We start from the raw sequence: 56,718 nt of genomic DNA on the forward strand, positions 1-56,718 counted from the left end.
GCCCCATGACGTCGACGTCAAGGCGCTGATGCGCCTTGCCACCGTCTACGACATTCCGATGGCGCTGAACCGGGCAACGGCAGAACGGTTGATCGACTTCCATCATCCCTGATACAGCTTTCTTTCGAGCCCGCACGATCATAACGGAACGTCCCATGCCCACGCTCACAGACACCGAAAGCAGCCTCACCTTTCCGATCCTGATCGGCGATATCGGCGGAACCAATGCGCGCTTTGCGCTGCTTGTCGACGCGCTGGCCGAACCAAAGATATTCCCGATCATCCCGACGACGAGTTATGCCAGCATCGAGGAAGCGCTGCAGACCAGCATCCTCGACAAGACCTCGGTGCAACCGCGCTCGGCGATCATCGCAGTCGCTGGCCCGGTCAAAGGCGACGAAATCCCGCTCACTAATGCCGGCTGGGTGATCAAACCGAAAGACATGCTAACCGCGCTTTCGCTCGAGGACGTGATCATCATCAACGATTTCGAGGCCCAGGCACTGGCGATCGCCTCGATCGGCGAGGAAGGCCGCGAACAGATCGGTCCCGGCAGCATTCTCGAAGCCGCCTCCTGTGCGGTGCTCGGCCCAGGCACGGGTCTTGGCGTGGCCGGCCTCGTTCATGCGCAGCACAGCTGGATTCCGGTTCCCGGTGAAGGCGGTCACGTCGATGTTGGACCGCGCACCGAGCGCGACTATCAGATCTGGCCCTTCCTCGAACCGATCGAGGGCCGCATTTCGGCCGAGCAGCTCCTTTGCGGCCGCGGCATCATGAACATCTACCGTGCGGTGTGCGAATCAAAAGCCTGGTATCCGGAACTGCCCGACCCGGCTGCCGTGACGACCAGTGCACTCTCCGAGCGTGATGAAGCCGCGGTCGAAACCATCTCGCTGTTTTCCACCTATCTCGGCCGAGTCGCCGGTGACATGGCGATGATCTTCATGGCACGCGGCGGCGTTTTCCTCGCCGGCGGCATTTCCCAGAAAATCCTGCCTGCCTTGAGAAAACCTGAGTTCCGCGCGGCCTTCGAAGACAAGGCGCCGCACTCGGCGCTTCTCAAAACCATCCCGACTTTCGTCGTCACCCACCCGACAGCTGCGCTTTCCGGCCTTGCCGCCTATTCGCGCACCCCGTCGCGCTTTGGTGTGGCAACTGAGGGACGGCGCTGGAGAACTTGAAGGGCAAGCCAGCGTCAAGACTCGCCAAAGAGGGATCAAGGGACTATAGAGCCGCTGAAATAAGGCGCCTGCAAGCGCGTCGGGCTTTAAGGAAACCAGCTTGAAACAAGCCAAGACAAAGCTGCCACCCGTTGACCGCGAGACCATTGCCAGCGTCCTGAAGCGGGTCATTGCCGAAAACGGACGCGCGCATATGCGCGGCTATATCTTCGCCATCGCCTGCCTTGGGCTTGTCGCCGGCACGACCGCGTTCACCGCCTGGATCATGGAATCGGTGGTCAACGAGGCCTTCGCCAACAAGCGGGCCGATATCGTTCTCTACATCTGCGGCGCGATCTTCATTGCCTTCGTCGTGCGCGGCTTTGCCACCTACGGCCAGGCCGTGGCGCTCTCCAAGATCGGCAACAGCATCGTCGCCAGCTACCAGCGCAGGCTCTATTCGCACCTGATGGCACTGAGCGTCGGCTATTTCAGCGAAACCCGCTCCGCCCGCATCTCCGCACAGATCAGCCAGAACGTCTCCGGCATCCGCGATGTCCTCAACATGACGGTCACCTCGCTTGCCCGCGATTTCCTGACGCTCATTGCGCTGATCGGCGTCATGATCAGCAAGGACTGGCTGCTGACGCTGATCGTCTTTGTCATCGCGCCGCCATTGCTGATCGGCCTTCGCTACGTCTCGCGGCGACTGAAGCAGGCGACCCGTGAATCCGTCGAGATCAACAGCCACGTGCTCGGGGCGATGCAGGAAACCATTCAGGGTATCACCATCGTCAAGGCCTTCACGATGGAGAAGCAACTGACGACCAAGGTCGAGACGATCATCGACCGGGCCGAAAACCGCGCCAACCGCATCGCCCGCTTAAGCGAGCGGACCGCCCCGATGACGGAAACCTTTGCCGGGTTCGCCATTTCCAGCGTGCTTGCCTATGCTGCGTTTCGGTCGATCTACAACGGCATCCAGCCGGGGGCCTTTTTCGCTTTCGTCACCGCACTCCTTATGGCCTATGACCCGGCCCGCCGCCTTGCCAGGCTGCAAGTCTCGCTCGAACGCGCCGTCGTCAATGCACGGATGATCTACGAAATCCTCGATACCGTGCCCCATCAGCGCGATCTTCCGGGTGCCGGCAATATTGCGCTGCAGCAGGCAACGATCGAATTCAGGAACGTCCGTTTTGGATATAACCAAGGCGACGACATCCTGAAGGGCGTCAGCTTTGTTGCGGAAGGCGGCAAGACCACTGCGCTTGTCGGCCCTTCCGGCGCGGGCAAGTCGACCGTGATCAGCCTCATTCCCCGCTTTTACGACCCTTCCGGCGGCGAGATCCTGATCGACGGGCAGGACATTGCCCACGTCACCAAACAATCGCTGCGCAACGGGCTCGCCTATGTTTCGCAACAGCCTTATCTCTTCGAAGGCTCGATCCGCGACAATATCCGCTACGGCCGCCCGGAAGCGACAGACGCGGAAATCGAGGAAGCAGCGAAGCTCGCCTATGCGCATGATTTCATCTGCGCCCAGCCACAGGGCTACGATACGCCGGTCGGCGAAAATGGCGTGACGCTCTCCGGCGGCCAGCGCCAGCGGCTATCGATCGCCCGTGCGCTGGTACGCCGGGCGCCGATCCTTCTGCTCGACGAGGCGACCTCGGCGCTCGACACTGAATCGGAAGCCGCCGTGCAGAAGGCGCTCGATCATGCCATGAGCGGCCGCACCGTCGTCGTCATCGCCCACCGGCTCTCGACGGTCGTCAACGCCGACAAGATCATCGTCATGAAGGATGGATTGGTGGTCGAAGAAGGCACCCACGAGGCGCTTGCGAAGCGCACGGACGGCCTTTACGCTCGATTGCACAATCTGCAGGGCAACGCCCAGCCGACCGCGGAAGCCGAAGTTAGTGGACAGGAAATGAGGCAGGCATGAGCAGGACGGACATGAAACTCGTGGTGGTGGGGGCCGCCGGCCGAATGGGCCAGACGCTGATCCGCACCATCAAGGCGATGCCCGGTGTCCAGCTTTTTGCCGCGGTGGGGCGTCCCGGCTCGCCTTTCATCGGCCGCGATGCCGGCGAAGTTGCCGGACTTGGCCCGATCGGCGTGACCATTACCGACAGGCCGCTTGAGGCCTTTGTCGAAGCCGAGGGCGTGCTCGACTTCACTACGCCAGCAATGTCCGTCGAATTTGCCGATCTCGCGGCTCAGGCCCGCATCGTCCACGTCATCGGTACCACCGGCTGCTCGACTAATGACGAAGCCAGGTTCAAGGCGGCGGCGCGGCATGCGCGGATCGTCAAATCCGGCAATATGAGCCTCGGCGTCAACCTCCTCGACGTTCTCACCGAACAGGCTGCGCGGGCGCTCGGGCCGGCGGACTGGGACATCGAAATTCTTGAAATGCACCACAAGCACAAGGTCGATGCGCCGTCCGGCACGGCTCTTCTACTCGGCGAAGCGGCGGCGAACGGACGTGGCATCGACCTCGCCAGCCAATCGGTGCGGGTGCGCGACGGCCATACCGGCGCTCGCATCGCTGGCACGATCGGCTTTGCGACGCTGCGCGGCGGTTCGGTGATCGGCGAACACTCGGTCATTCTCGCCGGCGAAGGCGAACAGGTGACGCTCTCCCACAGCGCGACCGACCGGTCCATTTTTGCGCGCGGCGCGGTCACCGCGGCTCTTTGGGCACGCGACCAGAAGCCCGGCCTTTACTCCATGCTCGACGTGCTCGGGCTGTCCTGAACCTCAAAACTCCCGGAGAAACCATCATATGAGCGGCACCCTCGTCCTTGTGCGTCACGGCCAGAGCGACTGGAACCTGAAAAACCTGTTCACCGGCTGGAAAGACCCGGACCTCACGGCGCTCGGCGTCGAGGAAGCCAATGCGGGCGGCAAGGCGCTCGCCGAATACGGCATCAAGTTCGACATTGCCTTCACCTCCGTTCTTTCGCGCGCCCAGCGGACCTGCAAGATCATCCTCGACAATATCGGCCAGCCCAATCTCGAGACGATCTGCGACCAGGCGCTCAACGAACGCGACTACGGCGATCTCTCCGGTCTCAACAAGGACGACGCCCGCGCCAAATGGGGCGAGGAACAGGTGCATATCTGGCGCCGTTCCTATGACGTCCCGCCGCCCGGCGGCGAAAGCCTGCGCGACACCGGCGCCCGCGTCTGGCCCTATTACCTGACCGACATCCTGCCACGCGTGCTTAGGGGCGAGAAGGTACTGGTTGCGGCGCACGGCAATTCGCTGCGCTCGCTGGTGATGGTGCTCGATCGCCTGACCAAGGAGCAGATTCTCGCGCTCAACCTCGCGACCGGCGTACCGATGGTCTACAAGCTGAATGCTGACTCCACCGTCGCGTCGAAAGAAGTTCTCGGCGACATGTCCGGCGCGCACTGAGCATTCCGCGAAATGAATAGCGAGAGGGCCGCAGTTGCAGCGGCCCTTTTTCATTTCAAACCTTGCCCGCCTCCCAGCCGAGCATCGCCCGCTTGCGGGTGAGGCCCCAGTGGTAGCCGGTCAGGGCGCCGCTCTTGCCGAGCGCCCGGTGGCAGGGTACGACGAAAGAGATTGGATTGCGCCCGACCGCAGCGCCGACGGCGCGCGAAGCAGTTGGCTGGCCGATATTGCAGGCGATGTCCGAATAGGTCACCGCCTTGCCCATCGGGATTTTCAAAAGGGTCTCCCAGACGCGGATCTGGAAGTCGGACCCGATCAGCACGATGCGCAACGGCTCCTCCGGGCGCCACTCCCTGGAATCAAAGATGCGGGCCGCATAGGCGGCGGTCGCTGCGCTGTCTTCAACGTATTGCGCATTCGGCCAGCGATTTGCCATATCCTCGAAACTGGCTTTTTCACCACCCGCATCGCTGAAGGCAAGGCCCGCGAGGCCGCGATCGGTGACCATCACCAGCGCTACGCCGAAGGGACTGGGATGGAAGCCGTAGCGGATCGTCAGCCCGCCGCCGCGCAATTTCCATTCACCCGGCGACATGGCCTCATGGGTAACGAAGAGATCATGCAGGCGGCTGGGACCGGAGAGGCCGACCTCGAAGCTCGTTTCAAGCAGCGGCAGTTCCTCCTGCCGCAGCAGGCGCTTGGCGTGGTCGAGCGTCACTGCCTGCAGGAATGCCTTCGGCGACAGTCCGGCCCAGCGCGTGAACGTCTTCTGCAATTGCGTCGGCGGCTGGCCGATTTCACCGGCGATGACCTCCAGCGACGGCTGATCGCGATAGTTTTCAGTCAGCATCTCGACTACGCGGCTGACAATCTCGTAGTCGCTGCCATGCGGCGTGATGTCGGCGGGTATCGATGTCGTGACGTTCATGATCGTATCTCCTTGGGCTCAGAGATAATCATCGGAACCGGGTCTTCGCCACCCGATTCTTGCCCTAGCGCCGGATGATTTTAGGTCGAATCGACCTAAAATCATCCGGCGCTAGAATCAACGCAGTGGAGCATGATGTCGTCCGAAAAACCGCTTACACTTTTCGGCATCATGCCCTATCGGCGCTTCACGGTCGCCAGCGCGCAGGCAAAGGCGGTGGCGAAGGTTTCCCGATCGTCGCGGTTGAGGAAGGAGCCGACATCGGTCGCCCGGCGCCGGTCGCTGATCTGCATGGAGACGATGCCGATCTCCTCGTGGCGGGAAATGTTGAACCGCGCCCAGAAGGTATTGAACCGATGCTCGGTCATGCGGCCTGCCGGCGTGAACTTGCGCACGGACACGTCTGTGCGCGAAACGCTGACCTCCTCGCGGGCGCGAGCGGAGCGATAGTTCAGCCAGAAAGCGCCGAAGAGCAGCAGGAAATCCAGCCCGAAGAAGAAAACGATCGGCCAGGCGCCGATGACCGTGAAGACGAAAATGTGAACGAGACTCATGAGGCCGGCGATGAAAAGCAGGATCTTGAAGCCCTTCAGCCCCAGCGAACGGTGCGGGGTCAGCTCGGCGGCGAAAACCGGCTGCTCCTCGGTCGTTATCTCGGCGTTGCCATCGTTCATGACCAATGACTATAGATGCATCATGAAAAACGTGAAATCAAAATCAGCAACCGGCGGTGTGAAAGCGAGACCCGCGACGGTCAGCCGCGCCAAGAGCAGACCGAAGACCGCCTACAGCAAGGCGGAAATCGAGGAGATTTTCCGACGCTTCTCGATCCAGCGCCCCGAACCCAAGGGAGAGTTGGAGCACGTCAATCCGTTCACGCTCGTCGTCGCGGTGGCGCTCTCGGCACAGGCGACGGATGCGGGCGTCAACAAGGCGACGCGGGCGCTTTTCGCCGCAGCCGATACACCGGAAAAAATGGTGGCTCTCGGCGAGGGGAAGGTTCGCGAGTACATCAAGACGATCGGGCTCTACCGCAACAAGGCGAAGAATGTCATTGCGCTCAGCGAGAAGCTGATTTCCGATTTTGGCGGCGAGGTGCCGCGCACGCGCGAAGAGTTGATCACCCTGCCCGGCGTTGGCCGCAAGACCGCCAACGTAGTTCTTTCGATGGCCTTCGGGCATTCGACGATGGCGGTCGACACGCACATCTTCCGCATCGCCAACCGGATTGGCCTGGCGCCAGGAAAAACCCCGGACGAGGTCGAGGAGCAGCTGATGCGGATCGTGCCGGATCACTACCTCTACCATGCCCATCACTGGCTGATCCTGCACGGACGCTACTGCTGCAAGGCGCGCAAGCCCGAGTGCGACCGCTGCGTCATTGCCGATATCTGCAAGTCAGCGGAAAAGACCAACGAAATTCCCGCACCGCTGGTCGAACTGCCGGCGCAGGTCATTTGACCGAGATACCGTCGATCAGCGCGGCGATTGCCCTCTCATAGCCTTCTCGATTGCCTCCGGCCTCCATGGCAAGCGCGGCCCGATCGAAGGCGGCGGCGAGAAGATCTGTAAAAGCATTGAGGAGGTCCCGAGTATTGCCGCTGGCGGCGAAGAGTTCTCTCAGGCCCGCCTTGAAGCTTGCTTCCGAATATTCGTCATCTACCTGCCGCATGGCGGTTGATCCAAGAACGGCGGGGCGCTTGCCTCATCGTCACGCATTTCGAGCGTCCGATACCGGAAATATCGCTTCCCATCTCGATCAAAATCCGGGCTCAAGCGCTCTTCTTCTCTTTGTCCCTTCCAAACCGCGGAAAATCCGCTATTACCGGACACCGGCTGACACAAACATTCCAGGCGGTTCCGAATGACGAAATTCGACGTGCTCACGATCGGCAATGCGATTGTGGATATCATCGCCCGCTGCGACGATGCATTTCTTGTCCACAACGGCATTATCAAGAGCGCGATGAACCTGATCGATGCGGAACGGGCAGAACTGCTCTATTCGCGCATGGGGCCGGCCCTTGAAGCCTCCGGCGGCAGCGCCGGCAATACGGCGGCGGGTGTCGCCAGCCTTGGCGGCAAGGCCGCCTATTTCGGCAAGGTGGCCAACGACCAACTGGGCGAGATCTTTACCCACGACATCCGCGCACAGGGCGTGCATTTCGAAACGAAGCCGCTCGATACGCATCCGCCGACCGCGCGTTCGATGATCTTCGTGACCGAAGACGGCGAGCGCTCGATGAACACCTATCTCGGCGCCTGCGTCGAACTCGGACCGAGCGATGTCGAGCCCACCGTGGTTGCGAACGCGGCTGTCACCTATTTCGAGGGTTATCTCTGGGACCCGCCACTTGCCAAGGACGCGATCCGCGACTGCGCCCGCATCGCCCATGAAAACGGCCGGGAAGTCGCCATGACCCTGTCCGATAGTTTCTGCGTTCATCGCTACAGGGCCGAATTCCTCGACCTGATGCGCTCTGGCACCGTCGACATCGTCTTTGCCAACCGCGCCGAGGCCTTGGCGCTCTACGAGACGGACGATTTCGCGCACGCGTTGTCCATGATTGCCAAGGACTGCAAGCTTGCCGCGGTGACACTCAGCGAAGAAGGCTCGATCATCATCAAGGGCGGCGAGTGGGTCAAGGTGGAGGCGACGACGATCAGCAATGTCGTGGATACAACCGGTGCCGGCGACCTCTACGCGGCCGGCTTCCTGCACGGCTATACGACCGGCAGGACGCTTGCTGATTGCGGCAAGCTTGGAAGCCTGGCTGCCGGCATCGTCATCGAGCAGATCGGCCCGCGCCCGATGATTTCTCTGGTGGCGGCGGCAAAAGAGGCCGGTCTTCTCTGACCAACCCGAATATCCGGCCGATTATTTGAAGGCCTCGCCCGGATAGGCGCCCCAGATTTCACCCTGGGAGATCCAGCCGTCGACTCCTTGCGCCTCGGCGCGACACCAGTCGCCGTTGCATTCGCCGACATGCACGACAACACCCGGCTCCATGCGCGCCACGATGGCGCTGTTGGATTGCGGGTCGTGCCGCATGTTGACGAAAATACCTTCGCCCTTGCCGCGCATCCAGGGCGCGGTGACTGCGGTTCGATCCCCCGAGAGCAGTGCCTGGTTGACCCAGCCCTCCGTTCCATCGGCATCGCGAATGCGCCGCCAGTTGTCATATTCCTGGATGATTTCCACCGGCACGCCGGCCTTCATGTAGCGCCAGGCAACTGCGTAGTCGACGCTCGGCCCGACGCGCAGGTTGACGCTCTTGGATTTCAGGCTGACGAAACGCGGTAGCGGCAAGCCGCTTGCGCCCTTCGCGGCCTGGGCGAAAGCCGGAGTTGCATCGATCGCCACCACTGACAGGAGGGCTGCGGCGGCGAAAGCGAGCCTGGAAAGGAACTGACGCATGACGAAATCCGTTTTCCAAAGAGATTCAGGAACTTGCAGCCAAATCTCTGACCGGTTCTGCCAAAGACAGGCAAATCGTTAGGGGACATCTAGAGTTTTGTTTGTCTTCCACACCGGGTCTGGTAGAAAATGAACTGCAGGGAGAACGATCACTTATCTTGGTTAAAAACCCGTCAACAAGGGCTCGGCAAACAGCGATGACAAACAAGAAAAAGCCGAAGGTCTACATCACCCGCAAACTGCCTGATGTCGTTGAAACGCGGATGCGCGAGCTGTTTGACGCCGAACTCAACATCGACGACGCGCCGCGTAGCCAGCCGGAACTCGTGGCGGCGGTGAAGCGTGCCGATGTGCTCGTCCCGACCCTCACCGACCGTATCGATGCGGCACTGATCGAACAGGCCGGGCCGCAGCTGAAACTGATCGCAAGTTTTTCGAATGGCTTCGATCACATCGACATCGACGCCGCCGCACGCCACGGCATCACTGTCACCAACACGCCGAACGTTTTGACGGAAGACACCGCCGACATGACCATGGCGCTGATCCTCGCCGTTCCGCGCCGCCTGATAGAGGGCGCCAATATCCTGACGGACCGCCGCGGCGAATGGGCGGGCTGGTCGCCGACCTGGATGCTCGGGCGGCGTATCTCCGGCAAGCGCATCGGCATCGTCGGCATGGGCCGCATCGGCACCGCCGTCGCCCGCCGCGCCAAGGCCTTCGGGCTTTCGATCCACTATCACAACCGCAAGCGCGTCAGCGCCGAGACCGAGGAAAAGCTGGAGGCGACATATTGGGACAGCCTCGACCAGATGCTCGCCCGCGTCGATATCGTCTCGGTCAATTGCCCCTCGACACCTGCGACCTTTCATCTCCTGTCGGCGCGCCGGCTCGCGCTGATGCAGCCGACGAGCTACATCGTCAACACCGCGCGCGGCAGCATCGTCGACGAAACGGCGCTGATCAAATGCCTGCGCGAAGGCAAGATCGCCGGTGCCGGCCTGGACGTGTTCGAGAACGAGCCAGCCGTGAACCCGAAGCTGGTGAAGCTTGCGACCGAAGGCAAGGTCGTGCTTTTGCCGCACATGAGCTCGGCAACGCTCGAGGGCCGCATCGACATGGGCGACAAGGTTGTGATCAACATCCGCACCTTCATCGACGGCCATCGCCCGCCGGACCGCGTTCTGCCGGGCAGGGTCTGACTACAACGGCTTGCGCATCTCGATGAAGGTGGCGCGTGCAAAGCCGGGGTGGGACGCTTCGGCGGTCCGGACAAAGCCCCACCGCGCAAACAGCCGGTGATTCTCTTCCAGCTCGATCCGCGTCTCCAGGCGGAGGCATGGCAGGCGACATTCTGCGGCATAGGCTTCCGCCGCCCGCAGCATCAATCGCCCGACGCCCCTGCCCTGTGCGTCCGGAGCGACGGCGAGTTTGCCGATATACAAGCAATCCGGCGGCTCCGGTTTACAAAAGATGCAGCCGGCCAGCCGATCGTTTTCGACGACGGCATAAGCTTTCTCGGTTTTAGCCTTTTGCTTCAGCGATTGCGGCGTCAGACGAAGGGCCGATGACGGCGGATCGATGTGCGGGTGCATAGAGGCGAAGGAGGCAAGGATGAGCGCCAGCAGCGCATCCCAGTCCTCGAACGCCCTATCGATCGACACGAGCTTCATCGGACCTTGCGGCCATATTTGATGATCTCAAACCGAGCCGTCAGCGCGTCATACATCAGCAAGCGGCCGATCAGCGGTTCGCCGGCGCCGGTGACGAGCTTGATGACTTCCATAGCCTGCAATGTACCAATGACACCCGTCAACGCGCCGACGATTCCGGCCTCCGCACAGCTGGGCACGATGCCCGGCGGCGGCGGCGCGGGGAAAAGGTCGCGGTAGGACGGGTTCTGGCGCCCATCGCTGGCACTTTTCCACGGCTGGAGGACGGTGAGCGAGCCGTCGAAGCGGCCGACGGCGCCGGTGACCAGCGTGATTTGCAGCCGCTCGGCCATATCGGCGGCAAGGTAGCGCGTATCAAAATTGTCGGAGCCGTCGACGACGATGTCGTAACCGGAAAGCAGCGTCTCCGCATTGGAAGCGTCCAACCGGGTTTCGTGCAGAACCACCGCGACATGCGGGTTGAGACCCGCGATGAATTCGGCCGCACTGTCAGCCTTTGACCTGCCTATGCCGGGCGTGGCGTGGATGACCTGGCGCTGCAGGTTGGACAGCGACACGGTATCGTCATCGACGATGCCGAGCGTGCCGATACCCGCGGCGGCAAGATATTGCAGCACGGGGGCACCGAGACCGCCGGCGCCGATGACAAGAACGCGCGCGGCCTTCAGCGCCTGCTGACCGGCCCCGCCGATCTCCGGCAGGATGATGTGACGCGCATAGCGTTGGATTTCTTCGGAATTGAGGGGCTCTTTACTCATGATGGCCGAATGTCACCCGGAAACGGCGCCATTGGCAACCGTAAGATAACGCGCGCGCGCGCCAAGCGCCGAAAACATCGACTGGTCCGTACCCGTCATGAAAGCCTGACCACCGAGATCATCGACGAGATCGAAGAGGGCAGCCCGCCGTCCTTCATCGAGATGCGCGGCGACCTCGTCGAGCAACAGCACGGGCGCATGGCCGGTCATGTTGGCGACAAGGCGTGCATGAGCAAGCACCAGACCGACGAGAAGCGCCTTCTGCTCGCCGGTCGAGCAGCGCTCGGCTTCCATGTTCTTGGCGCGATGGCGGATCAGAAGGTCGCTGCGATGGGGTCCCTCAAGCGTGCGGCCGGCGGCAGCGTCGCGATAACGGCCGCTCTTCATCATCTCCAGATACAGTTCCTCCAGATCGAAGGCCGGACGGTGCCATTCACCGTCGAGAAAACCGGAAAGCGCAAGGTCCGCAGCCGGGAAGACGCCGCCTTCGTTATTCTTGTCCACCAGGGCGGACAGAAGGCCCAGCATCTCCCGCCGCGCCAAGGCCATCGATATCCCAAGTTCGGCCATCTGGCGCTCCAGCCCCGTCAGCCAGACGGGATCCGCCCGCCCCTCGGACAGGAGCTTGTTGCGGCTGCGCATGGCGCGCTCATAGTCGCTGGCGCGGCGGCCATGGTCCGGATCGAGCGACAGGACCAATCGGTCGAGGAAGCGGCGGCGATCGCTGGAACCGCCGGTGAAAAGCCCGTCCATGGCGGGTGTCAGCCAGAGCACCCGCAGATGATCGAGGAGTTCGTCGACCGTCTTTGCCGTTGTCCCGTTGATGCGCAGGCGCCGCGCCTGCCCCTCCTCGGCTCCGGCCGTACCGGTGCCGATCTCGACGGGACCTTCCATGCCCTCCAGTTCCGCAAAGACGGAGAACCCGGTTTCCACGCCGACGCGGGTCACATCGGCATAAGCGGCTCGGCGCAGGCCGCGCCCGGGAGACAGGAAGGAAACGGCCTCCATCAGGTTGGTCTTGCCCGCGCCATTCTCGCCCGTCAGCACCACATGGCGCGCGTCGAGATTCAGCGACAGGCCCGCATAGTTGCGGAAATCGCTGAGCTTCAGGCGGCTGAGAAAGACCTTGTGCGGCATGGAAAATCCGGTTGCGTATCCGGTTGAGAGAGCTATGCCGAACCGCGCGGGATGGCAAGACGAAAGGGCGACGTGGACCAAGTCCGGAACACTGCGCCGCAGGCATGACCCCGCATGTTGCAAGCGGCATCAGGGACGCCATCACGCTCCGTCCCCAAGAGACTTCCTGGAAGGTGAATGACAAACCGCCGATACGGTCTGCGGGTTCAGGCGTGAATGTTTTCCGCTACAGCGGGCGCAACGAGGCCGGCAGTTTCAGCCACCAACAACGTATCGACGAACTCGGTCAGTTCGACGACCCGTCCGTCCCTGAACGTGAACTTATCCACGAACTCCGTGTCAAAACGGGTATCTGTCGGGATGAACAGGACCGTCCCTACGCGATGGACATATACCGTATCGCCCTCAATGCAAAGACCGGTATTCCCAACGCCGCTAAGATCCCAGCTCTCCATGAGCGCCATCAAGGTTGCACGCAGAGATACCGGATCATCCACCCTCTGCGTCATTGGACCCAAACGGTCAGTTCCCACGATGCGGAAACTACAGGCGGGATCGATCCAGTTCATCAAGGCGTCGATGTCATCGGCATCGCGAGCCCGATAGATTTCCTGAATTGTGCTTTCAAGTGTGGTTCGATCCGTCATCGACAAGCCCCCTTTTTTGCCCTGGGAGTTTGCGCCCATTTGGCCTGCACGGCAACCGGTGCGCACGAGGCTGACGTCACAGCTTGCGGCAAGAGCAACGGATAGCTGTGAGCGGCAAGCTGCAGCAAACTCGGCGACCGGCTGAGCGAGGCGGATCAGCCAGACGGTCGGTCAAGTTCAGGATAGTGACGGAAGATACCCTCCTCATTGAAGGCAAGCCGGCGTTTGGACGCAAGATAGGCCTTGATCCGGGGCAGTTCGCGAACCTGCGCGTTGAGCGCGACGAGAAGCGGACAGTCTGGTTCTGCCGCCTGCATCGCTTTCGGGAAGGCATAACGCAGCCCCTCCAAAAGATGAAACAGAGACAGGTCGACATAGGTCAGCGCATCGCCGACGGCGTGGATCTGCCCCCCGCCATTCCTGCTGAGCTGCTTTTCGAAGTAGCCGAGGAATTTCGGCAGGCGTTCGTCGAGGAAATTTTCGGCACGCCGGCGTGCTTCGTCCCTCTGCTCGTGGTAATAGAGCGACACGCCGATCGGGTGATGGACGTCGTGAATTTCGCCGACGAAATCGGTGATGGTCAGTTGCAGCCCGTTTGCCTCGAACCGGCCGGCTTCGTCCTTGGGCGCGAGCCCAAGCCTGCCGCCGAGATAGAGCAGGATATTGGCAACGTGAGAGACGACGATATCTCCGTCCCTCAGGAAGGGTGGCGCAAAGGGCGTGAATGTCCCGGTCCTGCCTTTCATCATCGCCATCATGCGCGCCATGCCGCCGTCCGTGCGGGCAACGTCGATGTAATCGGCACCGGCATGCTCAAGCGCCAGACGGACGAACTCACCGCGGCCGGGAATGCCATCCCAATAAAAGAGTTCATAGGCCATGGGGCAACCTTTCGCTTGTGAACGTTATGCCGGCACACCGGCGAATGGACAAAAAAGCCGGAGGCATCGCTGCCTCCGGCCGGGATATATTGCTGATTGTCGGCTTGGCCAGTCACTCGATGTCGAAGAAATCCTTCATGCGGGAGAAAAAGCCGGCGGACTCCGGATTGTTGTCCTTCGAAGACAGTTCTTCGAATTCCCGCAGCAATTCGCGCTGACGCTTGGTGAGCTTCTGCGGGGTTTCGATCTGGATCTGGATGTAGAGATCGCCGACCTGGCTGGAGCGCAGCACCGGCATGCCCTTGCCCTTCAGGCGAAACTGCTTTCCGGCCTGCGTGCCTTCCGGAACCGAGACCCGCGACTTGGTGCCGTCGAGCGTCGCCACATCGAACTTGCCGCCAAGCGCCGCCGTGGTCATCGAGATCGGCACGCTGCAATAAAGGTCCGCGCCGTCGCGCTGATAGAACTCATGCGGCTTGACCGACAGGAAGATATAGAGGTCGCCAGCGGGGCCGCCACGCAGGCCTGCCTCTCCTTCGCCCGAAAGGCGAATCCGCGTTCCATCCTCGATGCCGGCCGGAATATTGACCGACAGCGAGCGTTCCTCGGTCACGCGGCCCTGGCCATGGCATTTCCCGCACGGATCGGTGATGGTCTGGCCGCGGCCATGACAGGTGGGGCAAGTCCGCTCGATGGAAAAGAAGCCTTGGGCAGCGCGCACTCGGCCCGCGCCCTGGCAGGTTCCGCAGGTCTGCGGTTTTGTCCCCGGCTTGGCGCCCGAACCTGTGCAGACATCGCACGTGATCGATGTCGGTACGCGGATTTGCGCCGTCTTGCCGGAATAGGCCTCTTCCAGCGAGATTTCCATATTGTAGCGCAGATCGGCGCCACGTTCGCGTCCGCCCGAAGACCGCCGCTGGCGGCCGCCGCCCATCATCTCACCGAAAATGTCCTCGAAAATATCGGAGAAGCCGCCAGCACCCGCCGCGCCACCAAAACCGGCGCCGCCGCCGCCCATGCCGCCATTTTCGAAGGCTGCGTGGCCATAGCGATCATAGGCAGCCCGCTTTTGCGGGTCCTTGAGTGTTTCATATGCGTGGCTGATATCCTTGAAAGTTTTTTCCGCTTCCGCGTCGCCGGGATTTTTGTCCGGGTGATATTTCATCGCCAGTTTGCGGAAAGCGCTTTTGAGCTCTTTCTCGTCTGCTGATTTTCCAACGCCGAGCATTTCGTAAAGATCACGTTTCATACTTGCAGGTTGTCCTGTTGAATAGACATGCTGAAACCGGCCGCCCGATGGTCGCCTTGCAAAAGCATTTAGTAAACCTTCAAGCGCGATACCATAGGCAATACACGATCCTTGACGGTTTTTGTCGGAAAAGCACAAATTCAGGCCGATGCACCTGCGCGGTGCGCCGCGCCCAGCCGAAGAGCCGGTTACACATCATCCGCCAGGCTGCATGGCGCGCTTCAACGGCACTGTCTTGAGCAAGCAAAAGCCCGGAGCCTGCGGCTCCGGGCTTTTGCTGATTTTCAGGTCGAAAAAACCTATGCGGACTTCTTACGATCGTCCTCATCGTTGACTTCTTCGTAGTCGGCATCGACGATATCGCCATCGCGGGCAGCGTCTGCGGCCGCATCGGCATTGGCCGCGTCGGTCTGCTGGGCTTCATACATCGCCTGACCGAGCTTCATCGAAGCTTCGAGCAGCGTCTGGGTCTTGGCCTTGATGTCTTCAGCATCAGGCTCCGAGGCTTCGACCGAGGTCTTCAATGCTGCGATCGCATCCGAGATCGCGGTGCGCTCGGCTTCCGTAACCTTGTCGCCATATTCCTTCAGCGACTTCTCCGAAGAATGAATCAGGCTTTCGGCCTGGTTCTTGGCTTCCACGGTTTCGCGGCGCTTCTTGTCGGTTTCGGCATTGGCCTCGGCATCCTTGACCATCTTCTCGACTTCCGCGTCGGACAGACCGCCCGATGCCTGAATCCGGATCTGATGCTCCTTGCCGGTGCCCTTGTCCTTGGCCGAAACCTGCACGATGCCGTTGGCGTCGATATCGAAGGTGACTTCGATCTGCGGAATGCCGCGCGGTGCCGGCGGGATGCCGACGAGATCGAACTGGCCGAGCAGCTTGTTGTCTGCCGCCATTTCGCGCTCGCCCTGGCTGACGCGGATGGTGACGGCGGACTGGCTGTCTTCGGCCGTCGAGAAAGTCTGCGACTTCTTCGTCGGGATCGTCGTGTTGCGTTCGATCAGACGGGTGAAGACGCCACCCAGCGTCTCGATGCCGAGCGATAGCGGGGTCACGTCGAGAAGCAGAACGTCCTTGACGTCGCCTTGCAGAACGCCGGCCTGGATGGCGGCGCCGAGGGCGACCACTTCATCCGGGTTGACGCCCTTGTGCGGTTCCTTGCCGAACAGTTGCTTGACGGTTTCCTGCACCTTCGGCATGCGGCTCATGCCGCCGACCAGAACCACTTCGTCGATCTCGGCTGCCGTAACGCCGGCATCCTTGAGGGCTGCCTTGCACGGAGCAACGGTGCGCTGAATGAGGTCATCAACCAGGCTTTCGAACTTGGCGCGGGACAGCTTCATCGTCAGGTGCTTCGGACCGGAAGCGTCTGCCGTGATGAACGGCAGGTTGATTTCGGTCTGCTGCGAGGACGACAGCTCGATCTTCGCCTTTTCGGCAGCTTCCTTGAGGCGCTGCAGGGCCAGCTTGTCGTTCTTCAGGTCAATGCCCTGATCCTTCTTGAACTCGGCTGCGAGGTATTCGACCAGACGCATGTCGAAGTCTTCGCCGCCAAGGAAGGTGTCGCCATTGGTCGACTTCACTTCGAAGACGCCGTCGCCGATTTCGAGAACCGAGATATCGAACGTGCCCCCACCCAAGTCGTAAACGGCGATGGTCTTGCCTTCTTTCTTGTCGAGGCCGTAGGCAAGGGCCGCTGCCGTCGGCTCATTGATGATGCGCAGCACTTCGAGACCGGCGATCTTGCCGGCATCCTTGGTTGCCTGGCGCTGCGCGTCGTTGAAGTAGGCGGGAACGGTGATGACGGCCTGGGTGACCTTTTCACCGAGATAGGATTCGGCGGTTTCCTTCATCTTCTGAAGGATCATGGCGGAGATCTGCGACGGGGAATACTTCTCGCCGTGTGCTTCGACCCAGGCGTCGCCATTGTCTGCCTTGATGATCTTGTACGGCACCATGGCCTTGTCTTTTTGCGTGGTCGGATCCTGGAACGTGCGGCCGATCAGGCGCTTGATCGCAAAAAGCGTGTTTTCCGGATTGGTGACTGCCTGACGCTTGGCCGGTTGGCCGATCAGGCGCTCGCCGTCTTCGTTGAAAGCAACGATCGAAGGGGTCGTGCGCGCACCTTCCGCATTTTCAATGACCTTCGCGTCCTTGCCGTCCATGACGGCGACGCAGGAGTTGGTCGTTCCCAAGTCAATACCGATTACTTTTGCCATGTCGTTCTCTCCTTGCAGCGGACTGTCAGAACCCGGTCAAGCATTCATTTGACAGCCCCTAACGGGATGGTCTGTGGAATATTCGCGGTGGAAGCCGCGGCGATGGGGCGTATATAAGGAGCAGCGTTTCGGACTGCAAGGCATCTGCGCGCCTGAAAACACGCAAAAACCGAGCGGTAACACCGAAAAATCCGCCTGCCTGAACGCCGTCGTTTCACGTTCAGCCTGCTTTTAAAAGGCGACGCGCTCTATCTCGCAGTGCGCTCTTCCTGCGCGGCGAAACGTAAGGACGAAATGACGGGTGGTCAACCGCCGGTGAGGATGTCGAACAGCGTGGTCCGTCGTGTCGCGCCGGTCGTCTCGCCGACATCAGCCGGCGGCACGAGCCCCGAATTCGCCGGTTGCGCCAAGCCCTGCTGGGCGGCGGCTTGTCCGTTGGCGACCGGCGCCTGCGGAAACTCGTCCGTGCCGCCATTGCCAAAGGTACCGGAAATGACGTCGCCAATGGTTTCTGGCGCGGCCTGATCGTTCTCGAATGTCGGCTGGATGCCAGTCGTGCCGAAGACGGGCGAAGGCGACAGGCCCTCGTGCGCTGCCGTCATGTAGTCGTGCCAGGCCTTGGCCGGAAGGCCGCCGCCGGTTACCTTCTTCATCGACTTGCCGTCATCATTGCCGAACCAGATGCCGGTCGTCAGATTGCTGGTGAAGCCGACGAACAGCGCGTCGCGGAAGGACTGCGTCGTGCCCGACTTGCCGGCCGCCTGCCAGCCTTTGAGTTTGGCGCTCTTGCCGGTGCCATGTTCGATCACACCCACCATCATCTGGTTCATCTCGCTGACGACGGCGGGATCAAGCACGCGGGGCGGATTGTCATAGGTGTTTTCGTAGAGAACAGTGCCATCGGCGGTCGATATCCGCTTGATGACATGCGGCGTCGCCTTGAAGCCGCCATTCATGAAGGGAGCATAGGCCGATGTCAGTTCGACCAGACTGACCTCGGACGTGCCGAGCGCGATCGAGGCATTGGCCTGCATTTCCGATTCGATGCCGAGCCTGTGGGCGAGCTTTATGACGTTCTGCGGTCCGACTTCCATGACCAGTTGAGCGGCGATGGTGTTCAGCGAATTGGCAAGCGCCGTCGAAAGGGATACCTCGCCGCGATATTTCTCGTCATAATTCTCCGGCGTCCAGTTGCCGATCCGAACCGGTGCGTCGTTGCGGATCGACATCGGCGTGCGGCCGATTTCCATGGCGGCGGCATAGACGAAGGGCTTGAAGGCGGAACCGGGCTGACGCTTTGCCTTGACCGCGCGGTCGAACTGGCTGTCGGCATAATCGCGGCCGCCGACCAGGGCGCGTATCGCGCCGGTGCCATCGATCGAGACGAGTGCAGCCTGGCTGACGTTGAGCTTCTCACCCGATTCGTCGAGGCTGGCGGCGAGCGTCTCTTCCGCCTTCTTCTCGAGGTCGAGATCGAGCGTGGTGTCGACGATGAGGTCCTGGCTGATCTCGCCGACCATGCCCGGCAACTGGTCCATGACCATGTCGGCAACATAATATTGCGCCCCGGACCAGAAGCTCTTGGCCTTGGTCGGCGGCTGCGACATCGCGGTCTTGATCTCGGCGTCGGTGATGAAGCCTTCCTCGCGCATCGCGCCGAGCACCACCTGAGCGCGCTCTTCGGCAGCTTTCGGATCGCGCGCCGGCGACAGGCGCGATGGCGCCTTGAGCAGTCCGGCAAGGAGCGCCGCCTCGCCGAGGTTCACGTCGCGCGCCGATTTGTTGAAATAGCGCCGCGATGCCGCCTCGACGCCATAGGCGTTCGAGCCGAAAAACACCCGGTTCAGATACATCGCAAGAATCTGGTCCTTGGTATATTTCTGCTCCAGCCAGACGGCGAGGAGCACCTCCTGCACTTTGCGCTCGAGCGTGCGCTCCGGAGAGAGGAACAGGTTCTTGGCAAGCTGCTGGGTGAGCGTCGAACCGCCCTGCACCATGCGCCCTGTGGTGATATTGGTCAGCATCGCACGCGCCAGGCCGAGGGGATCAACGCCGAAATGCGAATAGAAGCGCCGGTCTTCGATGGCGATGACGGCCTGCGGGATATAGGGCGACATGTTTTCAAGCGATAGCGCCTCGCCGCCGGTGGCGCCGCGATTGGCGATGATATCGCCGCTGACGGCGAGGATCTTGACGTTTGGCGGACGCTCGGGAATGGCCCAGCTGGTCGCGCTCGGCATACGCGCGCCGTAATAGAGCATCAGCCCGCCGACGCCGATGATACCCCAGATGCCGAGCACGATGCACCAGTAAACCATAGAACGGATCAGGCCAGTCAGACCGCCGCTGTCGCGCGCGCCCCGGCGGCCGGAGCCCTTCTTCGATCTGTTCTTATTCGCAGCAGGTTTTGAGCTTCCGGACCTGCGGCTTCCGCCGCTGACGCGGTCTCCGGCATCGATGCGCAGATCGCCGTCATCACGACCGCGTCCACCCTCGAACGAAGGCTCTATTCTCTGCGGTGATTTGCGATTTCCTGCCATGCCGGGGTAGGGTTGCTCCAGATGAGCGTTTCGGGAGAGCCAGGCGGGCCATTCTGCCGCCACGCCGATTTTTAAACAGTGCGATGAAGTGTAAATGCGGCGATTTAAGGGGGAGTTAAATTCGCGTTCGAATAAAATCGTGCGCTTTCAATTCGTTGCGTGAAATCGTCTCCGATCCGCCCAAGGCGAAGAAACAGCTCCGCTGGAGACAACGCCAACGCGGCGCGTACGTTCACAGTGCTCCGCACCGCCGATTTCCTCAGATTCGTCAGTTCGCGTTCGCGCGCGCAACCCGGTGTGTCGCGTTGTCCAAGGCGTTGCTGGTTTGCACGCCGTCCTGTTTCAAACCGCGCGCCGTGTTGCCGCATCCGGCGAGCATGAACAAGGACAGGCAGGCAACGGCAATCACGACTTTCGACATGGTTATTCCCTCCCTAGAATTCGGCGATAGGAGGAAAATGATGCGGGGCGCAGAGAATTCAATTCGGGCGGGACCAAAAAACACCAGCACGCCCGGCGTTTTCAGAACACCGCCGTATCAACGGCCACGTCTGTGCGAAATTAAACTCTGTGGATCTCCGATCCAGACGCATAAACCCGAATGAAAACAACGACCATTGCAAATTAAAAATAATAAAACTTGACTGCACAGTCCCGGTAACCTATCTGAGCTTTGGTCGATATTTGTTAGATGACTTTGGTTTTTGCGACATAGAGCGCAATCGGACGAACTTTCCTTCAGATTCGAACATCAAGCCTCGCTGTAATATCACGGCTTGGTTCACTACAATTTGCTAGAGAAAGGGATCGTTATGGCCACTGGCACAGTAAAATGGTTTAATTCCACCAAGGGCTTCGGCTTCATTCAGCCTGACGACGGCAGCCAGGACGTTTTCGTCCACATTTCTGCTGTTGAACGCGCTGGCATGCGCAGCCTCAACGACGGTCAGAAGATCAGCTTCGAGCTGGTTCGTGACCGCAAGTCCGGCAAGATGTCGGCGGATAGCCTCCAGGCTGCCTAATACCAATCTGGCGCGATCATCCGCGCCGGAGAAATGCGCTTCCGCGGTTGACCACGGATGTACTGGCAGGTGTGTCGAAGCGCGTTGTGAAAGGTCGGGTTTTCCCGGCCTTTTTGTTTTTCTCGACTTGGCTGCGCATCTGTCCTTCACAAAAAGGGCCGCGACCTTCAAATCGCCTTATCCGCATTGAAACTCCCTGAACGACAGGAGCAATGCGATGAAAATCCTTACCTCCCTGATGACCGCGACCGCGCTGACCGCGTCCTGCCTCAGTGCAACGTCGCAGGACAGGGACGCCTATCTCGACGACCGCTCCGATGGGCCGGCGTTAATCCGCTCGCTCTACAATGCGATCAATCGCAAGGAATATGCCCGTGCCTACAGCTATTTCGCGGACCGGAAACCCTTCGGCGACTATCAATCCTTTGTTCTAGGCTATGCAAAGACGGTGGATGTTCAGGTGATAACGGGTGCAGTAACGCCCGAAGGCGCTGCAGGAAGCATCTACACGCCGGTGCCGGTGGCGATTAAATCGACGGAGAAGGGCGGCAAGGAGCGTATTTTTGCCGGCTGCTATATTACCCGCATCGTCAATGCCGCGAACCAGGAGCCGCCGTTTGCGCCGCTCCATATCGAGAGCGCCGAACTCGAAGACGTTGGTGGTACGCTGGAAAAGGCCCTGCCGAAGGTTTGTTATCCACCCTCATGAGACGACACTCTATTCGTCATGCTTTCGCTCCGCCTGCCTGCCGGCCAGGAACTGCGAATGCTCGAAAACAATCACGACAAGGAGCGCGATCAGAAAGGGCACGATCAGATAGAACAGGCGGAAAATGGCAAGTGCCGCCAGAACGCCCGCGGGATCCATTTCCGGCAGGCCGGCGATGAAGACCAGTTCCAGCACGCCGAGCCCACCTGGAGCATGCGACAAAAGTGCGGCCGAGAAGGAGGCAAGAAAAACGCCGAGAACGACCATGTAGCCGGGATTTCCGGCCTCTGGCAGAGCGAAGTAGATGATCGCCGCTGCCGCGATCAATTCGACCGGGGCGATCAGCAATTGCCTGAGCGCCAGCGAGGGTTTGGGATATTCCAGCCAAAACCAGCGAGTTTTCAAGGGCCGGAAGCCGACAAGGCTGCCGACAACGTAAAGCGTGATCAGCGCGAGAATGATCAATCCGATCGAGATCGACGCACCGATCGGCAGGAACGCGGCGAAGCGAGCGGTGATCTCCGGCTCGATCAAAAGCACGATGGCGGACAGCATCAGCGTTCCGAGCAGGAACGTGACGGAACAGAAGGCGACGAGAACGGCGGTTTCGGCGGCCGAAAGACCCTTCGATCCATAGGCGCGAAAGCGCACCACCGCGCCGGAAAATACCGATGCACCCACCGTGTGCGACAACGCATAGGCAGTGAAAGAACAGACGGTGATGAACCAAAGCGAAATCCTGTGGCCGAGATGTTCCAGCGCCAGGTGATCATAGGCTGCCAATGCGGCATAGGCTGCGAGTGTCGAGCAACCGGACAATACCCAACCCTCGACGGACACCGCTTTCAGGCTTTCGACGAAATCATGGGCCGAAAGGCCATGCAGTTCGTGGTAGAGGCCGTAGAGAGAAAACAGGATCGCGGCCAGCCCGACGACAGGCCAGGCGAGTTTACGCACCAGTTTCATGAGGTCGGGATTCTTGGGGGCTGCAGCGAAATATCATCTTGGTAATGAGAACACCCCCGGCCAATCCGGTCAAGGGCGCTAACGGTTAACAGTCTCGCTTGAAACTGCCCCGCGTCGAAGCCGTGGCACGTTTCAAGGACATATGTATCAGCGGGCGAGCGCGGCGAGAATCCGGATCCACGAGCGGATGCCCTTGTGGAAGGACTGCAGCTCGTATTTCTCGTTCGGCGAGTGGATGCGGTCGTCCGAGAGGCCAAAGCCGACCAGCAGCGATTCCATCCCGAGCATCGTCTGGAAATCGCCAACGATCGGAATCGATCCGCCCATGCCGATCAACACGGCAGGTTTCGGCCATTCGTCGGACAGGGCCGATTTCGCCGTATTGAGCAGGGCTGAATCATAGGGAAGCTGGATTGCCGGCGAGCCGCCGTGCTTGTGGAATTCGACCGAGCAATCCGCCGGGATTTTCGACGCGACATAGGCGCGGAAGGCCGCGCGAATCTTGTCGGGATCCTGGGTGCCGACCAGACGGAACGAGACCTTGGCGAACGCCTGCGCCGCAATCACCGTCTTGAAGCCTTCGCCGGTATAACCGCCCCAGATGCCGTTCACTTCCGCCGTCGGCCGGGCCCAGGTCAGTTCCATGACGGAGCGACCCTTTTCTCCGGAGGGAATGGCAAGGCCGATCTCGCCGAGGAATTTTTCCGTCGTCATGCCCAGCGTTTCCCAGGCCGCCTTGATCTGCGACGGCGTTTCCTCGACACCCTCGTAGAAACCATCGAGCGTGACGCGGCCGGTCTCGTCGTGAAGGCCGGCGAGAATATTGGCGAGGATATGGATCGGATTGGCCGCAGCGCCACCGAAGTAACCGGAATGCAGGTCGCGGTCGGCAGCGGTGATGACGATCTCCTCGCCGACCAGGCCGCGCAGGCCGGCGGAGATCGCCGGCGTGTCGCGGTCCCACATATTGGTATCGCAGACCAGCGCATAGTCGGCCTTCAGCTCGGCGGCATTGGCTTCGAGGAACGGCTTCAGCGATGGTGAGCCGGATTCCTCCTCACCCTCGAACAGGATGGTGACTTCACAGGGCAGTGCGCCGTTGATTTCCTTATAGGCGCGGCAGGCTTCGACGAAGGTCATCAACTGACCCTTGTCGTCGGCCGTCCCGCGGCCGGTGATGACCTTGCGGCCACCGTCCAGTTCCTTGATCGCCGGCTCGAACGGCGCCGTGTCCCAGAGGTTGAGCGGATCAACCGGCTGGACGTCGTAATGGCCGTAGAACAGCACGTGCGGCGCGCCCTCTTTGCCGGCCGCGTGATGGGCGACCACCATCGGATGACCGGGCGTGTCACGCACCGAGGCCTCGAAGCCGAGGCCGATCAGTTCGGCAACAAGCCATTCCGCCGCCTTTCGGCATTCCGCCTTGAAGGCCGGATCGGTGGAGATCGACTGGATCCGCACCAGATCGAAAAGCCGTTCCAGGCTCTTGGAGAGATTGTCGTCAGAGCGGGTGAGAATGCTAGCCGTGTCTGCCATGTCCGAATCCTTGTTGTGCGGGCGGAACCTAGACAAAGATCGCGATGGCTTTAAGCAAAATATTTTGATCGTTCAATCATGGCCAGCGACGGGGCGATCCTTCAGCTACGCGCGCCGTTGGCAATCGCCTTGCGCATATATTCGAGCATCAGCTCCCGCTCGAAATGACGAAAGCCGGAGAAGTGCGACTGGTCTGCCGCAAGAGCCGCCGCCTTCGCGTCCGCTTCCATCGCCCGCGCCTTGTCCGTCAGGAAAACCTGCTGGGCACGTTTGTCGGCCGGGTGTTTCTTGCGAAGAATCAGGCCGTCGCGCTCCATCCGGGCCAAAGTATTGGCCATCGTCGCCTGCTCGATGTCGAGACGATCGAGGAGTTGCTTCTGGGTGATACCCTCTTCGCTCCAAAGCTCCAGAAGAACGGGAAACTGGCCTGGCGCGAAGCCGAGCTTCTGGCCTCTCTCCTGCAAGGCGCGCGAGAAGCTCTTTGCCAGGAGGCTAGCCAAGTATGTCGCAGAATCCATCCGGTCGAAGGCCATGAATATGGGTAACTCTCACCAAGCTGGAACACAAGTTACATTGCACGCGATGGACATTGGCCGGCATAATTTTACAGGGACGCGATTCTACCGGCAGAAAAACAAAAACCGCCATGGCGGAGGCGGAGCCACGGCGGTCTTGTCATAGTTCGGACAAAGGCCCGGAGAGGGGGATAGGCCTTTGTCCTAAAAATCTGGCTTCGGCGGGGGACAGGCCTCTAGCCAGACGACGGCGTATTCAAAATGCCGCTGTCTATGATTTGTGGTATGAAATGTGGCTTTTCAAGGACTCAAGGGGGTGGTCGGCATTACAAATTGGTAATGCTGCCGTGAGGGCCCTCAATTTTCCCAGGGCGATAAAATTCCACGCCGCTCCGGAATGAATATGGACGCCCATCACGGCCCGCGCTATCCCTTGTCGCCATGAAAAAAGGTGATCATCTCTTCCTCGTCGACGGCTCCGGATTCATTTTCCGGGCGTTCCACGCCATCCCACCACTCAACCGCAAATCGGACGGCCTGCCGGTTAACGCGGTTTCCGGTTTCTGCAACATGCTGTGGAAGCTCCTGACCGACGCGCGCGATACCTCCGTCGGGGTGACGCCGACCCATTTCGCGGTGATTTTCGATTATTCCTCGAAAACCTTCCGCAATGAACTCTACGACCAGTACAAGGCAAACCGCACTGCACCGCCGGAAGACCTGATCCCGCAATTCGGGCTGATCCGCCATGCGACGCGCGCCTTCAACCTGCCCTGCATCGAGCAGGAAGGCTTCGAGGCCGACGACCTGATCGCCACTTACGCGCGGATGGCCGAGGCGGCCGGCGCGAATGTGACGATCATCTCCTCCGACAAGGACCTGATGCAGCTCGTGACGGCCAATGTGTCGATGTACGACAGCATGAAGGACAAGCAGATCTCGATACCGGACGTGATCGAGAAGTGGGGCGTGCCGCCGGAAAAGATGATCGACCTGCAGGCGATGACCGGTGATTCGACCGACAACGTGCCCGGCATCCCCGGCATCGGCCCAAAGACGGCGGCGCAGCTTCTGGAGGAATTCGGCGATCTCGACACGCTGCTTGCCCGTGCCGGCGAGATCAAGCAACAGAAGCGCCGCGAGAACATCCTTGCCAATGCCGAGCTTGCCCGCCTGTCACGCCAGCTGGTCATGCTGAAAACCGACACACCGATCGAGGTTTCGCTTGAGAACTTCGAACTTCATACTCAGGACGGACCAAAGCTTATTGCCTTCCTCAAGGCGATGGAATTCAACGCGCTGACGCGTCGCGTCGCAGCCGCGACCGAAACCGATGCGGATGCGGTGGAAGCCGCGACCGTGCCGGTCGAATGGGGTGCGACAGCCCATGGACCCGATCTCGACAAGGGCGAGCTTTTGCCGCCACCGCCGCCGTCCGAGCTGTCCTCGGCAACATCGCCGGCGCTCGGCAGCGCCGCCGAAGCGGCCACCACCCTTGCTGCCGCAAAGACAGTGGAGCTTCCGACCGCGACACCCCGAGACCTTGCTCAGTTCCGCGCGCAAGCCTTTGCCACCGCAAAAATCGACCGCAGCGCCTATGTGACGATCCGCGACATCGCGATGCTCGATACCTGGATTGCCATGGCGCGCGAGACCGGCATCGTTGCCTTCGACACCGAGACGACCTCGCTTGACGCCATGCAGGCAGAGCTTGTCGGCTTCTCGCTGGCGATCGCCGACAACAGCAGGAACCCGACCGGCACCGGCATTCGCGCTGCCTACGTACCGATGCTTCACAAGACGGGCGGCAACGATCTTTTCAGCGACGGCGTGAAGCTGGCGCCAGATCAGATCCCGGCGGCGGTTGCCCTCGAACGGCTGAAGGACCTGCTGGAGGATCCATCGGTCCTGAAGGTGGCGCAGAACCTCAAATACGACTACCTCGTGGCGCGCCGCCATGGCATCACCATTGCCAGCTTCGACGATACGATGCTGATGTCCTATGTGGTCGATGCGGGCGCCGGTGCCCACGGGATGGATTCGCTGTCGGAAAAATGGCTCAACCACCAGCCAATCCCCTACAAGGATGTAGCAGGCAGCGGCAAATCCGCGCTCGGCTTCGACTATGTCGATATCGACAAGGCAACGGCCTATGCCGCGGAAGACGCCGACGTGACGTTGCGGCTGTGGCAGGTGCTGAAGCCCCGTCTTGCCGCCAAGAATCTCAACACGGTCTATGAGCGGCTCGAACGGCCACTCGTGCCAGTGCTGTCACGGATGGAGGAGCGCGGCATCACCATCGACCGGCAGATCCTGTCGCGGCTTTCGGGCGAGCTTGCCCAGGGTGCCGCCGCCCTCGAACACGAGATCTATGGCTTGGTCGGCGAAAGCTTCAACATCGGATCGCCGAAACAGCTCGGCGATATCCTGTTCGGCCGCCTCGGCCTGCCCGGCGGCGCCAAGACCAAGACCGGACAGTGGTCGACCTCCGCATCGGTGCTGGAGGATCTGGCCGCAGCCGGCCATGAACTGCCGCGCAAGATCGTCGACTGGCGGCAAGTGACCAAGCTCAAATCCACCTATACCGATGCGCTCCCCGGCTTCGTCCATCCGGAAACGAAACGGGTGCACACGTCCTATGCGCTGGCCGCGACAACCACGGGCCGGCTTTCCTCGTCGGATCCCAACCTGCAGAACATTCCGGTACGCACCGCCGAGGGCCGAAAGATCCGCACCGCCTTCATCTCGACGCCGGGACACAAGCTGGTTTCGGCCGACTACAGCCAGATCGAGCTCAGGGTGCTTGCCCACGTGGCCGAAATACCGCAACTGAAGCAGGCCTTTTCCGACGGCATCGACATTCATGCGATGACTGCGTCGGAAATGTTCGGCGTGCCGGTCGAGGGCATGCCGAGCGAGATCCGCCGCCGCGCCAAGGCGATCAACTTCGGCATCATTTACGGCATCTCCGCCTTCGGCCTTGCCAACCAGCTGTCGATCGAGCGCTCGGAAGCAGGCGATTACATCAAGAAATATTTCGAGCGCTTCCCGGGCATCCGCGACTACATGGAAAGCACCAAGGCCTTTGCCCGCGAGAATGGCTATGTCGAAACCATCTTCGGCCGTCGGGCGCATTATCCGGATATTCGCTCGTCCAATCCCTCGCACCGCGCCTTCAACGAGCGCGCCGCGATCAACGCGCCGATCCAGGGCTCGGCCGCCGACATCATTCGCCGGGCGATGATCAAGATGGAGCCGGCGCTGGAAAAGGCGGGCCTATCCGAGCGCGTGCGCATGCTGCTGCAGGTGCATGACGAATTGATCTTCGAGGTCGAGGATGACGATGTCGAACGTTCGATCCCGCTCATCGTCTCGGTCATGGAGAATGCTGCGATGCCGGCGCTCGACATGAAAGTGCCGCTGAAGGTCGATGCCCGGGCCGCTCATAACTGGGACGAGGCGCACTGAGAGAGCAAGCCGCATGTGCGCGGTCCAGCGCGCCTTCGCGGTGGACGCCGGCCTTGATGCTTGCGCCAAGATCAAGCACGCGAGAATCCTGTCATGGTCTGGCAGTTCTCGCGCTATGATTCTTGCATTTCCAGCCATCATTTCAGCAATCAACCCGCCCTCCCCTCAGGATGATAGAAACTTGGCCGCCGGCACCGTGAAACGGTTGCCGCCGTGGCCATCCGGCGATACCGGCGTGTACCTCCGGGTGGAACCGACCTCGATCCCTCCGGACCACACGTCGATTTGGAGGAAATCATGACGCTTCAGACTTTCATTCTCACCCTGTGCTGTGACGATAGACCCGGCATCGTCGCTGCCGTGACGACGGCGCTTTCCGCCGCCGGTGCCAATATTGCCGAGAGCAACCAGTTCTGGGACAGGCAGACGAACCGCTTCTTCATGCGGATTGCCTTCCAGGTGCCGGTCGGTGTCTTGCGGGATGATCTGGAGCGGGCCCTGAAGGCGCCGATCGACCGCTTCGGCATGAAGGTGAGCATCACCGATGGCGGCCGCAAGCCGCGCATCCTCATTCTCGTCTCCAAGTTCGATCACGCGCTGCTGCACCTCATCTATCAGATCCGCGTCGGTTGGCTGAATGCCGAGGTGGTCGCGGTCGTTTCCAACCACAACGACAGCCAGCGCACGGCGGAACTGGAGGGAATACCATTCTACTGCTGGCCGGTGAACAAGGAAAACAAGGCGGAAAAGGAAGAGAAGCTCCTGCAACTCGTTCAGGAAACCGGCGCTGATCTCGTCATCCTCGCCCGCTATATGCAGGTCTTTTCCGACAACCTTTCGAAACGACTCTATGGCAAGGCGATTAATATCCACCACTCGTTCCTGCCGAGCTTCAAGGGCGCCAAGCCCTATCATCAGGCGCATGAGCGCGGCGTCAAGCTGATCGGCGCCACGGCCCATTACGTCACGCCGGATCTCGATGAAGGCCCGATCATCGAGCAGGAAACCGAGCGCGTGACACATGCGATGGGCGCGGAGGATTTCGTTGCAGCGGGCCGCGACATCGAAAGCCGGGTTCTTGCTCGCGCGGTTAAGTTGCATCTGGAAGACCGCGTCATGCTCAACGGGCACAAGACCGTGGTGTTCCGCTAGGCCGTCGGTTGGAGATCGGCTGAAGTGGCCATGTCGATGGCTGACCGGACCCGCCGGAAGCCGTTGAACATCCGCTCCAATCCCTCTTTGCCTTCGGCCGCCAGATCGAAGCGGCGTCCGAAGAGAAGCCATTCGCTGCAGAGTCCGCCCATCATCCACCAAAGTGCCTTGGTCGCCGATTGCGGCGTCCAATTTGCATCGAGATAACCCTCTCTGCTTGCCTTGGCGAAGGCGTTTTCGAGCAAGGCGGCGTGCCTGTCATCGACCTCCTGCTGGCGCTCCAGCACAGGCATGAGATCTTCGCTATAGTCGCAGCGCAGAAGAATGGTGAAGATGCGCTGGCGATGCTCGTCGCTTGCCAGTTCGTCCAGCCAGTCGACTGTCAATTTCTCGATATTGCCGAGCACATCGGACCCGTGTTCTTCGATCTCGCGGGCGAGCATGTCCTCTTGCGGCATTTGCACGGAATTATAGAGCGCCAGGAACAGATCGGTCTTGTTGGAAAAATGCCAGTAGATAGCACCGCGCGTGACGCCGGCCGCCCGGGCAACATCCTCGAGCGTCGCGTTGGAGACGCCCTTTTCATAGAAAAGCCGCTCGGCCGCGCTGAGGATATTGTTGCGCGTTTCTTCCGCCTCGGCCTTGGTTCTCCGCATATCTGCCCTTTCAAAAGAAAAAGCCCGCGACGGCGGGCTCTCTCTCATTCGCCTGGTGTTGCTACTGTCTCGGGTGCCTGCTCGATCGGCTTTGCCTTCACCCGCCCGAACAGCTTCATCACGAAGACGAAGAAGATCGGCACGAAGAAAATTGCCAGAACCGTCGCCGAGATCATGCCTCCCATGACGCCGGTGCCGATAGCGCGCTGGCTGCCCGAGCTTGCGCCAGTGGCGATCGCCAGCGGCAGAACGCCGAGCGTGAAGGCGAGCGAGGTCATCAGGATCGGCCGGAAGCGCAGATGCGATGCCTCGATCGTCGCTTCCAGCAGCGATTTGCCGGCTTGCATCTGCTCCTTGGCGAACTCGATGATCAGGATCGCGTTCTTCGCCGAAAGGCCGATGATCGCGATCAGGCCCACCTTGAAGTAGACGTCATTCGACATGTCGCGCAGCGTGACGGCGAGGACCGCGCCGATGACGCCGAGCGGCACCACCATGATCACCGAGACCGGGATCGACCAGCTTTCATACAGCGCCGCCAGGCACAGGAACACCAGAAGGCAGGAGAGCGCGATCAGGATCGGCGCCTGCGAACCCGACTGGATCTCCTGCAGCGACTGCCCGGTCCATTCATAGCCGAAACCGGCCGGGAGTTGCTTGATGAGATTCTGCATCTCGGCAATCGCATCACCCGAGGAGTAACCCGGCTTGGTATCGCCGCTGACGCGCACCGCCGGATAGCCATTGTAGCCCACGGTCTGCGTCGGCGCCTTCACCCATTCGACAGTCGCGAAGGAAGAGATCGGCACCATGCCGCCACTGGAGTTGCGAACGTTGAGATTGAGCAAGTCGGCCGTCTGCATGCGCTTGTTCTCGTCTGCCTGCACTGTCACGCGCTGCATGCGGCCAGCATTCGGGAAGTCGTTGACATAGGTCGAGCCGAGGTTGGTCGAGATCGTCGCATTGATATCCGCGAAGGTGACGCCGAAGGTATTGGCCTTCTCGCGGTCGATGATCACGTTCGCCTGTGCTGCGTCCGGCATGCCCTCGAAGCGCACGCCGGCAACGACCGGACTTTGGGCCGCGAGACCGAGCAGCTGGTCTCGCGCCTGCGCGAGTGCTGCCTCGCCGAGACCACCGCGATCCTGCAGGCGGAAGGAGAAACCGCCCGTCGTGCCGAGACCCTGGATCGGCGGCGGCGACAGCGCAAAGCTGATCGCGTCCTTGATCTGGCTCATCGCCATGCTGGCGCGGCCGGCGATCGCCTGTGCCGCATTTTCCGGACCGCGCTCCGCCCAGTCCTTGAGCGTGACGAAAGCAAGCGCCGCGTTCTGCCCTGCGCCGAAGAAGGAGAAGCCGTTGATCGCGACGATACGATCGACACCCTGTTCCTTGCTGAAGATGTCTTCGGTCTGCTGGATCACCTCATCGGTGCGGTGTCCTGTCGCTTCCGACGGGAGCTGCATCATGACGATGACGTAGCCCTGGTCCTCATCCGGCAGGAAGGAGGACGGCAACTTGAGGAACAGATAGCCGAGACCGACCAGCACGGCCAGATAGATGATCATGAAGCGGCGGGTTCGGCGGGTGAGCCATGACACGGAGCCGCTGTAGCGATGCGAAGTGCGGTCGAACAGGCGGTTGAACCAACCGAAGAAACCGGTCTTCGCATGATGATGGCCCTTGGGCACCTGCTTCAGGAAGCTGGCGCAAAGCGCCGGCGTCAGCGACAGGGCAAGCAGCGCCGAGAACAGGATCGACACCACCATCGTCAGCGAGAACTGGCGATAGATGACACCGACAGCGCCCGGGAAGAAGGCCATCGGGATGAAGACCGAAGCCAGAACCAGCGTGATGCCAATGACGGCGCCGGTGATCTGCTTCATCGCCTTGCGGGTTGCTTCGCGCGGCGTCAACCCCTCTTGCGACATGATGCGTTCGACATTTTCAACAACGATGATCGCGTCATCGACGAGAATGCCGATCGCCAGCACCATGCCGAACATGGTCAAGACGTTGATCGAGAAGCCCATGAAATACATCACGGCACAGGTGCCGAGCAGGGCTACGGGAACGACGATGGTCGGGATGATCGTATAGCGGATGTTCTGCAGGAACAGGAACATCACCAGGAAGACGAGGCCGACCGCTTCGAGCAGCGTGTGCAGCACCTTCTCGATCGAGACCTTGACGAAAGGTGAGGTATCGTAAGGGATCGAATATTCCAGCCCGTTCGGGAAATAGGCGGAAAGCTCGTCCATGCGCGCCTTGATCGCCGCAGATGTCTCCATGGCATTGCCGGTCGGAGAGAGCTGAACGCCGATGGCGGCCGAAGGCTTTCCGTTGAGGCGGGTCGAGAAGGAATAGCTTTCGCCGCCCACCTCGAGTCGCGCTACGTCGCGCAGGCGGACGGCCGAACCATCCGGATTGGCGCGAAGTACGATGGCGCCGAACTCTTCCGGCGACGACAGCTGGCCCTTGATGATCACGGGCGCTGCGATCTGCTGGGTGATCGGGTTCGGCTGCGCACCGATCGAGCCGGCCGCGACCTGGGCGTTCTGCGCGCCGATCGCCGTCGTTACGTCTTGCGCGGTCAGGTTCAGGCCGAGCATCCTGTCCGGATCGAGCCAGACGCGCATCGACCGTTGCGTGGCAAAGAGTTGGGCACGACCGACACCCGGAACGCGCTGGACTTCGCTCAGCACGTTCCGGTTCAGGTAATCGCCAAGGCCGATGGCATCCATCGAACCGTCAGTGGAGGTCAGCGCAATGATCAGGAGGAAGCCGGAGCCGGCTTCATCGACCTGCACGCCCTGTTGCTTGACACTATCGGGCAGCCGCGCTTCGACCCGGCGCACGCGGTTCTGCACATCGACGGCCGCCTGCGCCGGGTCAGTGCCCGGCTCGAAGGTGACATTGATTTCGCTCGATCCTTGAGCGCTTGACGTGGATTCGAAATAGAGAAGCCCGTCAACTCCGTTCAACTCGTCTTCGATGAGGCGCGTGACGCTCTGGTATGTGTCCTGCGACGATGCGCCGGGATAGGTGGCTGTGACGGAAATCTGCGGCGGCGCCACGTCCGGATATTGCGAGATGGGAAGCTGCGGGATGGCGATGGCGCCGGCCACCATGATGAAGATCGCAACTACCCACGCAAAAATCGGCCTGTCTATGAAGAAACTTGGCATGGTGCAGTCCTCACTTCTGCTCGGTGGCGGGCTTTGCGCCCTCCGCCTGCGCCGACTGAGCCGCCGCAGCCTCGCCGGCAGGCTTGCCGTTCGGATCCCACTCGGCCGGAACGACCTCCGCTCCGGGGCCGATCTTCTGGAAGCCTTCGACAATCACCTTTTCGCCGGTTTTCAGGCCATTGGTCACCATCCAGCGATTGCCGACGGTGCGGCCAAGCGTGATGTTGCGGAATTCCACCTTGTTCTCGGCATTCACGACATAAACCTGCGACTGGCCGCTATTGCTGCGCTGGACAGCCTGCTGCGGGATGGCGATCGCGTTCTTTTCGACACCCTGCTGGATCTGCACACGGACATACATGCCCGGCAGCAGATCACCATCCGGGTTGGGGAACTCGCCCCGCAGCGTCACCTGCCCGGTCGTCTCATCGACGGCGGCTTCCGAGAAGAGCAACTTGCCCTTCTGATCATAGGGCGTACCGTCATCGAGGATCAGCTTTACCGCCGCTTCATTTTTTGCCGTCATCAACTGACCATCCTGCAGCGCTCTGCGCAGGCGGATCAGATCGGTCGCCGGCTGCGTGAAGTCGGCATAGACGGGGTCCAGTTGCTGGATCGTTGCCAGGTTTTCCGTGCCATTGGCACTGACCAGCGCTCCCTCGGTGATGAGTGCACGCCCGATCCGGCCATTGATCGGCGCGGTGACGCTCGCATATTGCAGGTTCAGTTTGGCGCTCGCCAGGCCGGCTTCGGCAACAGAGACATCGGCGTCGGCCTGCGCCAGTTGCGCGATCGCATCGTCATACTGCTGAAGCGCCGCGGCACCGGATTTACGCAACTGCGTCTGACGGTCAGCGGCCTGCCTGGCCTGAACCTGCACGGCCTTGGCGCGTGCCAGCGTCGCCTCGGCGCTGTCAACCTGGACCTGGAATGGCGCCGGGTCGATCTTGTAGAGCACATCACCTTCCTTGACCATCGAGCCCTGCTGGAAGATACGGTCGACGACGATGCCGGTAACGCGCGGACGGACCTCGGCGATACGGGTCGCTGCGATACGGCCCGGAAGCTCGTTGGTGATCGGCAGTTCTTCGGTCTTCGTCGTCACGACGGCGACCTGGGACGGAGGAAATGCTGGAGCAGCCTGCTCTTCCTGTTTCTGGCATCCGGCAAGCAAAGCGAGTCCCGCAACGGCCGCTGTCAAGATCAGTCGATTCATCCGCATCTTCGGGTTCCATGCAAAAAGTCCGGCGCGCACCAGCTCCTTGCGAGAGGAAGGCGGTGGCAGCCGGAAGTTCAAAAAATATCAATGAGATACGGAGCGCCGGACAAGTCTCTGGACTGCCATATCAACTTATACAAACAGACATGTATGTTAAAACCGGAGGGAGCGCAAGCCAATGCTGCGGGTACAAATAAACGTGAACGAGCGACGGCCTCCGCCATCGCTCGGCAAAACTGATTTTGAAGATCAGCGCAGAACGCGATCGTCGGCGCCGAAACGATGCATTGCCGCCTTGTCCGGCGTCGCATAGACAACGTCATCAACATCGTAGCGGTGCTCGCCAAAGAGCCGCACCGTCAGAAGGCCGGTAACCTCGGTCTCCAGATAGAGGATGGTATCGGCGCCGAGGTGCTCGACATGGATGACCTTGCCCTTCCAGTCGCCGCTCCCACGCGACAGCGTGATATGCTCGGGCCGGATGCCGATGGTTTTGGCCTTGCCGTCGCCGAGCTTGCCCGCCTCGATGAAGTTCATCTGCGGCGATCCGATGAAACCGGCAACGAAGACGTTTGCCGGCTTATTGTAAAGCTCCATCGGCGAGCCGACCTGCTCGATGCGGCCGGCATTGAGCACGACGATCTTGTCGGCGAGCGTCATGGCTTCGACCTGGTCATGCGTCACATAGATCATCGTCGCCTTGAGGCTGCGGTGAAGCCTAGCGATTTCGAGACGTGTGTTGACACGCAACGCCGCGTCAAGGTTCGACAGCGGCTCGTCGAACAGGAAGAGCTTTGGTTCGCGCACGATGGCGCGGCCGATGGCGACACGCTGGCGCTGGCCGCCGGACAGTTCGGCCGGGCGGCGCGCGAGATAAGGTTCCAGGGACAACATCGAGGACGCCTTGCCGACCTTGGCGTCAACTTCGGCCCTTGGTGCGCCCATCTGCTTCAGGCCGAGGCCCATATTGTCCTTCACCGTCAGGTGCGGATAAAGCGCATAGGACTGGAATACCATGGCGATGCCGCGTTTGGCGGGTGGCGTGTTGATCACTTCCTGACCGTCGATCTGGACGCTGCCGGAGGTGGCATCCTCCAGACCGGCGATCACCCGCAAAAGCGTGGACTTGCCGCAGCCGGACGGGCCGACGAAAATGACGAACTCGCCGTCCTTCACCTCAAGATCGATGCCCTTGAGAACTTCCTGGGCGCCGAAGGTCTTGCGGATGGATTTCAGATTCAAAGATCCCACGTGAGGCCCTCTTTTACAGTTTAACGGGACGGCCGGTGCGCACGCTTTCATCGGCCGCAAGGCAGATGCGCAGCGACTGGACGGCATCGTCCATGTGTCGTTCCAGGTCGATGTTTTCGGTGATGGCTTTCAGCACGTAGGCCTGTTCGAGATCGCACAGTTCCTGATGCCCCGGCTCGCCGTCCATTTTCAGGTCTTCGTCCTTGTGAACGAACTTGCCGTCGGGCCCGGTTTCGGCCTTGTGGACACGAATGACGGCGGTCTTGGTGTGCGTGTCAATATCGTCGGATTTGGCCTTCGGATCCATGACGATCGAGACGGAGCCGTTCGGCGACATCACATCCTTCACGAAGAAGGCCGTCTCCGAGATCATCGGTCCCCAACCCGCCTCGTACCAGCCGACAGAACCATCCTCGTAGATAACCTGCAGATGGCCGTAATTGTACATGTCCGGCGCGATCTCGCTGGAGAGCCGCAGACCCATTCCGCGAACCTCGACAGCCCTGGCATCGGTGATCTGGCACATGACATCGACGTAATGCACGCCGCAATCGACGATCGGCGAGGTCGTCTGCATCAGCGCCTTATGGGTCGCCCAAGTCGGCCCGCTTGATTGCTGATTGAGGTTCATTCGGAAGACATAGGGGCCGCCCAGCTTGCGGGCCTCGGCGATCAGTCGCACCCAGGAGGGGTGATGGCGCAGAATATAGCCAACGATGAGTTTCCTGCCGGCTGCCTTCGCCGCTGTAACAACCCGCTCTGCGTCGGCGACAGTCGTTGCCAGCGGCTTTTCGACAAAGACGTCACAGCCGGCCTCGAACGCCATCACCGCATAGTCCGCATGGCTGTCGGAATAGGTGCAGATCGAGCAAAGATCGGGCTTCAGCTCTTTCAAAGCGTCTTCGAAGCCCGGATAGATCGGATAGCCCTGAAGTTCAGGCACAAGATCGACCTTCGAACGGTTGACGAGGCCAACGATCTCGAAGCCGGGATTGTCGTGATAGGCGAGCGCGTGACTGCGGCCCATATTGCCGAGACCGGCGACGAGAACGCGGATGGGCTTGGTGCTCACTTCACTGCTCCTGCGGTAATGCCGCGGATCAGCTGCCGCGAGAAGATGACATAGAGGACGAGAACCGGGAAGATCGCCAGCGACAGGGCGGCAAGCACCGCGTTCCAGTTGGTGACGAACTGGCCGATGAAGACCTGTGAGCCGAGCGTGACGGTCTTGGTGGTTTCTCCAGGCGCGAGGATCAGCGGGAACCAGAGATCGTTCCAGATCGGGATCATCGTAAAGACCGCGACCGTAGCCATGGCCGGTTTGATGAGCGGCAGCACCAGGCGGAAGAAGATCGCATATTCCGATAGGCCGTCGATGCGTCCGGCATTCTTCAGATCGTCCGAGACGGTTCGCATGAACTCCGACAGGATAAAGATGGCAAGCGGCAGACCTTGCGCGGTATAAACGAGGATCAGCGCCGTCAGCGTGTTCACCAGACCGGCTGCGACCATGCCCTGCAGGATCGCAACCGTCCCAAGGCGGATCGGGATCATGATGCCGATGGCGAGATAAAGCCCCATCATCGTATTGCCCCGGAAGCGATATTCGGACAGCGCGAAGGCCGCCATCGCGCCGAACAGCAGCACGAAGAAGATCGAGACGACGGTGACGATCAGGCTGTTCTGGAAATAGCCGACGAAATCACCTTGCTTCAGCACCGTCTCATAACCGACAAGGCTGAAGGTATTTGCCGTCGGCGGCGCGAGCGGCGTGCGGAAGATGGCGTTCCGGTCCTTGAACGAGTTCACGATCGTCAACAGAACCGGAAACAGGGCGATGACCGTGTAACCGGCGAGCGCCAGATGCACGAAGCCGGAACGCAGGGGCGATACGCGTGCTTTTGACATTTGTCCTCTCCCTTAGAACTGGTAGCGGCGGACGCGCCGCTGGATGCCGAAGAGATAAAGCGACACGCCGGCAAGGATGATCAGGAACATCACGGTGGCGATGGTCGCGCCCATCGAGCGGTCGCCCAGCTGCAGCTGGAAGCCGAAGAAGGTGCGGTAGAGCAGCGTGCCGAGAATGTCGGTCGATCCGTCCGGGCCGGCAAGTGCGCCCTGCACGGTATAGATCAGGTCGAAGGCATTGAAGTTGCCGACGAAGGTGAGGATCGACACCATGCCGATCGCCGGCAGCACCAGCGGCAGCTTGATCTTCCAGAACTGGCTCCAGCCGGTGACGCCGTCGCATTCCGCCGCCTCGATCACCTCATCCGGGATGTTCAGCAGCGCCGCATAGATCAGCATCATCGGAATGCCGATATTCTGCCAGACGGAGATCAGCGATACCGCGATCAACGCCGAGCCGGGCTTGCCGAGCCAGGGCGCGAAGAAGGATTTCAAGCCGACCAGATCCATGAAAAACGGCGTGATGCCCCAGATCGGCGACAGGATCAGCTTCCAGATGAAGCCGACGATGACGAAGGACAACAGCGTCGGCAGGAAAATCGCCGTGCGGTAAAAGGTTGCGAGCCTCAGCTTCGGGATCGACAGCATGGCGGCAAGGGCGATGCCGACTGGATTCTGGACCAGCATGTGGATGGTAAAGAAGATGAAGTTGTTCTTCAGCGCCCGCCAGAAATCCGCCGCCCACCGCTCCTCGCCGAACAGCACCTGGAAATTGGCAAAGCCGACGAAGGTCGACTGGCCGTCCACCGTGTTGAACAGCGATAGGCGCAGCGTCTCCACCAGCGGCAGGATCATCACCGCCGAATAGATCATGAAGGCCGGCAGCAGGAAAACGAGGATATGCCAGCGTTTCGGCCGCGCCAGTGTTTTGATGCTGTCCTCAGACATTATGGCGCTGCTCATGGCTCTGCCGCTCCGACCCGTTTTTCGTCGATCGCCGCGTAGCGGCAAGGCGCTGCGCCGCCGGTCCCCGCCGCGCATGCCTGAACCAGCGGGCGAAAGTCGCCGGCGGAAGTGATTTCAGATTACATGTTTTCGGCCGGACGCCTTGCTTTTTCGCATAGGAACATCCCGCACGCGGGGCCCCACATCCGCCCTGTCGGGCACCTTCTCCCCGCAGGCGGGGAGAAGGTTAGGGTGAGGGGCAGTGCCCCGCAACTCCGATTTTACTTCGCCGGCTTGTACCAGCTGTCGAGACCCTTCTGCAGCTTTTCGGCGGCGACTTCCGGCGTATCGGTGCCGTTGATCACGTTGGCCGATTCAACCCAAGTCTCGTTTTCGAGGCTCGGGGTACCGCGCGCCAGGATCTGGTAGGTCGAGCGGATGGTCGGCTTGCACTTTTCACGCCAGGAGACGAATTCCTGGGCGAGCGGATCGCTCATCTTCACCGGCGTCGAATTCAGGCTGAAGAAGCCCGGCAGCGCGTTGGCGTAGATGTCGGCGAATTCCGGCGAGGCAACCCAGCTCAGGAACTTCTTGGCTTCTTCCGGATGCGCGCTCTTGGCGTTCAGGCCAACGCCGATGTCGGTGTGGTCCGAGATATAGCAGGTATCGCCAGCGGCCTTAACCGGCGGCGGGAAGGCGCCCATCTTGAACTGGGCCTGGGTGTTGAACAGGCCGATTTCCCATGAGCCGGCCGGATAGATGGCGGCGCGGCCGAGCGTGAACAGGTTCTGGCTGTCCGGATAGGTCTGGGCTTCGAAGCCGTCGCCGAGATAGTCCTTCCACTTGGCAAGAACGCGGAAGGGCTCGACCCACGGCGCGTCGGTCAGCTTCTGCTCGCCCTTGATGAGAGCGGCGCGGCCTTCCTCACCCTTCCAATAGGTCGGGCCGATGTTCTGGTAGCCCATGGTTGCGGCTTCCCAGAGATCCTTCGTGCCCATGGCCATCGGGATATAGGTGCCATCGGCCTTGATCTTGTCGAGCGCGGCGAAGAATTCGGCTTCCGTCGTGGGGATGGCGATACCGAGCTTGTCGAAGGCATCCTTGTTGTAGATGAAGCCGTGGATGACCGATGCCATCGGCACGCAGAAGGTTGCCGAACCATCGTCCGTCGTCCAGGCGGACTTGGCGACCGGCGAGAAGTTCTCCATGCCGGCAAGACCCGTGAGGTCGGCGAGGTGCTTCTTGTTGTAGAGTTCGAGCGAGACGTCGAACGGACGGCAGGTGATGAGATCACCAGCGGAACCGGCGTCGAGCTTGGCGTTCAGCGCAGCGTTGTATTCGGTCGGCGCCGTTGGCGCGAATTTCACTTTGATACCCGGATTCTTCGCTTCGAAGGCCGGGATCAGTTTTTCCTGCCAGATGGTCAGGTCGTCGTTGCGCCAGCTTTCGATCGTCAGCGTGACGTCTTCCGCATGCGCCAGCCCGGCGGAGCCGAGGATACTGGACGCAAGCAGCAAGCCTTTCAAAGTCGTGCGGGTCATTACGTTCTCCCTTTTATATGCGCCGGTCCGGCGCGGTTTTGGAACCCTTAAAAATCAATGTGCCGTGACGCTGGACAAGGCGCGGCGCAAGTTTTGACCGGCCTCGGCAAGTGCGGCTTCCGCCTCCACCACATCCTCTGCCCCAGCAGCAAGAAGAATGGCGATCTTCACCGAACCCGACGACGTGGTGAGATAGCGGCCCGCTTCCGTCGCGCCGATACCGGCGATATCTGAAACGATACGGACGGCGCGGCCGCGCAGTTTGGCATTGTCGGCCTTCAGATTGACCATGTGACCGTCGTAGACATGGCCGAGATGGATGCCGACGAGAGTAGAAAACATGTTGAAGGCGATCTTCTGCGCCGTCGCCGCCCCCATGCGGGTCGATCCGGAGATCACCTCGGGAGGAGTCTGCAACAGGATGGCCACTTCGGCATCCTCGAAAAGCATGGCGCCGGGATTGTTAGCCATGGCGATGACGCGTGCACCGCACTGCCGGGCTTCATCGGCTGCAGCCAGCGCATAGGGCGTCGAGCCGCTGGCGGAGACGGCAATCAGGCAATCGCCCTTGCCGATGCCGGCATCGCGCACATCCTTGCGCGCCAGATCCACGTCGTCCTCATAGCCGCCGGCGAGATCGGTCAGGCTTGCGGCACCACCAGCCAGCAGAACAACGATCTTGTCGTGACCAATTCCATACGTACCGGGCAATTCCAGCGCATCTGTCATGGCCATAAGACCAGAGCTGCCGGCGCCGGCATAGGCAAGGCGGCCACCACTGGCGAGCGCTTCGGCGGCGATCTGCGCGGCGGTTGCAAGCGGTTCGATCGCCGCATCGACAGCCTTGGCCGCAGCCTGCTGACCGGACGCAAGCAGACGAAGCGCCAGGACCGGATGCATCACATCCAATCCCACCGACTTGTCATGACGCTCTTCGGTCTTCAACGACGGCATGCGCTCAATCTCCCTCTCCGCAAATTAATGCCAAAAAAATACCAATTGTCTAGGAAAAATTAACACTCGAACAAAGAAAATTTTGGCCCTACAAAATAATCACGATATTTCAACTATTTAATTGATAATTCCAATTAAAGGCCAAATCCCTCTTGGTTAATGGTATTTTTTTGGTATCATTTTCTCCGGAGGTATCCATGCCACATTACATTCTGGGAATCGATGGCGGGGGCACGAGCTGCCGCGCGGCTGTAGCGGACGCCGAAGGGCGCATCCTCGGCCGCGGCAAAAGCGGTGCCGCCAACATTCTGACCGATCCCGACAATGCCCTGATCCATATTGTCGGCGCGGCCACGGCTGCGTTCGAGGAGGCGAATATCGCGCCCCCGGAGATCGGCTCAGCCTCAGCACTCCTCGGGCTGGCTGGCAGCAATGTCGGCGACGCCGTACATTATGTGAAGGAGCGCCTGCCGTTTGCGAAGGCCGATATCGAATCTGACGGGCTGATCGCCCTCCAAGGCGCTCTCGGCGACAGCGACGGTGCCGTCGCCATCCTCGGCACCGGCTCGATCTACATCGCCCGGCAGGGAAACGACATCCGCTACATCGGCGGATGGGGTTTTCAGATCGGCGATCTCGGCAGCGGCGGCCGCCTCGGCCATGCTCTTCTGCAGGAAAGCGTGCTGGCTTACGACCATATCCACCCTTCCTCGCCGCTGACCGATGCAGTGATGGCGGAATTCAACGCCGATCCGCGCGACGTCGTGGAGTTCGCACGCGTTGCGCGACCCGGCGAATTCGGCCGCTTCGCGCCGAAGGTTTTCGCGTTCGCGGAACGCAGCGACCCCGTGGCAATCGCCCTACTGCGGGCATCCGCGCAAGCGATCGACGAGGCGCTCGATGTCGTTGTGGAGCGTGGTAGCCGCAAGCTCTGCCTGCTCGGCGGACTGGCACCCCTCTATCGCCCCTGGCTGGCAGAGCGGCACCAGCGTTTGTTCGTGGAGCCGGAAGCCGACGCGCTGATCGGCTCGGTTGCGCTCGCCGCCAAGCGTTTTGCGGCTGGCACGAGAGAAACGGCATGACCCAGCATCTCGAGGCCATACTGCCGCTGGAGGGCCTGCAGGGCGGAGGCTCCGGCCCGCTATACCTGAAACTTCGGCAGTCGCTCGAGGAGGCGATCCTGTCGGGCAAGCTGAACCACGGCGATGCGCTGCCGCCCGAACGCGATCTGGCCGACTATGCCAGCATCAGCCGCGTGACCGTGCGCAAGGCCGTGGACGATCTGGTCAAGGATGGCCTCTTGGTGCGCCGTCATGGCTCCGGGACCTTCGTGGTCAAACCGGTGAGCCGTGTCCAGCAGTCGTTATCGCGACTGACCTCCTTTACCGAGGACATGGCGCGGCGCGGGCTGACGACGACGGCGCAGTGGATCGAGCGCGGGCTTTTCCACCCGTCGCCGGACGAGATGATGGTGCTTGGTCTGGCCGCCGATTCGCTCGTCGCCCGCCTCGGCCGCCTGCGCATCGCCGATGACATGCCGCTTGCCATCGAGCGGGCGAGCATTTCCGCCGAATTCCTGCCCGACCCTCTCCGGATTGGGTCATCGCTCTATGCCGAGCTCGACAAGACGAGATCGCGGCCGGTGCGCGCCGTGCAGCGAATTTCCGCCTGCAGCCTGAAGGATCCGGACGCGGCGATGCTCGGCGTGCCGGTTGGATCGGCGAGCCTGTCAATCGAACGTATTTCCTATCTCGCCTCCGGCCGCGTCGTCGAATTCACCCGCTCGCTCTACCGGGGCGACGCCTACGACTTCGTGGCGGAACTGACCCTGCCGGAATCGTAAGAACGGCCCAAAGATGAAAGACACGACCATGCAGACCAATATGCGGCGCGAAATCGATGAGATTCCCGAAGCGGCCGCCCGCCTTCTCGACCAGTCCGGAGCCGCGATCAAACAGGCCGGCGCGGCGCTGCGCGAAAAGGATCCGGCCTTTCTCGTCACCATCGCCCGCGGCTCGTCCGATCATGCCGCCCTGTTCCTGAAATACGCAATCGAGCTTTCTACCGGACGGCCCGTTGCGTCGCTTGGGCCTTCGCTTGCCTCCATCTACGGCGCGAAGATGCAGCTGTCCGGTGCCGCCTCGATTGCGATTTCGCAGTCCGGCAAGAGCCCGGACATCGTCGCCATGACCGAAGCGGCCACCAAGGCCGGGGCCGTGACGATAGCGCTTACCAACACCCTGCCCTCGCCGATTTCACAAGCCAGCACCCATCCGCTCGATATTCTCGCCGGCCCGGAAATCGCCGTTGCCGCGACCAAATCCTACGTCAACTCGATCGTCGCTGGGCTTGCCATTCTCGGCGAATGGACCGCCAACGAGGCCTTACAGCGCGCCGTCGCCGACCTGCCGGCGCAATTCGCCCAGGCCGTGAAGCTCGACTGGCAGGCGCTCGCGAACGAACTCGGGGATGCGGAATCGCTCTTCGTGCTCGGCCGCGGGCCGGCGCTTGCCATCGCCAGCGAGGCAGCGCTGAAATTCAAGGAAACCTCCGGCATGCATGCGGAAGCCTATTCAGCAGCGGAAGTGCTGCATGGACCGGTGGCGCTGGTCGAGAAGCGCTTCCCCGTCATCGGCCTTGCCGCGCGCGATGCGGCCGAAGGGTCGGTCACCGGCATTCTCGACGGTCTCAGCGGCAAGGGCGCGCTTGCCTTCGTCACGTCCTCCAACGCCAAGGCAGCGATGGTACTGCCCTTCGTCGAGACCGGCCATCCGATCACAGACGCGCTGACGCTGATCCTTCCATTCTACGGCTTCGTCGAATCCTGGTCGCGCTCGCGCGGCCTTAACCCTGATGCGCCCGTCGCCCTCAAGAAGGTAACGGAGACAAGATGACCGCACAGACAGCTATCACCGGCGCCCGGATTTTCGACGGCCTCCTGTGGCACGATGGCCAGTCCCTGCTGCTGGACGGCGGAACCGTCACCGGCATTTTGCCGGAGACCGAGCTGCCCGCCGGCACCGAAACGATCGGCGCCAAGGGGCAACTGCTGGTGCCCGGCTTCATCGACCTGCAGGTCAACGGCGGCGGTGGCGTGATGCTGAATGATCGCCAGGACGTCGATGCCATCCGCACCATCTGCGCCGCCCACGCGCAATTCGGCACAACGGCCCTTTTACCGACGCTCATTACCGATACGTTCGAGGTTCGCGCACGCACGATCGAGGGCGGACGCCAGGCAAAGGCTGAAGGTGTGCCCGGTTTCCTCGGGCTTCATCTGGAGGGACCGCATCTTTCCATTGCCCGCAAGGGTGCACATGATCCGGCGCTCATCCGTCCGATGGAGCAGACGGATCTCGATGCCATGCTCGCCTGCGCAGGCGTATTCGATGCGATGATGGTGACCGTTGCGCCCGAAAATACAACGGCTGCTCAGGTCAAGGCGCTGGCAGAAGCCGGCATCGTTGTCAGCCTTGGTCACACGGATACAGGCTACAGGACCGTTGTCGAATATGCGGCCGCCGGCGCCCGCACGATCACCCATCTGTTCAACGCCATGAGCCCGCTCGGCCATCGCGAGCCCGGCGTCGTCGGCGGCGCCCTCGATACCGGCAGCCTCTACGCAGGGATCATCGCCGATGGTTTCCACGTCGATCCGGTGTCGATGGGTGTGGCGCTGCGCGCCAAGGCCGGACCGGGGCGTATCTTCATCGTCACCGATGCCATGTCGACGATCGGCTCCGACCAGACCAGTTTTCTACTCAACGGCCGTGAGATCTTTCGCAAGGACGGGCGCCTGACGCTGGCCGACGAGACGCTCGCCGGCGCCGATATCGATATGCTGTCGTCGGTGCGCTTTGCGCATGAAAAGCTGAACCTGCCGCTCGGCGAGGCGATCCGCATGGCCTCGGCCTATCCGGCGGACGCCGTGGGCATTGCCGCCCGCAAGGGCCGGCTGGTGCCGGGCCTCGACGCCGACTTCGTCGTGCTGACGGAAGGGCTGGACATGGTTTCGACCTGGATCGGTGGCAAATGCGTTTTCAAGGCATAAATTGGGCGGCTTGTCAGGGCGCTGCCGTCAGCCGCGCTTTCAGTGTGCGGACAACACTTGCATCCGTCCGCTTGGCACTCGGCGCGACAAAGCCGAGCGATACCAGCCGCGGATCATAAGCCGGCCGATCGGTCGAGCATGACGAATGAACCTCACTCACCGCAAGCCGTGACAGCAGTCCGTCGATCGTATCCAAGGTCACGCCTGACCCCGGCATGATGGAGATGCGGCCACTGGCGGCCGTGATGATCGATGCCAGAGCATCAACACCATCCAATGCCTTTTTCGCCCCACCCGACGTCAGGATGCGCTCGAAGCCGAGATCGACTGCGATTTCCACCGCCTCGGCAAAATCCGGCACCAGATCAAAGGCCCGGTGCAGCGTCAGGCTCAGTCCCGCAGCATGCTCGACCAACAGCCGCAATGTGGCCACATCCAGGCCACCATCTCGACCGCTTGCCCCCAGAACGACACCGGCAAGGCCTACGGCGCGCACTGCATCGATCTCCGCGCGCATGACGCCGATATCGTCGGCATTGAATACGAAATCGCCGGGACGCGGCCGGATCATCGCATAGACGGGAACAGCGAGTTTGGCCGCCATGGTCATCAGTCCCGGCGAGGGCGTGAGGCCGCCGACGGAGAGCGCCGAGCATAGCTCGATGCGATCGCCGCCGCCTTCGACCGCTGCCATGAGACCCGCCGCGTCATCGACGCAGACTTCCAGAAGAATATTGGTCATTGGGATTCTCCGCCAAGGCCGAGGACGGCAGCACCAATCAGGCCCGGCTCGATGCGGCATTCACCGGGCACGACCAAGGGCCGATCGAATTTCCGCAGGATACGCGAGCGCACAGTCGTGTCGATCTGCGCAATGAGCGGCGCCACATTTGAAAGGCCGCCACCGACCGGAACGATCGTCGCGCCGGTGATGTTGACCGTCAGTGCCAGTGGCGAGCTGACGAGATCGACGAGCACATCAATGGTCCGGGCAGGCTCGGCATCACCCTGTTGCCAGAGTGTCGTGATCTCTTCGCTGGTCAGCGTCTTGCCATGCAGCGTCCGGTGCAGGCGCTCCATGCCGCGCGCGCCGCCGATCGTATCAACGCAGCCGCGCTGGCCGCAGCCGCAATCGAAGGCGGGGATGGCGACCGGTGGTGTGCCGGCTACGGAAGCGACCGCCGGGCCGTGGCCCCATTCGCCGGCGAAACCGCCATCCGCGTTGATCAGCCTGCCATCCACCACAAGGCCGCCGCCAACACCAGTGCCGAGGATGACGCCGAGCACGATCCGATGGCCGCGGCCGGCGCCAGCGGCGGCCTCCGCCAGCGCGAAACAGTCCGCATCATTGGCGAGGAGCACGGGCAGGCCGAGGAAAGCGGACAGGTCGGCAGAAAGCGTGCGGCCGTCGATGCAGGGGATGTTGGCGCACTTGATCGCCTTGGTTTCCGGATCGACGCCGCCGGTAATCGATATGGCGATGCGGTCGGGCGCGCCGCCCGCTTCATTAATGACATCGCGGATTGTCGCAGCAAAAGCGTCGAAGTCATCAAGCGGCGTCGGCCGGCGCGCCAGCGGCTGGACGCTATCCGCGGAATGGGCGACGGCACCCTTGATGGCCGAGCCACCAATGTCGAAACAGACGATCATGCGTCACCACGGATGACGGCTTCCGCGGAAAGCGCCGCCGACAACATGCGCTCATCCTCATTCCTTTGGCCGGAAAGCAGGAAACCGACCGGCATGCCGGCATCGCCCGTGCCGCAGGGAATGGAGACGCCGCAGCCATCGAGAAAATTGCCGATCGAGGTGTTGCGCAGCGTTTTTCCGTTGGCCTTGAAAAACAGGTCGTCATCGGCAAGCAGTGGCGCGATCGGCGGCGCCACGTGCGGCAGGGTCGGATGCGCCATCAGTTCGCCCGGCTCGAGAGCGTCGGCCAAAGCTGCGATCAGCCGCTGGCGGGCATCGAGGATAGCGACGTAATCGGTCATGCCGATCTTTTCGCCGAGCCGCGTGCGCGCGACGACGCGCTGATCCATCCGTTCGGCATCGGCGCCCTGAAGGCGCTCCTTGTGCAGCGCATAGGCCTCGGCCGTTACTAGGGCGCCATGGCGCGCCGCCAGCCCGAAAATCTCAGCAAAGACCGGGAAGGCGCGCCGCGCGATCCGGGCGCCTGCCTTTTCCAATCGAACGATCGCGGCCTCGAAGGCGGCAACGACGGCGGTCTCGGCATCGTCGAACACGACGGTTTCCGGTATCACAAGCTTCAGATCGCTGAGGTCCGTCCGGCTGACATCCGGCGCCGTGCGGCCACGCATCGCGGCGTCGATCCAGATGGCGTCCAGCACGGTACGGCAGAGCGGCCCGAGCGAATCGAGGCTTTTTGCCAGCGGGAAAACGCCCTGCATCGAATAACGGCCGCGCGTTGCCTTGTAGCCGACGATACCATTCAATGCCGCGGGAATGCGGATCGAACCGCCCGTGTCCGTGCCGATCGCGACGGGCACCAGACCGGCGGCTACCGCCACACCGGATCCCGCGGACGAGCCGCCCGGAATGCGTGGCACGTCGCGAGAGGCGGCGTTGTGCGCCGTACCGTAATGCGGATTGATGCCGAGGCCGGAAAAGGCGAACTCGCTCAGATTGGTGCGGCCGACGCTGACCATTCCGGCGCTCGCAAGCGCCTTGACCACGACTGCATCTGCCCTTGCCGGCGCACCATCTACCAAGACGGCGGAGCCGGCTGTTGTTACCGAACCTTTCGTGTCGAACAGATCCTTCCATGCCACCGGAATACCGTCGAGAAGGCCGAGGGACCGGCCAGACCGAATGCGTTCGTTCGAGGCCTTTGCTTCTGCTAGCGCGCGCTCACCCAGCAAGGCGGTGAAAATCGCCTGATCCCGGTGCCCGGCTATTTTGTCAAGCGTGGCCGTGGCCAGTTCCACCGGATCGACAGTGCCCGCCTGCAGCAGGACGGAAAGCCCCGCAGCCGACATGTTTCCGTCCACTCTGTTCATCGTCATTTCTCCGAAACTGCATTCCGTCGCGACATCATATCGGTGCGGCCGGTGATTTGGCAGCGCATTCCGCCTCCTTCGCACATGATTTTCGCCACGGCCTTGCCCGGTGACGCCCTCCCGCCTACATGCCCAAGGTGGCAAAACGGCTGCTAACGATACGGAGATGAGGGATGATATTCGAAGCGGCGCGGCTTTCCTTTGCCAATCTTTTTGCACCTGAGACGCGTTCGGTTTTCTGGAAGGTCCTAGGCCTGACGCTGCTGGCGCTTGCCGGACTTTGGCTGGCACTACGCGAACTCTTCGCCTACCTCGCCTTGCCGTGGCTCGACGGACTCATTCCCGGCACATCCGGCTGGGAAGGGTGGCTTGCCTTCGTCATCGGCCTATTTGCCAGCCTCGGCATCGCGCTGGCGCTGGCGCTGCTTCTGGCGCCGGTCACAGCGCTGATCGCCGGCTTTTTTCTCGACGATGTGGCGGAGGTGGTCGAGAAGCGCGACTATCCGGCGGAACCGGCTGGCCATCCCCTGCCGCTGGGCGAAGCGATTGCCGGAACCATAAAGTTCCTGGGCGTGATCATTGCCGGGAACATCGTGGCGCTGGTCCTGCTGCTCGTCCCCGGTATCAACCTGATCGCCTTCTTTCTGGTCAATGGCTATCTGCTCGGCCGGGAATTCTTCGAGTTCGCCGCCATGCGCCATCGGCCGCCCGCCGAGGCGCGGCTGTTTCGCACCAAGCATGCCGGCACCGTCTTTTTGGCAGGCCTCATTCTCGCAGCCTTCCTCGCCGTGCCAATTCTCAATCTGCTGACGCCTCTCTTTGCCGCCGGCATGATGGTGCATCTTCACAAGAAGCTGTCCCAACGCGACCCGGCGTTTCATCAGCAACTGAATCAGGGCGTAATGTCGTAGCTTTTACAATTAGTCTATATTGACTAATTGTAAATTTTGTTGGATAAGACTGCATGTCTCATCCATTGATGCCCTACATCCCCGTCTGCGACGCGATCGCCACGCTGTTTGCGCCGTATGTGGAGGCCGTTCTGCACGATCTCGATAGCGGGCTGATTTTCCATATCGCCAATGTCTTCTCGAAGCGGCGGCCGGGGGACAGTTCACTCAACGAGGCTGACCTGGCGTCCTCGCTCGAAGACGATGTGATCGGTCCCTATGGCAAATCCAATTGGGACGGCCGCCGGCTGAAGGCGATCACGGCGGTGCTGCGCGATGCTGAGGGCAGGCCGATCGGGCTGCTCTGCATCAACCATGACATCGAAGCCTTTGCGGGGGTCTTCGATCAGTTGAGATCGATGGTCGATATCGCCGCGCCCATGCCGAAGACGTCGGCGTTGATGGCGGAGGATTGGCGCGAGGCGGTCAATTCCGTGATCGGCGACTTCCTTGGCACACGCAGGGCCGCACTTGCGGGTCTGACGAGCGCTGACATGGACGACCTGATCGGCATGCTTGACGCACGCGGCGTCTTCGCGATCCGCAAGGCCGTTCCCTACGTCGCCGCCATCCTGAAGCTGTCGCGGGCGACAATCTATAACCGCCTTGGCGCCGTCCGCCAGAAACAGGAAGCCGCCAATCAGGAGAACCGCAGTGATAAAGCCGATGCGTGATTTTGCGCTGGAAACCTACATGTCCAAATGGGAGTTCGTCGCGAAATACAACATGACCGCCTCCGACGCGGAAAGCATGCAACTGGCGGAATTGCTTGCCATGGCAAGCAACGAGGATCGTTCCGATTTCGAACATCTGAGCCTCGGCTATACCGAAACCTTTGGCGCGCCCACACTCAGGCAGGAGATCGCCGGCACCTATGACACGGTCGAGCCGGAAAACCTGATCTGCTTTGCCGGTGCCGAAGAGGCGATCTATGTGGCGATGAAGGTGCTGCTGACCGCGGGCGACCACGCCATCATCATCACGCCGAACTACCAGGCCGCCGAGACCCTTCCGCTCAGCATCTGCGCCGTTACCGGCGTGGCGCTCGATATGGACAATGATTGGGATCTCGACATCGGCCGCATCAAAGCGGCGCTTCGGCCGAACACGAAACTGATCTCGATCAATTTCCCCAACAACCCCACCGGCAGGATCCTGCCGCGCACGACCTACGATGCTCTCATCGAACTCTGCCGCATGCACGGCATCTGGCTGTTCAGTGACGAAGTCTACCGGCTGATCGAAAAGGACGAAGCCCTGCGCCTGCCGCAGGCCGTCGATGTCTATGAGCGCGGAATTTCGCTCAACGTCATGTCGAAAGCCTATGGCCTGCCGGGACTACGGATCGGTTGGCTGGCAGCCAGGGACCGCGAATTTCTGGTACGCTGCGAGCGCTACAAGCATTTCCTGTCGATCTGCAATTCGGCGCCATCGGAAATCCTGGCGCGAATTGCGTTGAAGAACCGAGACCAGATCCTGGCACGGACGCGGGGCATCGTTCGCAGCAATATCACCGCGCTGAACGCATTCTTTGCCGAATTCCCGCATCTGTTCGACTGGCGCGAGCCCGATGGGGGTTGCGTTGCCTTCATCCGCTACAGGGGCGCGGATGGCGTCGAGGAGTTTACCAGGCGCGTTGTCGAGGAAGCCGGCGTGTTCTTCCTGCCGTCGAGCGTCTATCGCTCGGATCTGACGCCTGTTCCGGAAAACTGCCTGCGCATCGGCTTCGGCCGCCTGCATGTGCCGGAAGGGCTCATCGCCCTACGCAATTGGCTCCGGTGCAACCGCGTTTAATCTTGTGGAAGACGCCGGCTAAATATCGGCTTCACTAGTGATGTATTGCGGCTGGTCAGGGCTCACTTCGATCTTCTGGCGAAGCTGGCGCACATAGACGCGCAGGTACTGCACGTCGGCCGCATTGCCCCAGACCCGTTTCAGCAGGCGCTGTTTTCGACCATGCGGCCGAGGACGCTGGTGAGGTCTGCGCCGAGGGCAAATACTGTCACCATCCGGATGAAGTTGGAGATCGCATCCGGATTTTCGAACCGATGTTGAATAGTCCGCGCCTCGTGAACGTTTTGCAAAGGCTGCAACCGATCTTTCTCCATGCATCGCCAGGAATACTCGCCAATGTTGTATTGTGTTTCTCTATTCCTACACCCTTCACGCAAAGCAACGCGCATGTGCCCGTCCGGCTTGACTTTTGGGGTGGTCAAATCCAGTGATCATTTGTGCATTGTTGGGGAAACTGCATGAAATACGCATCCATGGGGACTGTGTATGCGTTGGGAGTGCTCTGTCTCGCCGTGTCTGCGGCACTGGCAGACCCTTTGCCACGCCCATTCCCCGCCGCCGGATCGGTCATCGCCCGCAAAACCGGCGAGGAGGTGCGTTTCGTCGATGTCTCCAACTGGCGCTATGTCGATCTGCAGCAGGACCTTCTGAGCGGCGACGTCCTGCGCACCAACGCGAACGGCCAGCTCGCCGTCCTGTTTTCCGACCGCACCCAGATGCGCCTCGGCCGCAATACCTCACTTCTCGTCAAGCAGATGGGCGGCACCGGCGATACGGGGCTCGAACTGCAATCCGGTACGATCTGGGCGCGCGCCGAACGGGGGGGGCAGGGCGTATCCATAGACACTCCTGCCGCGACAGCCGCCATTCGCGGCACCGACTGGACGATGACGGTCGGCGCGGACGGCAAGACCTCGCTGATCGTGCTGGAAGGGCTGGTCGAACTCAGCAATGCCTATGGCAGTGTTGAGGTCGCGCAAGGCGAAGGCGCCGTCGCGGCGATCGGCAGGGCACCGTCGAAGATCATCATCGCCAAGCCGAAAGACCGGGAACAGATGCTGTTCAGCCTGCAGCTGCGGACGGCCTTCCAGTGGATGCCGGCGACACCTTTGATCGTCCCGCAGATGCGCAGCGAGCGACGCCGCATCGAGGCCGAAGAAGCCGGCGCCCGCTCGGCGGAGGATTGGCTGAGCCTGTCGGAAATCTATCTGGCGCTCGATGGAAAACAGAAGGCAACCAATGCGCTGGCTGAGGCACGCGCTAGCGGATTGCGCGGCGCCCAGGCAGCGCGGGCGGATCTGATCGAGGCACTGATCGCCGGTTCCGAGAACCGTTATAAGGACGCGGCTACGCTGTTTGAAAGGGCCAGGCCAGGGCTTGATGCCAAGCGCCGCGCGATCGCTGCCTATGGCGGTTATTTTGCCCGGTCTCTTGCCGACCCCAACCATGTCGAAGAACCGCCCAAGACCGGCAACAGTGGCTACGCGGCCATGGCAAAGGCATGGACCATCGGTTTTCGCCAAGATATTCCGGCAGCGCTTGCGGCAATCAAGGAGGGTGAGCGCAAGACGCCGGGCGACCCGACGCTGCCCGGGGTGCGCGCACAACTCGCCATTCTGCTTGCCGACGAAAAGGAAGTTGTCGATGGGTTTGAACGCGCACTGGCGATCGACCCGGACGATCCGACCGGACTGGAAGCGCGGGCGGACTACAAGCTCTATATTTTGCACGATCGGCAGGGCGCGCTCGACGATCTGAACCGCGCCCTGCAAACCGCGCCGGGCTCCAGCAATATCTGGAACACGATTGGCCTTGCGCAATCCGACCGGGATGCCAACAGGGAAGCCGAAGCCGCCTATAGGAAGGCGATCGAACTCGACCCGCTCGATCCCGTCGGCCACGCCAATCTGGCTCTTCTCTATCTCGACGAGATGCGCATGGCCGAGGCCAAGCGCGAGATCGACGAAGCGATAAAGGTCGACCCGTCATTCGATATCGCGCTGGTGGCCCGCGGCCTTTACTACCTGCAGACCGGGGAAATGGACAAGGCGGTCGAAGACCTGCTCGCCGGTTCGACGGCCAATCCCGGCTATTCCCAGGCGCAATTGCTGCTCGCCGCCGCCCACTATGAAAAGGGTGATCGGCTACCTGCGGCCCAGGCACTCGACAATGCCGAGCGCCTCGATCCCAACGATCCGGTCATCCCCGTCGTCCGCACGGCGATAGCCATCGACGAATATGATTCCGATGCTGCGATCCGCAACGCGCAGGAGATCATGCGCCGGACACGTGCCCGGGGCGGCGACTACGCACCGCTCGGCGCCAACCAGCAGGCCGGGTCGACCCTCAACGACGCTTTCCGTCTGCAGGGTCTCGATGCCTGGGGACAATATTATGGTGACGCGGTGTTCGATGCCTTTACGGGGTCGAGTTATATCGATCAGGCGGTGCGTGGCAGCGTCAACCCGTTCGGGAATACATACAGTTACGACAATATGTCCATCGTCAACAGCTCGAACGAGGCGTCGTTTTCGGCGTTGTTTCAGGGGCTGCTGCTCGAACCGCATATGCTGGCAAGCCGTGAGCGGACCGCAAATCTCGCCAAGATGCCGTTTTTCGAGGCCGCGCTAGCCGGCGGCGTCACTGTCGATAGCGAGAACACCGGATGGAACGCCGAGGCCGAGGTACGGGCGCTAGCGCTTTCGCCTTACCCAATCAGTTTCTACGGCAATCTTCAGTGGAACGAGCCGAAAGATTCGCTCGATGTCGGCCGCGGGCTGACGCTTGAAAGAGAAATCGATATTATCGGGGGTAACGGATATTTTTCGCAGTCTCCCACTCCTGACGATCGCATAGTCGCCTATCTTAACTACGCTTCCTCTGATGACCTTCAAAATATCGCCGGACTACCGCCCTTGTTCGCAGGCAGCGATGGCTTCGACGTTTCAGGGTTGACCACAGGTCTCGGATGGAGCCACACGTTCGGCTATCGCAATGTCGCGAATGCCGCCCTGTTCTACACTGACCAGAAAAACACATCCCGCAACGATGCAACGTATGTCGATATCCTTGTCACGCCCTTTGGAGACGTACCTGTCCCACGCAGGACCATTCTCGTCGATGACCGCAATCAAAAGAGCTACATAGCCACACTCAGCCATACGTATGGCGATGGCGATCTAACGTGGCGGTACGGCGTTGAAGGCGGCTTGGTGAAAGCATCCTCAAGGACAACGGTTTACGACTACTTTCCATATTTTCCTGGCGTCCGGGCGACTTCAATATCTGCACCCGCATCGGAGACATCAACGCTGGTTCGCGCCTATATCGACGCGCTTTATGAGATAACGCCTGACCTCAAGGCCGAAGGCGCGCTTTTTGGTCGGTACGTCAACGGAGATAGCGAAAACATCGCGCGGCTGGAACCACGTCTTGGGCTCGCCTGGGCTCCCGCCGATGGCCACTGGCTGCGCGCTGCCTTCCTAAGGCAGGGTGATGATTTTGAAACCGCGACGCTCTCCCCAATCGGCATCGTTGGTCTTCAAACGAACCAAACTGACGTGGCATCGACGGGGTATACGGATACCTTCGCCTTGCGATGGGACGCGGAATGGTCAGATCGTGTATTCACCGCAATCGACTATCAGCATCAGGAATTGAACGATCTATCTGTCACGTTGCCTCTCTCCACCTCGGCGCTGATCGTATCCGACGGCCGCATTGACCGCGTCGCCATGACCGCAAACATCGCACTCGGCCGCGGTTTCGGGCTCGCGGCGACAGCAGCCTATACCGATTCGGAAAATCGTGACCCGACCGCAGGACCGGTCGGGGGTCCGATACCTTTCATTCCAGACAAGACGGGACAGGTCGCCCTGACCTGGGTCAACACCGCCAACATCAAGGCGACACTGGCCGCAAACTATGTCGGCGAGCGCGTCGGACCCGGAGTTGGCCTGCCGGTGGACGACTACTGGACCTTGGATGCCGCGTTGATATGGGAGCCTTTCGACAAGCAAGTGGAAGTGGAGCTTGCCGCCTTTAATCTTCTCGATGAGGATTTCAACCTAGCACCTGGCATTCCCGGCTGGGGGCCGACCTTCAAGGGGACGGTGAAAGTGCGCTTTTGATGGCTGCGTTCAATGTGCTTCGCGGGCACACAGGCGGCCCTTCGACCGAAACAGCCGCCAGGCGCATCCGACGCCGGCGCACCCGCTTGAGCCTGCTCGCGGCCCTCACAGTCGTCGTTCTTTCCTTCGCATCCCTAAACTCGCCCTTCTCGCTGGTCGAACTGCGCAGCTTCGACTATCTCTCCACCGTCTCGCCACCACCGCTGCGGAAGGATGGGCCGGTGATCGTGGCGATCGATGAGCCGTCCATGGCGGAGATCGGCAGCCAGTGGCCCTGGCCGCGCGCGCTGCACAAGCGGCTGATCGAAGCGCTGCGCGGAGCCGGTGCGAAAGCGATCGGCATCGATATCATCTTTGCCGAACCCTCGGTCGCGCCTGAAAACGATGCCGCCCTTGCTGCCGCGGCAGGCCCGGACGTGGTGCTGGCGGGCGACGAGACGCTGATTGAGACGCCGCAAGCCGATCAGTTCGTCAGAACGGAACCGCTGGCTCGGTTTATCGAACGCGGCGCGAAGACCGGCATCGCATCGGTGCAGTTGAGCGGCGACGGGACATTGCGGCAGGTTCCGGCCTATGCGGACGGCTTTGCAGCACAACTTGCGCGAACCGCCGGACGGCAGGAACAGGCGCGGTCTGGACCGGCACTGCTCCAGATGTTCGGGCCGGCGCGAACCTATCCGACCGTATCCTATTATCAGGCACTCGATCCCGGCCAGTTCCTGCCGGAGGGTTTCTTTCGCGACCGTGTCGTCATCGTCGGGCTCAGCCTGCAGAACGCACCAACCCTCCAGGCCGGCGGCGCGGATGCGTTTGCGACACCATTTACAGTGCATACAGGCCAATTGGTCGCCGGCGCCGAAATCCAGGCGACGATCTTCGACAACATAACCCAAGGCCTGTTCATCGAACGGGCCGGGCGTCCGATCGTGATTGTCGCGATTGCCCTTGGTGCCTTGCTGGCAGCCACCATGGTCTTCCGTTCGACCGGTTGGCTGACGGCGGCCCTCAGCGTTTTGGTCCTACTCCTTTTTGCAGCTGCGAGCTACGCGCTACTCAGGCTCGGCCACGTCTTCGTGTCCCCGGTTGGCCCGGTACTGTCTTATATCGGCGTCGTCGCGGGCCAGACCGGGCTTGATTACGCCGCAGAGCGGCGCAGTCGCCGGGATATCACACGCGCCTTTTCGCGCTACCTTTCCCCGGCGCTGGTCGAGCGCCTCGCCAACGATCCGTCACAGCTGAAACTTGGCGGCGAGCGGCGGACGCTGACCGTTCTTTTCTGCGATGTGCGCGGCTTCACCACGATTTCCGAGACCTTGAAGGATGATCCCGAGCAGCTGACAGCCCTGATCAACCGGCTGCTGACGCCGCTTTCGGAAATCGTGCTCGAAAGCGGCGGCACGATCGACAAATATATCGGCGACTGCTTGATGGCCTTCTGGAACGCGCCACTCGACGATCCGGATCATGCCAGCCATGCTGTGGGCGCTGCGCTGCGCATGCTGGAGGCGATCGAGGCCCTCAATGCCGAACTGCAGCTGGAAGCCGAAGACGACGGCAGCAAGCCGCATGTGCTGAAGATCGGCATCGGCATCAACACCGGCGATTGCGTTGTCGGCAATATGGGCTCATTGCGCCGCTTCGACTATTCGGTGCTCGGCGATTCCGTCAATCTCTCCTCGCGGCTTGAAGGCGAATCGAAGAACTACAGT

The 56,718-nt window shown here is 61.3% G+C and carries 49 protein-coding genes and 2 pseudogenes (2 of these 51 running past the window's edge); 21 read left to right on the forward strand and 30 right to left on the reverse strand.

The genetic code is table 11. The annotated features are described in order from the left end of the window. The 5 genes from ACSQ2Z_RS00855 to ACSQ2Z_RS00875 all read left to right on the forward strand — a co-directional run. Positions 1–112 carry the end of a methylglyoxal synthase gene (locus ACSQ2Z_RS00855; protein WP_436079470.1) on the forward strand. It extends 269 nt beyond the left edge of the window, so the window shows 112 of its 381 coding nt (coding positions 270–381); its start codon lies beyond the left edge, outside the window; its stop codon occupies positions 110–112. Positions 113–155: 43 nt separating this feature from the next. Next, entirely contained in the window at positions 156–1,181 is a 1,026-nt protein-coding gene (locus ACSQ2Z_RS00860) for a glucokinase (RefSeq protein ID WP_436079471.1), read from the forward strand. Positions 1,182–1,281: 100 nt separating this feature from the next. Next, positions 1,282–3,105: an ABC transporter ATP-binding protein gene (locus ACSQ2Z_RS00865; protein ID WP_436079472.1), complete on the forward strand. Its 1,824-nt coding sequence runs from the start codon at positions 1,282–1,284 to the stop codon at positions 3,103–3,105. Continuing rightward, positions 3,102–3,920: a 4-hydroxy-tetrahydrodipicolinate reductase gene (gene dapB, locus ACSQ2Z_RS00870; RefSeq protein ID WP_436079473.1), complete on the forward strand. Its 819-nt coding sequence runs from the start codon at positions 3,102–3,104 to the stop codon at positions 3,918–3,920. The genes ACSQ2Z_RS00865 and dapB overlap by 4 nt, the downstream gene beginning before the upstream one ends. 28 nt (positions 3,921–3,948) lie before the next feature. Further along, positions 3,949–4,584 carry a 2,3-bisphosphoglycerate-dependent phosphoglycerate mutase gene (locus ACSQ2Z_RS00875; protein WP_436079474.1) on the forward strand — a complete coding sequence of 212 codons (636 nt, stop codon included), beginning with the start codon at positions 3,949–3,951 and terminating at the stop codon, positions 4,582–4,584. Positions 4,585–4,639: 55 nt separating this feature from the next. Here ACSQ2Z_RS00875 and ACSQ2Z_RS00880 read toward each other — a convergent pair whose 3' ends face one another. Together ACSQ2Z_RS00880 and ACSQ2Z_RS00885 are read right to left on the reverse strand one after the other, a co-directional pair. After that, a complete protein-coding gene (locus ACSQ2Z_RS00880; protein WP_436079475.1) occupies positions 4,640–5,512 on the reverse strand; it encodes a methylated-DNA--[protein]-cysteine S-methyltransferase in 873 nt (290 codons plus the stop codon). Between the two features lie 176 nt (positions 5,513–5,688). Continuing rightward, positions 5,689–6,186 (reverse strand): DUF2244 domain-containing protein, encoded by a 498-nt coding sequence (locus ACSQ2Z_RS00885; protein WP_436079476.1) that lies wholly within the window; start codon positions 6,184–6,186, stop codon positions 5,689–5,691. Between the two features lie 22 nt (positions 6,187–6,208). Between ACSQ2Z_RS00885 and nth the strand changes: the two genes are divergently transcribed. Beyond that, positions 6,209–6,973 (forward strand): endonuclease III, encoded by a 765-nt coding sequence (nth, locus tag ACSQ2Z_RS00890; protein WP_436079477.1) that lies wholly within the window; start codon positions 6,209–6,211, stop codon positions 6,971–6,973. On the opposite strand, the gene ACSQ2Z_RS00895 is transcribed toward nth, so the two are convergent. Beyond that, positions 6,966–7,184 (reverse strand): hypothetical protein, encoded by a 219-nt coding sequence (locus ACSQ2Z_RS00895; RefSeq protein WP_436079478.1) that lies wholly within the window; start codon positions 7,182–7,184, stop codon positions 6,966–6,968. The genes nth and ACSQ2Z_RS00895 overlap by 8 nt on opposite strands. A 192-nt stretch (positions 7,185–7,376) precedes the next feature. Between ACSQ2Z_RS00895 and ACSQ2Z_RS00900 the strand changes: the two genes are divergently transcribed. Then, positions 7,377–8,369: an adenosine kinase gene (locus ACSQ2Z_RS00900; protein ID WP_436079479.1), complete on the forward strand. Its 993-nt coding sequence runs from the start codon at positions 7,377–7,379 to the stop codon at positions 8,367–8,369. A 21-nt stretch (positions 8,370–8,390) separates the two neighbouring features. Here ACSQ2Z_RS00900 and ACSQ2Z_RS00905 read toward each other — a convergent pair whose 3' ends face one another. Next, positions 8,391–8,930 carry an SH3 domain-containing protein gene (locus ACSQ2Z_RS00905; protein ID WP_436079480.1) on the reverse strand — a complete coding sequence of 180 codons (540 nt, stop codon included), beginning with the start codon at positions 8,928–8,930 and terminating at the stop codon, positions 8,391–8,393. Between the two features lie 197 nt (positions 8,931–9,127). Here ACSQ2Z_RS00905 and ACSQ2Z_RS00910 point away from each other — a divergent pair, with 197 nt between their 5' ends. After that, a complete protein-coding gene (locus tag ACSQ2Z_RS00910) occupies positions 9,128–10,132 on the forward strand; it encodes a 2-hydroxyacid dehydrogenase (RefSeq protein WP_436079481.1) in 1,005 nt (334 codons plus the stop codon). Here the strand turns inward: ACSQ2Z_RS00910 and ACSQ2Z_RS00915 are convergent, their stop codons facing one another. The 9 genes from ACSQ2Z_RS00915 to ACSQ2Z_RS00955 all read right to left on the reverse strand — a co-directional run bounded on the left by ACSQ2Z_RS00915 (position 10,133) and on the right by ACSQ2Z_RS00955 (position 20,458). Continuing rightward, on the reverse strand, positions 10,133–10,603 hold the full coding sequence (locus ACSQ2Z_RS00915; protein WP_436079482.1) for a GNAT family N-acetyltransferase: 471 nt from the start codon (positions 10,601–10,603) through the stop codon (positions 10,133–10,135). It abuts the gene before it with no gap. Continuing rightward, positions 10,600–11,361, reverse strand: a complete 762-nt coding sequence (locus tag ACSQ2Z_RS00920; RefSeq protein ID WP_436079483.1) for a molybdopterin-synthase adenylyltransferase MoeB — start codon at positions 11,359–11,361, stop codon at positions 10,600–10,602. Before ACSQ2Z_RS00920 ends, ACSQ2Z_RS00915 begins: the two co-directional genes overlap by 4 nt. Positions 11,362–11,373: 12 nt before the next feature. Further along, complete coding sequence (recF, locus tag ACSQ2Z_RS00925; RefSeq protein ID WP_436079484.1) at positions 11,374–12,498, reverse strand: DNA replication/repair protein RecF; 1,125 nt, start codon at positions 12,496–12,498, stop codon at positions 11,374–11,376. A gap of 206 nt (positions 12,499–12,704) precedes the next feature. Further along, entirely contained in the window at positions 12,705–13,145 is a 441-nt protein-coding gene (locus ACSQ2Z_RS00930) for a nuclear transport factor 2 family protein (RefSeq protein ID WP_436079485.1), read from the reverse strand. Positions 13,146–13,300: 155 nt separating this feature from the next. Beyond that, positions 13,301–14,026, reverse strand: coding sequence for a glutathione S-transferase (locus tag ACSQ2Z_RS00935; protein WP_436079486.1), 726 nt, complete (start codon positions 14,024–14,026; stop codon positions 13,301–13,303). A gap of 112 nt (positions 14,027–14,138) precedes the next feature. Beyond that, positions 14,139–15,275, reverse strand: a complete 1,137-nt coding sequence (gene dnaJ / locus ACSQ2Z_RS00940) for a molecular chaperone DnaJ (protein ID WP_436079487.1) — start codon at positions 15,273–15,275, stop codon at positions 14,139–14,141. Between the two features lie 299 nt (positions 15,276–15,574). Then, on the reverse strand, positions 15,575–17,497 hold the full coding sequence (gene dnaK / locus ACSQ2Z_RS00945) for a molecular chaperone DnaK (protein WP_436079488.1): 1,923 nt from the start codon (positions 17,495–17,497) through the stop codon (positions 15,575–15,577). A gap of 305 nt (positions 17,498–17,802) precedes the next feature. Beyond that, positions 17,803–20,037 (reverse strand): transglycosylase domain-containing protein, encoded by a 2,235-nt coding sequence (locus ACSQ2Z_RS00950; RefSeq protein ID WP_436079489.1) that lies wholly within the window; start codon positions 20,035–20,037, stop codon positions 17,803–17,805. A gap of 268 nt (positions 20,038–20,305) precedes the next feature. Then, on the reverse strand, positions 20,306–20,458 hold the full coding sequence (locus ACSQ2Z_RS00955; RefSeq protein WP_436079490.1) for an entericidin: 153 nt from the start codon (positions 20,456–20,458) through the stop codon (positions 20,306–20,308). 391 nt (positions 20,459–20,849) lie between these two features. Between ACSQ2Z_RS00955 and ACSQ2Z_RS00960 the strand changes: the two genes are divergently transcribed. Both ACSQ2Z_RS00960 and ACSQ2Z_RS00965 read left to right on the forward strand, forming a co-directional pair. Further along, positions 20,850–21,059, forward strand: coding sequence for a cold-shock protein (locus ACSQ2Z_RS00960; RefSeq protein WP_018326575.1), 210 nt, complete (start codon positions 20,850–20,852; stop codon positions 21,057–21,059). A gap of 217 nt (positions 21,060–21,276) precedes the next feature. Continuing rightward, on the forward strand, positions 21,277–21,768 hold the full coding sequence (locus tag ACSQ2Z_RS00965; RefSeq protein ID WP_436079491.1) for a hypothetical protein: 492 nt from the start codon (positions 21,277–21,279) through the stop codon (positions 21,766–21,768). Positions 21,769–21,777: 9 nt separating this feature from the next. On the opposite strand, the gene ACSQ2Z_RS00970 is transcribed toward ACSQ2Z_RS00965, so the two are convergent. The 3 genes from ACSQ2Z_RS00970 to ACSQ2Z_RS00980 form a co-directional block, all read right to left on the reverse strand. Beyond that, positions 21,778–22,734, reverse strand: a complete 957-nt coding sequence (locus ACSQ2Z_RS00970; protein WP_436079492.1) for a lysylphosphatidylglycerol synthase domain-containing protein — start codon at positions 22,732–22,734, stop codon at positions 21,778–21,780. A 147-nt stretch (positions 22,735–22,881) separates the two neighbouring features. Beyond that, positions 22,882–24,270 (reverse strand): M20/M25/M40 family metallo-hydrolase, encoded by a 1,389-nt coding sequence (locus tag ACSQ2Z_RS00975; RefSeq protein ID WP_436079493.1) that lies wholly within the window; start codon positions 24,268–24,270, stop codon positions 22,882–22,884. Between the two features lie 101 nt (positions 24,271–24,371). Beyond that, entirely contained in the window at positions 24,372–24,803 is a 432-nt protein-coding gene (locus ACSQ2Z_RS00980) for a MarR family winged helix-turn-helix transcriptional regulator (protein ID WP_436079494.1), read from the reverse strand. A gap of 423 nt (positions 24,804–25,226) precedes the next feature. Between ACSQ2Z_RS00980 and polA the strand changes: the two genes are divergently transcribed. Together polA and purU are read left to right on the forward strand one after the other, a co-directional pair. After that, positions 25,227–28,253 (forward strand): DNA polymerase I, encoded by a 3,027-nt coding sequence (gene polA, locus ACSQ2Z_RS00985; RefSeq protein WP_436079495.1) that lies wholly within the window; start codon positions 25,227–25,229, stop codon positions 28,251–28,253. A 297-nt stretch (positions 28,254–28,550) separates the two neighbouring features. Continuing rightward, complete coding sequence (gene purU / locus ACSQ2Z_RS00990; protein ID WP_436079496.1) at positions 28,551–29,405, forward strand: formyltetrahydrofolate deformylase; 855 nt, start codon at positions 28,551–28,553, stop codon at positions 29,403–29,405. Here the strand turns inward: purU and ACSQ2Z_RS00995 are convergent. From ACSQ2Z_RS00995 to ACSQ2Z_RS01035, 9 genes are all read right to left on the reverse strand, one after another. After that, positions 29,402–30,061, reverse strand: a complete 660-nt coding sequence (locus ACSQ2Z_RS00995; RefSeq protein WP_436079497.1) for a TetR family transcriptional regulator — start codon at positions 30,059–30,061, stop codon at positions 29,402–29,404. The two genes, purU and ACSQ2Z_RS00995, sit on opposite strands and share 4 nt — an antisense overlap. Before the next feature lie 44 nt (positions 30,062–30,105). Beyond that, entirely contained in the window at positions 30,106–33,249 is a 3,144-nt protein-coding gene (locus ACSQ2Z_RS01000) for a multidrug efflux RND transporter permease subunit (RefSeq protein WP_436079498.1), read from the reverse strand. A gap of 10 nt (positions 33,250–33,259) precedes the next feature. Next, entirely contained in the window at positions 33,260–34,471 is a 1,212-nt protein-coding gene (locus tag ACSQ2Z_RS01005) for an efflux RND transporter periplasmic adaptor subunit (RefSeq protein WP_436079499.1), read from the reverse strand. Positions 34,472–34,717: 246 nt separating this feature from the next. Then, complete coding sequence (locus ACSQ2Z_RS01010; protein ID WP_436079500.1) at positions 34,718–35,719, reverse strand: ABC transporter ATP-binding protein; 1,002 nt, start codon at positions 35,717–35,719, stop codon at positions 34,718–34,720. A gap of 13 nt (positions 35,720–35,732) precedes the next feature. Next, the gene (locus tag ACSQ2Z_RS01015) at positions 35,733–36,791 is read right to left on the reverse strand and encodes a Gfo/Idh/MocA family protein (protein ID WP_436079501.1); all 1,059 of its coding nucleotides are present in this window, start codon (positions 36,789–36,791) and stop codon (positions 35,733–35,735) included. After that, a complete protein-coding gene (locus ACSQ2Z_RS01020) occupies positions 36,788–37,627 on the reverse strand; it encodes a carbohydrate ABC transporter permease (RefSeq protein WP_436079502.1) in 840 nt (279 codons plus the stop codon). Before ACSQ2Z_RS01020 ends, ACSQ2Z_RS01015 begins: the two co-directional genes overlap by 4 nt. A 12-nt stretch (positions 37,628–37,639) precedes the next feature. Then, the gene (locus tag ACSQ2Z_RS01025; RefSeq protein WP_436079503.1) at positions 37,640–38,590 is read right to left on the reverse strand and encodes a carbohydrate ABC transporter permease; all 951 of its coding nucleotides are present in this window, start codon (positions 38,588–38,590) and stop codon (positions 37,640–37,642) included. A 263-nt stretch (positions 38,591–38,853) separates the two neighbouring features. Beyond that, entirely contained in the window at positions 38,854–40,113 is a 1,260-nt protein-coding gene (locus tag ACSQ2Z_RS01030) for an ABC transporter substrate-binding protein (RefSeq protein WP_436079504.1), read from the reverse strand. A 54-nt stretch (positions 40,114–40,167) separates the two neighbouring features. Further along, positions 40,168–41,067, reverse strand: coding sequence for an N-acetylmuramic acid 6-phosphate etherase (locus ACSQ2Z_RS01035; protein ID WP_436079505.1), 900 nt, complete (start codon positions 41,065–41,067; stop codon positions 40,168–40,170). A 197-nt stretch (positions 41,068–41,264) separates the two neighbouring features. Between ACSQ2Z_RS01035 and ACSQ2Z_RS01040 the strand changes: the two genes are divergently transcribed. The 4 genes from ACSQ2Z_RS01040 to nagA are packed head-to-tail and all read left to right on the forward strand — an operon-like array spanning position 41,265 to position 45,118. Then, the gene (locus ACSQ2Z_RS01040) at positions 41,265–42,149 is read left to right on the forward strand and encodes a BadF/BadG/BcrA/BcrD ATPase family protein (RefSeq protein WP_436079506.1); all 885 of its coding nucleotides are present in this window, start codon (positions 41,265–41,267) and stop codon (positions 42,147–42,149) included. Then, positions 42,146–42,910 carry a GntR family transcriptional regulator gene (locus ACSQ2Z_RS01045; protein ID WP_436079507.1) on the forward strand — a complete coding sequence of 255 codons (765 nt, stop codon included), beginning with the start codon at positions 42,146–42,148 and terminating at the stop codon, positions 42,908–42,910. The genes ACSQ2Z_RS01040 and ACSQ2Z_RS01045 overlap by 4 nt, the downstream gene beginning before the upstream one ends. A gap of 28 nt (positions 42,911–42,938) precedes the next feature. After that, positions 42,939–43,961 carry an SIS domain-containing protein gene (locus ACSQ2Z_RS01050; RefSeq protein ID WP_436082929.1) on the forward strand — a complete coding sequence of 341 codons (1,023 nt, stop codon included), beginning with the start codon at positions 42,939–42,941 and terminating at the stop codon, positions 43,959–43,961. After that, positions 43,958–45,118, forward strand: coding sequence for an N-acetylglucosamine-6-phosphate deacetylase (gene nagA / locus ACSQ2Z_RS01055; protein ID WP_436079508.1), 1,161 nt, complete (start codon positions 43,958–43,960; stop codon positions 45,116–45,118). Before ACSQ2Z_RS01050 ends, nagA begins: the two co-directional genes overlap by 4 nt. Positions 45,119–45,131: 13 nt before the next feature. Here the strand turns inward: nagA and ACSQ2Z_RS01060 are convergent, their stop codons facing one another. Genes ACSQ2Z_RS01060 through ACSQ2Z_RS01070 form a run of 3 tightly spaced genes read right to left on the reverse strand, consistent with a single transcriptional unit; the run spans position 45,132 to position 48,126 of the window. Then, the gene (locus ACSQ2Z_RS01060; RefSeq protein WP_436079509.1) at positions 45,132–45,860 is read right to left on the reverse strand and encodes a copper homeostasis protein CutC; all 729 of its coding nucleotides are present in this window, start codon (positions 45,858–45,860) and stop codon (positions 45,132–45,134) included. Then, positions 45,857–46,768, reverse strand: coding sequence for an ROK family protein (locus ACSQ2Z_RS01065; protein ID WP_436079510.1), 912 nt, complete (start codon positions 46,766–46,768; stop codon positions 45,857–45,859). The genes ACSQ2Z_RS01060 and ACSQ2Z_RS01065 overlap by 4 nt, the downstream gene beginning before the upstream one ends. After that, on the reverse strand, positions 46,765–48,126 hold the full coding sequence (locus tag ACSQ2Z_RS01070) for an amidase (RefSeq protein WP_436082930.1): 1,362 nt from the start codon (positions 48,124–48,126) through the stop codon (positions 46,765–46,767). The genes ACSQ2Z_RS01065 and ACSQ2Z_RS01070 overlap by 4 nt, the downstream gene beginning before the upstream one ends. Before the next feature lie 182 nt (positions 48,127–48,308). Between ACSQ2Z_RS01070 and ACSQ2Z_RS01075 the strand changes: the two genes are divergently transcribed. From ACSQ2Z_RS01075 to ACSQ2Z_RS01085, 3 genes are read left to right on the forward strand one after another with little or no spacing between them, the layout of a single operon-like run. After that, positions 48,309–49,046: a sulfate transporter family protein gene (locus ACSQ2Z_RS01075; RefSeq protein ID WP_436079511.1), complete on the forward strand. Its 738-nt coding sequence runs from the start codon at positions 48,309–48,311 to the stop codon at positions 49,044–49,046. Positions 49,047–49,099: 53 nt separating this feature from the next. Then, entirely contained in the window at positions 49,100–49,759 is a 660-nt protein-coding gene (locus ACSQ2Z_RS01080) for a helix-turn-helix transcriptional regulator (protein ID WP_436079512.1), read from the forward strand. Continuing rightward, positions 49,743–50,879, forward strand: coding sequence for an aminotransferase class I/II-fold pyridoxal phosphate-dependent enzyme (locus ACSQ2Z_RS01085; protein WP_436082931.1), 1,137 nt, complete (start codon positions 49,743–49,745; stop codon positions 50,877–50,879). Before ACSQ2Z_RS01080 ends, ACSQ2Z_RS01085 begins: the two co-directional genes overlap by 17 nt. Before the next feature lie 18 nt (positions 50,880–50,897). Here the strand turns inward: ACSQ2Z_RS01085 and ACSQ2Z_RS01090 are convergent. Together ACSQ2Z_RS01090 and ACSQ2Z_RS01095 are read right to left on the reverse strand one after the other, a co-directional pair. Next, positions 50,898–51,032: pseudogene (locus ACSQ2Z_RS01090) on the reverse strand (winged helix-turn-helix domain-containing protein); the annotation flags it as partial. Further along, positions 51,032–51,136 (reverse strand): annotated as a pseudogene (locus tag ACSQ2Z_RS01095) (potassium-transporting ATPase subunit KdpA); the annotation flags it as partial. The pseudogenes ACSQ2Z_RS01090 and ACSQ2Z_RS01095, both read right to left, overlap by 1 nt. 201 nt (positions 51,137–51,337) lie before the next feature. On the opposite strand from ACSQ2Z_RS01095, the gene ACSQ2Z_RS01100 reads away from it, so the two are divergent. Beyond that, positions 51,338–55,009, forward strand: a complete 3,672-nt coding sequence (locus tag ACSQ2Z_RS01100) for a FecR domain-containing protein (protein WP_436079513.1) — start codon at positions 51,338–51,340, stop codon at positions 55,007–55,009. Then, positions 55,009–56,718, forward strand: partial view of a CHASE2 domain-containing protein gene (locus ACSQ2Z_RS01105; RefSeq protein WP_436079514.1) — the 5' portion only. The gene runs 282 nt beyond the window's last position; only the first 1,710 of its 1,992 coding nucleotides appear in the window; it begins with the start codon at positions 55,009–55,011; its stop codon lies off the right edge, out of view. The genes ACSQ2Z_RS01100 and ACSQ2Z_RS01105 overlap by 1 nt, the downstream gene beginning before the upstream one ends.

Source organism: Pararhizobium sp. LjRoot235 (genome assembly GCF_964254145.1).
Classification (GTDB): Bacteria; Pseudomonadota; Alphaproteobacteria; order Rhizobiales; family Rhizobiaceae; genus Pararhizobium.

What these genes read in the sequence shown, in the direction of transcription:
- ACSQ2Z_RS00880 (WP_436079475.1), bottom strand. Translation starts at nt 5,512, where the DNA reads ATGAACGTCACGACATCGATACCCGCCGACATCACGCCGCATGGCAGC.
- ACSQ2Z_RS01065 (WP_436079510.1), bottom strand. Translation starts at nt 46,768, where the DNA reads ATGATCGTCTGTTTCGACATTGGTGGCTCGGCCATCAAGGGTGCCGTC.
- ACSQ2Z_RS01050 (WP_436082929.1), top strand. Translation starts at nt 42,939, where the DNA reads ATGCAGACCAATATGCGGCGCGAAATCGATGAGATTCCCGAAGCGGCC.
- ACSQ2Z_RS01020 (WP_436079502.1), bottom strand. Translation starts at nt 37,627, where the DNA reads ATGTCAAAAGCACGCGTATCGCCCCTGCGTTCCGGCTTCGTGCATCTG.
- ACSQ2Z_RS00920 (WP_436079483.1), bottom strand. Translation starts at nt 11,361, where the DNA reads ATGAGTAAAGAGCCCCTCAATTCCGAAGAAATCCAACGCTATGCGCGT.
- ACSQ2Z_RS01030 (WP_436079504.1), bottom strand. Translation starts at nt 40,113, where the DNA reads ATGACCCGCACGACTTTGAAAGGCTTGCTGCTTGCGTCCAGTATCCTC.
- ACSQ2Z_RS00955 (WP_436079490.1), bottom strand. Translation starts at nt 20,458, where the DNA reads ATGTCGAAAGTCGTGATTGCCGTTGCCTGCCTGTCCTTGTTCATGCTC.
- ACSQ2Z_RS00875 (WP_436079474.1), top strand. Translation starts at nt 3,949, where the DNA reads ATGAGCGGCACCCTCGTCCTTGTGCGTCACGGCCAGAGCGACTGGAAC.
- recF (WP_436079484.1), bottom strand. Translation starts at nt 12,498, where the DNA reads ATGCCGCACAAGGTCTTTCTCAGCCGCCTGAAGCTCAGCGATTTCCGC.
- ACSQ2Z_RS00935 (WP_436079486.1), bottom strand. Translation starts at nt 14,026, where the DNA reads ATGGCCTATGAACTCTTTTATTGGGATGGCATTCCCGGCCGCGGTGAG.
- ACSQ2Z_RS00900 (WP_436079479.1), top strand. Translation starts at nt 7,377, where the DNA reads ATGACGAAATTCGACGTGCTCACGATCGGCAATGCGATTGTGGATATC.
- ACSQ2Z_RS01005 (WP_436079499.1), bottom strand. Translation starts at nt 34,471, where the DNA reads ATGCGGATGAATCGACTGATCTTGACAGCGGCCGTTGCGGGACTCGCT.
- polA (WP_436079495.1), top strand. Translation starts at nt 25,227, where the DNA reads ATGAAAAAAGGTGATCATCTCTTCCTCGTCGACGGCTCCGGATTCATT.
- dapB (WP_436079473.1), top strand. Translation starts at nt 3,102, where the DNA reads ATGAGCAGGACGGACATGAAACTCGTGGTGGTGGGGGCCGCCGGCCGA.
- ACSQ2Z_RS00905 (WP_436079480.1), bottom strand. Translation starts at nt 8,930, where the DNA reads ATGCGTCAGTTCCTTTCCAGGCTCGCTTTCGCCGCCGCAGCCCTCCTG.
- ACSQ2Z_RS00915 (WP_436079482.1), bottom strand. Translation starts at nt 10,603, where the DNA reads ATGAAGCTCGTGTCGATCGATAGGGCGTTCGAGGACTGGGATGCGCTG.
- ACSQ2Z_RS00960 (WP_018326575.1), top strand. Translation starts at nt 20,850, where the DNA reads ATGGCCACTGGCACAGTAAAATGGTTTAATTCCACCAAGGGCTTCGGC.
- nagA (WP_436079508.1), top strand. Translation starts at nt 43,958, where the DNA reads ATGACCGCACAGACAGCTATCACCGGCGCCCGGATTTTCGACGGCCTC.
- ACSQ2Z_RS01000 (WP_436079498.1), bottom strand. Translation starts at nt 33,249, where the DNA reads ATGCCAAGTTTCTTCATAGACAGGCCGATTTTTGCGTGGGTAGTTGCG.
- ACSQ2Z_RS00930 (WP_436079485.1), bottom strand. Translation starts at nt 13,145, where the DNA reads ATGACGGATCGAACCACACTTGAAAGCACAATTCAGGAAATCTATCGG.
- ACSQ2Z_RS01040 (WP_436079506.1), top strand. Translation starts at nt 41,265, where the DNA reads ATGCCACATTACATTCTGGGAATCGATGGCGGGGGCACGAGCTGCCGC.
- ACSQ2Z_RS00950 (WP_436079489.1), bottom strand. Translation starts at nt 20,037, where the DNA reads ATGGCAGGAAATCGCAAATCACCGCAGAGAATAGAGCCTTCGTTCGAG.
- ACSQ2Z_RS00970 (WP_436079492.1), bottom strand. Translation starts at nt 22,734, where the DNA reads ATGAAACTGGTGCGTAAACTCGCCTGGCCTGTCGTCGGGCTGGCCGCG.
- ACSQ2Z_RS01075 (WP_436079511.1), top strand. Translation starts at nt 48,309, where the DNA reads ATGATATTCGAAGCGGCGCGGCTTTCCTTTGCCAATCTTTTTGCACCT.
- dnaK (WP_436079488.1), bottom strand. Translation starts at nt 17,497, where the DNA reads ATGGCAAAAGTAATCGGTATTGACTTGGGAACGACCAACTCCTGCGTC.
- ACSQ2Z_RS01080 (WP_436079512.1), top strand. Translation starts at nt 49,100, where the DNA reads ATGTCTCATCCATTGATGCCCTACATCCCCGTCTGCGACGCGATCGCC.
- ACSQ2Z_RS00910 (WP_436079481.1), top strand. Translation starts at nt 9,128, where the DNA reads ATGACAAACAAGAAAAAGCCGAAGGTCTACATCACCCGCAAACTGCCT.
- ACSQ2Z_RS00995 (WP_436079497.1), bottom strand. Translation starts at nt 30,061, where the DNA reads ATGCGGAGAACCAAGGCCGAGGCGGAAGAAACGCGCAACAATATCCTC.
- ACSQ2Z_RS01035 (WP_436079505.1), bottom strand. Translation starts at nt 41,067, where the DNA reads ATGCCGTCGTTGAAGACCGAAGAGCGTCATGACAAGTCGGTGGGATTG.
- ACSQ2Z_RS00860 (WP_436079471.1), top strand. Translation starts at nt 156, where the DNA reads ATGCCCACGCTCACAGACACCGAAAGCAGCCTCACCTTTCCGATCCTG.
- ACSQ2Z_RS00975 (WP_436079493.1), bottom strand. Translation starts at nt 24,270, where the DNA reads ATGGCAGACACGGCTAGCATTCTCACCCGCTCTGACGACAATCTCTCC.
- ACSQ2Z_RS00965 (WP_436079491.1), top strand. Translation starts at nt 21,277, where the DNA reads ATGAAAATCCTTACCTCCCTGATGACCGCGACCGCGCTGACCGCGTCC.
- ACSQ2Z_RS01060 (WP_436079509.1), bottom strand. Translation starts at nt 45,860, where the DNA reads ATGACCAATATTCTTCTGGAAGTCTGCGTCGATGACGCGGCGGGTCTC.
- ACSQ2Z_RS01045 (WP_436079507.1), top strand. Translation starts at nt 42,146, where the DNA reads ATGACCCAGCATCTCGAGGCCATACTGCCGCTGGAGGGCCTGCAGGGC.
- ACSQ2Z_RS01025 (WP_436079503.1), bottom strand. Translation starts at nt 38,590, where the DNA reads ATGAGCAGCGCCATAATGTCTGAGGACAGCATCAAAACACTGGCGCGG.
- purU (WP_436079496.1), top strand. Translation starts at nt 28,551, where the DNA reads ATGACGCTTCAGACTTTCATTCTCACCCTGTGCTGTGACGATAGACCC.
- ACSQ2Z_RS00980 (WP_436079494.1), bottom strand. Translation starts at nt 24,803, where the DNA reads ATGGCCTTCGACCGGATGGATTCTGCGACATACTTGGCTAGCCTCCTG.
- ACSQ2Z_RS01100 (WP_436079513.1), top strand. Translation starts at nt 51,338, where the DNA reads ATGAAATACGCATCCATGGGGACTGTGTATGCGTTGGGAGTGCTCTGT.
- nth (WP_436079477.1), top strand. Translation starts at nt 6,209, where the DNA reads ATGAAAAACGTGAAATCAAAATCAGCAACCGGCGGTGTGAAAGCGAGA.
- ACSQ2Z_RS00895 (WP_436079478.1), bottom strand. Translation starts at nt 7,184, where the DNA reads ATGCGGCAGGTAGATGACGAATATTCGGAAGCAAGCTTCAAGGCGGGC.
- dnaJ (WP_436079487.1), bottom strand. Translation starts at nt 15,275, where the DNA reads ATGAAACGTGATCTTTACGAAATGCTCGGCGTTGGAAAATCAGCAGAC.
- ACSQ2Z_RS00885 (WP_436079476.1), bottom strand. Translation starts at nt 6,186, where the DNA reads ATGAACGATGGCAACGCCGAGATAACGACCGAGGAGCAGCCGGTTTTC.